This window comes from Pedobacter cryoconitis (assembly GCF_003259615.1).
GTDB classification, from domain to species: domain Bacteria; phylum Bacteroidota; class Bacteroidia; order Sphingobacteriales; family Sphingobacteriaceae; genus Pedobacter; species Pedobacter cryoconitis.
This window is the reverse complement of record NZ_QLLR01000020.1, coordinates 1-57,671: the sequence shown is the minus strand read 5'-3', so window position 1 is coordinate 57,671 and position 57,671 is coordinate 1. Positions and strand designations below refer to the sequence as shown.

Below are 57,671 nucleotides of genomic sequence, written 5' to 3'. Positions count from 1 at the left end.
ACAGATCAACTGGTCACTGACTCCATAAATTACACCAGAAGTCCCTGCAGTGGCAGCCACCTCGCCAGATCTGAGTACGTTCAGCGAAAGCGCATTGTTAGGCTGGTCACCTGATTTATAGGCAACAGGAATTCCTTCCGGCAATCCCAATAGTACTGCGATAGCTATACTTAGCTCCCCATGTACAGAGAAAAGCGGCTGAATAGCGGGGATCAGATTCTGGTCAAAACCATAATATTCCATCACATCTTTTGACAATTCATCCTTTCGAAAATCCCAAAACACTCCCTCAGATAATGCCGGAATACTGGTCGTAATACTTCCAGTCAGTTTCATCGCAATAAAATCACCCGGAAGCATAACTTTATCTATCTTTTTATAAATTTCAGGCTCGTTATGTTTTACCCAGGCCAGTTTTGAGGCTGTAAAATTTCCCGGAGAATTGAGCAAATGATGCAAACATTTTTCCTGTCCGATTTCCTCAAAAGCTTTTTCTCCCAGCTCAACAGCCCTGCTGTCACACCAGATTATACTGTCCCGCAGCGCATTCTGGTCTTTGTCTACAATGACCAGTCCGTGCATTTGATAGGCAATACCAATAGCCTTAATGTTCTTAGGGTCAAAACCTCCAATCGCATTTAACCGGCTTATAGCCTGAACTGCATGCTGCCACCAATCTTCAGGAGACTGCTCGGCCCAGCCCGGCTGAAGCGCTATGATTTCCACTTCTTCATCAGGATATTGCGCTGTGACAATCCTTTTCCTGGTTTGTATATCCACCACAGAAACCTTGATGGAAGATGTCCCTATATCTATTCCCAGTAAATACATATCCGCTAAGCCCAGGCTTTATCGCCCTTTTTATAAGGAACAGATCCTTTGTAATGGCCAGGTACAGCGATATAACGCATTGCCTTTGTACAACCGGGTTCTGAAGAAAAATAACCCAGCAGAGTTAATTGCTTCATCATGGTAAAATAATGAGCTGGTAAATCACCTCTTTTAGCCTGATAGGCTTTGGCTTCCTCGTCTAGTTTAACCAGCAATGCTAATCTTTGCACTACCGTAGCTTTCATAAACTCACAACCATACATCTTTTCGCAAGCCGCATTGAGTTTAGCAATTCCCTCCTTGAAAACTTTCTGATCTTTTTCTTCATAACAATCATTGACCATAACGGTCATGAAAGCACCTACTTTTGCCGCTTTAGCTCCCGGAGTTTGCGTAGCAGGTAATATAGTGTCAGAAACTTCGTCCAGAAAATCCTGGTCTTGCTGCGTAAAGACCGCATTCTTTTTAAAATTCCCCTTGTCAGGGCTGCAGCCAGTCAGTAAAGCATTACTTCCAATCATCACACCGCCTGTAAGCAGTGCGATCATTTTTAAAAGTTCTCTTCTTTCCATCAGCTTAAATGTTATTTTTCTTTAATTCACTCACTGCATAATCGACCGCTCTTGCTGTTAAAGCCATATAAGTTAACGAAGGGTTCTGGCAAGCTGAAGAAGTCATACAAGCACCATCAGTTACAAATACATTCATGCAGTCCCAAACCTGGTTCCATTTATTCAAAACAGAAGTCTTTGGATCTCTTCCCATTCTTGCAGTTCCCATTTCATGAATACCATGACCTAAGGCATGTCCATTGTCCCAGGTATTGATATTTTTTATTCCTGCGGCATCAAACATAGCCCTCATTTCTTCCTTCATGTCTTTGCGCATTTTGAACTCATTCTCTTTCATTTCCGCATCCATTGCCAGTACAGGTAAGCCCCATTTATCTTTCTTATTTTTATCAAGTGATACTTTATTTTCATGGTATGGGAGTATTTCGCCAAACCCGGTTGCCCCGATAGTCCATTTTCCAGGCTCTGCCAAAGCATCCTTAAAATCACCTCCAATATTCAGCTCGGCGATCTCTCTGCCCCATCCTTCCCTGCTTGCGCCGCCCTGGTAGCCAAAACCACGCAGGTAATCTCTTTTGTCACCTCCTAAATTCACAAATCTCGGGATATAGAACCCATTGGCCCTTCTGCCAAATACGTACTGATCTTCAAAACCTTCCACAGATCCTGAAGCGCCTACATTATAATGATGGTCCATTACGTTATGTCCGAGTTCGCCGCTGCTGCTCCCTAAACCACCTGGCCATACCTCAGTCGCAGAGTTAAATAAAACCCAGGCCGTATTCAATGTAGAAGCACATAAGAAAACGATCTTGCTTTTAAATTCATAAGTCTGATTGGTTTCGGTATCGAGTATTTCTACCCCTGTTGCCTTTTTTGAATTTTTGTCATAAAGCACTTGTTTCACTAATGAATAAGGTCTTACCGTAAGATTTCCGGTTTTCATTGCAGCCGGTAAAGTAGAGGATTGTGTGCTGAAGTAGCCTCCAAACGGACATCCTTCCCAACAGCGGTTTCTAAACTCACATTTTGTTCTCCCGGGGATTGCAGCGGTCAGGTTAGCCACCCTGCCGATAATTAAATGTCTCTTTTCATGGTACTCCTTTTTTATTCTTTGTGCCATATCCTTCTCTACACAATTTAATTCCATAGGCGGTAAAAAGTGTCCGTCTGGTAAATGCGCAATGTTTTCTATAGAGCCGCTGATTCCTGCAAATTTCTCTACATGGTCGTACCACGGAGCAAGATCTGCATATCCAATTGGCCAGGGTGTGGCGATACCATCCTTCTCATTTCCTTCAAAGTCCAGCTGGCTCCAGCGATAAGATTGTCTGCCCCATAAGATAGAACGGCCGCCCATCCGGTAACTGCGCCACCATGTAAAGGGTTTGGTTTCGGTATAAGGACAATCTTGCTCATTTGCCCAGCCGTCCATGACCGCTTCGTTGGCTGCCCATCCGCGATGGATAACAGGATACTTTTTTTTCTGTTCGGCAGTTGTACCTCCCCGATGTTCAAATTCCCAGGGATTTTTCTGCGCCGTCTTATAATCTTTAATATGATCATAAGGGCCACCGCGTTCTAACATCAGGACTTTTAAACCTTTTTCACAAAGTTCCTTTGCCGCCCAGCCACCGCTGATACCGGAACCGACTACAATCGCATCATATGTACTATCTTCCATAATCAGCTGTTATTGAAATTTCATTCATAAAAATATATTTGGTTTTATTCAGGTTAAAATTGTCTGCGCGTCAAAGAATTTGTTAGTTTTAAATCTACAAAATTAGACAAGGCCGGTTCAACTGGTATTTATTGAAAAAAATATGCTATCTGATCACTTATTGGATTTAGTACCTTTATTTTACGTTCAGATAGCAGTTGAATAGCATACATTTTCAGTTTCATGAAGACACTCATTCAGAAAATACATGTAGAAGAATATAACTCTTTCGCTTGCCGGACTTACAAAACACCTGATTTTGAAACGGCCTGGCATAAGCATCTGGAGTGTGAATTAATTCTGATTACCGAAGGGAACGGGACGGCATTGATAGGTGATTATATTGGAGAATATAAGCAAGGGGACATTTTTTTACTCAATACAAATGTACCGCACTGGTTTAGAAGATCACAGAACACCACGATTGGCAGTGCGATCGTCATTCATTTTATGAGAGATTTCTGGGGCGAAGGTTTTCTGGCCTTACCGGAAATGAAAGATATAGCCGGATTATTAGAAAGTAAGAATACTGGTATTCAGCTACTACAGGACTTATCAAATGATATTGCTGTATTAATCAGACAACTGGAATTTGCCGCAGGAATTGAGCGTATTCAACTTTTGATCAGTTGTATGCAAAAGATCAGTACTTCAGCGCAGCAGAAGATTATTACTACAGCATTTGACACGGTCAGTAATGGTGAAGAAAATTCAGTCATTGAAACAATTATAGACTATTCTTTTAAACATTTCCTGGATCCGATTTCCTTGAAAGAAGTCGCAGGAATTACCAGTATGTCCATCCCTGCATTTTGTCGTTTTTTTAAACGGAATATTAAAAAAAGTTATTTCGATTTCATTAAAGAGATCAGGATCGGGCATGCTTGCAAACTTTTGAGAGAAACAAACCGGCCTGTTTTAGATATTTGTTACGATAGTGGTTATAATAGCTGGGCACATTTTAGCAAGCAGTTTAAGGCCGTTATCAGGATACCTCCATCACAATATAGAAAGCAGCATATAAAGTAAGGTCATTTTTTTTAAGCTAACCTATTGATTTTCAAATTTTAAACAGTAATTTAAATCCCACCAAAATCTGATTAAAATGAAAATCGTAAAAACTGTACTCTGTATCCTGTTCGGTCTGATGTTTATCAACGCCGGATTAAACAAATTCTTCAATTACATGCCCATGCCGAAAATGAGCGCGGAGCAAATGCAGCTCATGGAAGCTTTTTTTAAAATTTCATGGCTGATGCCTTTAATAGGGATCGTTGAAATTATTGGCGGCCTGCTCTTTATGCTGCCAAAATACAGAGCGCTCGGCGCTATTGTTATTTTACCGGTTATGGTAGGGATTATTGTTCATAATGCTATTTTCGAGCCATCTGGTTTATTTATCGCCTTGCCATTTTTCCTGATCAATCTTTGGATAATCGGAACTAATTGGTACAAATACAAACCGATGATCAATGAATAAGGATTATTCCTTTAAAACCTTGGCAATGACCTGAGTTAATTTTGTTTTATTTTTTGCGTAAGGCTCCAGATTATAGAGCCTTACTGCTTTAAATTCTATCGGATGACTTTCGCTCTGTAAAGAAATGTAGCCACCGGTTAAAGCTTTACCATCTACTTTGATTTTCGGGTCATAGTTGGACACATTGCCTCCTCCGATCTGAGGTTTCGTATATTCAAGCACTACTTCTTTATCAATAATATGCTTAATGACTGAATCTCCTAAAACTAAGAATTCGGCAGTAACCCATTGATCACCTGCATAAGTTTTCGATTTAGAATCTAAACAATGTGGTGTAAATAGTTTCCCTTCGTAAACGATTTGTGTTCCGGGTGTACAGACATTGCTGGTATGACGGTCGTGTGTACCATCACCACCCAGAATTTGCCCTTCTACAGAAATTGGAAAATCCTGATCCTTCAGCATAGTTTCAGGGGCCTGTCCATGCAGCATAGCGCCACTGTTCCGATAAGCCCAGCCTTCACCGCCTTTAGCCTGTTCCCCCACAAAGCGATAGGTTATCTTTAACAGGTAATAAGAGAATGGTTTTTTATAGAATATATGACCGTATTGCTGATCAAAGTCCCCATAGCCGTCATAGCTCACTTTCATCAGCCCGTTTTCTACACGAAAGGTATTTGCGTAGTTCTCATTATAGTTGTGCTTGGAAATTTTGATATTCCAGTCTTTCAGGTCTTTGCCGTTAAAAAGATCAATCCAGCCTTTTTGAGCGGATGATGGGTTGACAAATAAAAAAGTAAGCACAATAATAAGCGAAAGGCTGATTTTTTGTTTCATACGTCAGGACAAATGGTTAGTTCTTAAAAGTAGGAATTTAAATCAGCCCCGGCAATGAACTCAGCAGAAAAAATAGCGGTAAGAAAGATCAGATTAATCTCAATATTATCCTGAAAAATAAAGATTATAACTATTTTGCCATTGATTTAAGCTAATTATGTATCATCTACTAACTTCAGATTTAAAACAAGACAAGCCTGCCTCCCGGATTGGAGGAGTAGCTAATATAGAAATGGCAGCTTACCCTGTTTGCCCGGTTACGCAAAAACCAATGTTGCTTTTAATGTCACTGAAGAAAGATTTGTTTGATGCCGGTTATGCAGTAAATAATTTACTGGAAGACAGTAACTATGCGATCAGTATATTCTTATCGGTCAAAATACACCCTGAATTTGGAGTTGGCAGCAGTATGCCGGGTTTGTACACGGTTAATGATCCAAAACAGGCAGAGAAAATAAAGAATGGTACAGTAAAAGTTATTTTACATTACGATACAGGACAAGCTGCCGAGATCGCAGATTTACCAATCCCAATTCCTGAGCGTAAAATAGTCCTGAGCAAATTCTCGGAGCAGGAAGGAAAACAAGACTTCCCGGCGGGACAAGAATGGTTTGAAGGCTCAAAATTAGCTATTTCTAAATTTGGGGCACAATTTCCTGCCTGGCTACAAGAACCTATCAATATAGATCCTGAAATCATGAAAAATTTTGCCCCTGTATTCAGAGGTTTTTTTGGGCCAGAGTTTATTTTGCAGCTTGAAGATAAACTGATTTCAGAGATCAGTCCTATCCATAGTGGTCTGTTAGGGACTGACGGAATGGGTTATTTATATTTGCCAACGAGCGTAAGAAACTTCATTAAAAAATATCAGCAGCCAGTTGAAATCGGGAACTTTTTTATTCAGGATACCTGATTTGCGCTGTTCAGGATACCTGACCTGCGCTGTTTTGTAAGTATAACTTCCTGAGCACTGCCAGATCCAATGTGCTTTTATGTGGTAAAACTATTGACCACGCGTAACCTCCGGCCAACCAGGATAAAGACTTATACTGAGGGAAGTTTTTAAAATCACAAATCACAATACCATCCTGATGCTGCACCTTGTCGATTTCAAACAACTCAAAAGGAGTCATTAATCCAGTTTTCAGCACTTTTGACAATGCTTCTTTAATTGTCCATAAAACCGTAAGGCTTTTGCCTGCGTCGGGATGGATCAGCTGAAGTTTATCCTGCTCTCCCACAGCCACAATACTCCTGATGGTTTCGCTTTGCTTCACATCAATAAGTTCTGCATCCACCCCCATAGGATGGCTCTCCGGAAAAACTATCGCCATTCCTATTTCTTCAGTATGCCCGATACTGAGTTGTATATTTCCCCCGCCAGGCAAATACAGAACGGGTTGCTGAAATATCCCGGCAGTGATCTCAACGGCTGTCATTGCGTTATCTTCAGCAAAAACACTCCATGCCTTTTTAGCGGCAAACCTCCCCAATAAATAACTATGCTGAACCCGCTCAAACTTTAAAGTATCGAAAAACTTCAATTCATTGGGATGCAAAAATGAATGTCGAATTTCCTTTAACGCATTCAAGGGCTGTTTCACAATAGCAATAGCAGCAGGGAACAAGCCTTCAGCTCTATGTAAAACAAGCTTTTCAACAACAATATTCATCTTAAAGGGGTTATTTAAAAGCAAAAGGATCGGGTTGGTTTTTTCGCATTCTGAAATCTACAAATGCCTCTCTGCGGTTCAGCAAAAAGTATATATTATTCCGGAACAGGAAACTAAGTTCTTTACCCGGAGTTTGTCCAAAGGAATGCCCCGGCCAGATCAGTGTATGCGGTGGCAGGTATTGCTTGATGAATTGTACACTATCAAAGAGCGAGCCTACATTCCGCTCATCACTGATGCCCACACCTTCAATAAAAATAGTATCTCCTGTAAAGCAATGTTCGCCAATCAGATAGCAGGTACTGCCTTTAGTATGACCAGGGGTGAGTAAAGCCGTCACCGTAAAACCATCAATAGTAAACTCCTGTAAATGCTGTACCGCAATCAGCCGCTGAACATGGAAGCCGGAATCCCGGATTTCAATGGCCGACATATAAACAGGAACAGCATGTTTATAGGCAAAAACAGCTGCCAGATTCGTGTGGTCATGGTGCGCATGTGTTAAAAGAACTCCCTTCAGCACAATCAGATTATCTTTCAGAAAATCATTGATCAGCTCATAATCCCATGCAGGATCTACCAGAATACCCGAATTACCTTCATAAATGAGGTAACACTGATTTTTTATATTTTCATTAGCTACACGAAAAAGTTTAACTTCCATATGGTTGTGTTTTATCCGATAATAGCCTGTAACTTCTTTAATTGCTTCATTTCTCCTTGATAGGGGCTCATAATCTGAAATATTTCAGAACCAGTATCCGGTTGTAAATTATATTTAACAAAAGCGGCGCTGGTTCCTGAATGGCCCATGTCAATATATAAACAAGGACCCATATTTTCAAAAAAACTAACTGTTTCCGGGAAATTAGTGTATTGACTGACCACTTGCCAGAAATAATTACTTATTCTGCTCTAAACTCTTCATCCCATGTTCGGGCAGTTTCATCACATTTTTCTCCAGGCTATAGTTTAGTGTCGTATTCTTGAAAGATGATCAAGATGAAATTCTTCCTTTTAATTATATTCCTTACGCTAAGCTCCAGGTATGTAAACGGCCAGCAGCAAATACCAGTTTCTATAGGTCATACCGATACGCTGCATTCAGTTATATTAAATGAAAAAAGAGCTTTATGGATTTATGCACCACCAATGGATACCGCAGTTTTTTTCAAACCCGGTTATCCTGTATTGTATGTTTTAGATGGTGAAAACAATTTCTTGTCCTTAATGGCTATGATTAACCAGCTGAGCGTAATTAATGGTAATAAAGTTTTCCCCGAAATGATAATTGTCGGTATTATTAATACGCCTGGCAACCGGACAAGAGATCTCACACCTTCCAAAAATCCAATATTCGGAAATTCAGGTGGCGGAGAGAATTTCACAGCATTCCTTGAAAAGGAACTGATTCCTTATATTGATAAAAATTATTCGGCGGCCCCTTATCGTATGCTGGCAGGGCATTCATTAGGAGGACTGATGGTGATCAACACCTTGGTTAACCATACCTCGTTATTTAATGCTTATGTGGCTATCGACCCAAGTATGTCTTATGATCAGTGTAAATTATTAAACAGCTCAAAAAAGATACTACAGAAAAAAAAGTTCACCAAAACATCCCTTTTTCTGGCGGCGGCAAATACAATGACTCCGGGAATGGATACCGCAGCAGCCAGGCTGGATACCGCGCAGGTCACGCAGCATATTCGCGCTATTCTAAATCTTTCTGATCAGTTAACATTAATTACAGGCCATAATTTGAGGTGGAACTTCAACTATTACCCTGAAGAGGATCATACTTCAGTTCCTTTAATTGCTGAATACGATGCCTTAAAGTATATTTTCCAGCATTATAAGTTTCCACAGACTCAGCCAGTACACCAGTTCTTTGATAAGACCTATACTGCAGCGGACCTGAAAAAAATAATCAATGCACATTATCAGGCTTTATCAAATGAAATGGGTTATGTGGTTCGTCCTTCAGAACAGGATCTCAATAGATTTGGTTATATATTTACTTCAGAAAAAGATTATAGCAGAGCTGAAATGTTCTTTCAGCTCAATATCGAATACTATCCGGAGAGTTTTAATACTTATGATAGTATGGGTGATTATTACCTGTCAAAAGATGATGTGCCTGCTGCCATCAGCTATTTTAAAAAGGCATTAAAGTTAAAATACAGACCTGATATTAAAATGAAACTGGAAAAACTGAAGCAATAAATAACATCCGGATACTTAACTAAATAAATCTTTCAGGGACAGGTTAGTTGCTTCTGTATCTCCCCCATCCGGATGGAAAACAAACAACGAATCCTTATCTCTGCTGTCAATAAATAAAAGGTCGGTACCAGCCTGGCCAATAACTATGCTGTGGGACAGTTCATCGAGTGTGAAAAAACAATTATCTTTTCCATAAGCGGAATTGATACCGGTTTCGGGAATAAATTCATTTTCTAAGCTCAGTTCGCTTAAAGACAGCACGAATCCTTTGAGCTGCCTGGCATTTACGTAATCTTTTCCATCAATATTGACTACTTCGCGAAGTTCATCATAACTAAAGAGCTCAAAACTATCCTGAGCTTTAAATACCTCCAGTTTCTTAGTGAATTGTTCACTTAATAAATATGCAAGATAATCAGGAGGGATTTCTACCTTATCTTTTTTTAATAGTGTATTAAATGCTTTTAAAGTTTTACGTACTGGTTCTTTTTTAGCATGCTGATCAGGATTGATCATTCCCGATGCTATACTTTTATTACTGGATGGATTATAAGAGAAAGTGACGTTACAGACAGGACAATCAATAAATATTAATTTCATGTTTTTAGCTGCAGCGCTAATTACGAAATCTCTATCATGACTGCTCAACTCATCTGTGGTAAATTCCTGACCGCAAATCCAGTCATAAGGGCAACTTATCTTGATCATATTTTAAATATAATAATATCGGGCTATACGGACTGGAATAATTTAACCTTTGTATTTATTTGGCTGTCATTGATAGTGATTGTCCTGTAGCCAAATATCAAAGTATCAATCTCAATTTTTGCTGATAGTTTTTCTATCTGGTAAGAACATGCCGGGGAGGAATACTGTCTTATATTTCCTGCTATCAATTCATCAGCCATATGATAATGTCCGCAAAAAATGGTAATCTCCTTTTGCTGTGCCGATAGCAATGATTTGATTTCCTCTCTTCCTTGCAGGGCTGCTCCTATCTTATCTAATGGGGTACTGATTTCTAAAACAGGGTGGTGTATAAAAAGTAATATTTCTTTTTCCGTATCCAGTTCCAGCCGTAACCAGTTCAACTGAACCTGGCTGATTGCATTAGAAGAAGAATCTAGATAAATAAATTTAAAATGCCCTTGTTCATAGGCATAATGCAATTCTTTGGTTAATTTATTGTAATGTCGATTATGATGTTCATTGCTTAGTTCATGATGATGCTCCTTGCTCAGTTCATGATGATACTCATTTTTATAATACTGGCTTACCTGTGAATAAGTATCATGGTTCCCAAGCACCATTAATAGTTTGAAATTCAACGCATAAACAGTCTCAAAGAACCACAGGTTAGCTTCCTGAGTACCAATATCGCCACCAAATATAATTTCAGTGATCCCATTCCGGGCTATATCTTCCAGAATAAATTTCAGCTTATCTTTATGTTCTGCTTCATTTTGCGCATAACACATCTGACCAGTTTCATCGTTCAGGATAATTTTCTGACCTAAATGAGCATCTGTCAGGTAAGCGATAGTTTTAGCAGCCATACAGGTTAAATTTTAACACCTAATAAATCGTATATACTTGACTGGCCTTTAGAAGTAATCGAAAGAGTTCTGGAATCATGAATTTTTCTCATCCAGTCTTCAGCAATCATTTTCTTTAAAAAAACCATGGCCAGAGAACCTGCCAGATGCGGCCGTCTTTCACTCCAATCCAGGCAAGGTCTTGCAAAAGGACGTTTCAGCTTGAATAATTTATCTGTATCAATACCAAAATCCTTAAAAAACACCTCTCCTTTTGCGGTCATTTCATAACGCTGGTTTTTCTCTGTTAAATATTCAAGGGCTAATAAACGATCATTAATGAGCACTCCCGCCCGGCCAGCAATATGGTCATAACAGGTTCTGCAATATTCAAAAGGGACATCCTTATGCACTGGAATAGTCACCTGTTTTTGAACTGGAGTTAAGTTTGATAATGCTTCAATCGCATAAGCAACTTCTTCCCTGGCATAACTAAAATACCGGTGCCGCCCCTGATTACTAACCTTTAACAAATCGGCCGACACCATTTTACCAAGGTGCATACTAGCACTTTGAGGAGATACGCCGGCAACAATGGATAATTCGGTAGCTGTATAAGCTTTACCATCCATCATCGCCCATAACATTTTAATACGTGCTGGCTCGCCGATCAATCCAGCTATACTGGCTAAACTTTCAAGTTCCATTTTTCAAATATAACCTATTGTCAAAACACATACTTCATTCTGAAATGAAATGTGTGTTTTAACAAAAATGCGCCTTTCATGATAAAATGGCGGGAAACTGCATTAAATAATTACCTTTGGTATTTATAAATTTCCATAATGAATAAGCTTTTAGCCCTATTATTAATTTGTTTTATAACTGGTTCTTGTATTAAAGTAGACAACCAGCCTTACTCCGACTACAGATTTGAAGTATCCTGCGACAATTGTGTAATTACCATTAAAAATGGCTTCGATATTCAGAGTTACAACGTATCTGGTTACCGTTCTATTCCCTTCAATCATAGACTGCCTATTGTGAATGTATCTTTGTATACATTGAATGATATGGATTATACCACGGTCAGATTTACTGGCAGCGGGTATAACCGGATATTGTTTGATGATGATCTTTATTACGATGATCCAACCACAGTTATTGAGTTCAATTTATAACATTTATTTAAGCAGCTGCCAGCGATTAAGTTCATCCTTAATGGTTGACAGCATTGCTTTAGCAATCATCCCTCTCAATAAGATCCTGGTTCCGATCCACAAAAAGAACTTTTGCACTGCCTTATATTTCACCAGGTTCAGGATCAGCGCTTGCACACGTCTTTTTAGCACACCACTATATTTACTAACCGCTTCCCAATTTTGCACCGGCCAGTTGCTGCCGGAACTAAAGGCCAATTGAGGAAAAGTATAATCAACCTCTCCGACTATCGGAATAATCTGCCAGTTTCCGTCAAACTTCGAACGGTATTGAGCTGTATCAATACCCTGATAACCTGCTTTAAAAATGGGGTTTTCATTTCTGGCATGATCAGGGATCGTAAAATAATCACGCAAAAATATCTTGCAGTTATGCCGGCCCAGGAAATAATCATGTACCCTGAATTCCTTGTTCAGAAAACCGCTAAAGCCTCCTAATGCACCGCAAGCAATCGCACGTTCTCCCTGAAGATCAACTTTAGTACCGTCTGTTTTTCTCAATTCTCTGGAAGGATCAATCAGAAACTGACCTGCGCAGCTTTCATTCATCGCATCTACAACCTGTGTAGCTTTGGAACGCATCTGGCTCACCATTGCTGATAAGGTGAGTCCTGCGACGTGCATTAACTTATCAAATAATTTAATATCAACTGGCTTGGTACTGGGGAACGGCGCAATCATCACTACCGTAGAATTGAAAGTATTATAATCATTGTATAATGCCGGCTCCTGCTGTCCGCAAACGGTACTTAAAACCTCCCTGACCTTATCAAACGGTTCATTATTGATCATCCCCCCATCAACATTTAAAGATTGATAAGGATCAGTGTTAATCTGAATTGCCCGAAGCATTTTTTCATCAAACAACGGATTATTATTGACAACATCTTTGGAACGTGTAACTTTTCTTGCCCTGAATCCAATCGGAAACGCACCGGTAGCCAGTGCAGCATCCACTGCAACCTGTGCATTGGTTCCGGTTCTGAAATTAAGCGGCATCCAGCCCGGAGAATGGTTAACAGTCTGTTCCTCTGAAGTCAGTTCAAAGCAGGCATAATCCTGGTGGACTTTCATATAATAAGGCCGCTGTCCTCCATTCTCATTAAAATTCACATTGTAAGTAAATCCCCCAAGGTTACTCAATGTGGTAAATAGTTTTAGTTTCCGGGGAAAAAAGGAAGGTAAAGGTTTCCAGCTAATAGACTCGGGATCTTTAGGTTTCAATACCCGTTCAGCGATCTCATCAATAAAAAGGCAGTTCAATGCGGAAACAACCGTTCCGTCAATATCATCGTTCTTCAGCATCCTGTCAAACATATCTTTATCCGTAAGATCTACCCAGGAATGATATAAAATATGATCTTTATGTTCTGCCAGAATATCAGGTCCGGGATGTTCAATCGGGTGCATTTCATGCTGTAAAGCAGCAGCAGTGAGCATTGCGGTCATCCCGCCTGCTGAAGCCCCGCCCATTACAGGTATTTCTATCTGATGTTTGGGGATTCCCGGTTGTCCCCTTACTTTTTCATATGCTTCTAAAGCCTCGATCAGGTAGTCCATTACCCCTGCTGTATAAGCTCCCGCAGATACTGCACCAGCCATACAAATACCCAGGTGGAATTTTCCAGGTTCAGCTACAGGAGATTTCTCCTGCTCATTCTTTGGATCAGCCGTAGGGTTCATCATAGAATTATACTTTAAAATATAAAAAATTACCAGCCTATACCATAATCTTCGCCGTGATTACTGGACCCTCCCCAAAGGCTTCCATGTTTCCAGTCAAAATAAACCGCATTGACCGGACCACTGGTTCTGGCACCAAAACTTAAGGTATAACCCATTTTTTTCAATTCGTCTCTCACTACCTGCGTTGTGTTATCATTTAATAAGATCTGCCCTGGTTTTGGCTGACGGTCAGTTGTCTTTGTCCCGCCCAGCGAAAGCCAGAGCTGATTGGTATTGAAGTTTGCAGCTTCGGTAGCTTGCTGTACATTCATTCCGAATTCTGTAACATTTAAAAAGAACTGTAAAAGGTTCTGATCCTGTGTATCTCCACCCTGAACAGCGGAAGCCAAAAATGGTTTGCCATCTTTTAAAGCCATAGAAGGTGATAAAGTAACTCTTGGTCTTTTTCCAGGTGCAACAACATTAAAAGGATTTAACGTAGAATCCAGCACAAAACTTTGCATCCGCTGACTCATTCCCATCCCTGTTTTTCCGGCAATACAAGCTGGCAACCATCCGCCACTTGGAGTCATAGAAACTACCCAGCCTTCTTTATCTGCGGCTTCTACAGAAGTAGTCCCTAACCATAACCTGTCCTGATAAGCGGCATCAGGCATATTATTGGTCATATCATGTGCTGGCGCAAAATTTCGTTTCGTCGTGTCCAGCTCATAGCTCCTATCTTTTAATAACTTGATGTACGGGTTTTTCCTTCCTTCATAAGGATATGGATTACCCGGGCCTATAGCCACATCATTTTTATCATATTGTATCAATTTCGCTCTTTCCTTTGCATAGTCTTTACTTAATAAGCCTTTCATAGGTCCTTTTGGGCCCTGACCAGGATCACCATAATAAAAATCACGGTCTGCAAAAGAAAGGTTCATAGCCTGATATAACGTATGGATATATTTTGTACTGTTATAGCCCATACCTTTCAAATCAAAGTTCTCCAGAATATTCAGCGCTTGCAGGAGCATCGGTCCCTGTGTCCATTGTTGTAATTTATAAACATCAATTCCTTTATAATTAACCATCAGCGGTTCTTCTTCTAAAGGTTTCCATTGGGCCAGATCTTCCATCGTAATCAACCCACCTTGCTCCTGACTGCTGCGTACAAATTCCTGAGCTATATCTCCTTTATAAACACGGTCATAAGCAGCCATAATCGCCTGCTTTCTATTTTTCCCTTGTTTCAAAGCTGTTTTCTCTGCATCCACCATTTTCTGAAGTGTAGCCAGCAAATCCTTCTGAACAAAGATTTCACCCGCTTCAGGCGCTTCTCTTTTTTCGCCAGGATGTGTTAAAAATACTTTCTTACTGTAAGGCCATTCCTTAATTTTATCCTTTCCACGTTCAATGCTATTGGCGGCCTGTGCTTCGATCGGATAACCTGCCGCCATTTCCATAGCCGGGGCAAGGACTTGTTCTAAACTTAATTTTCCATAATTGGCCAGCATATACAGCAGCCCACCCGGCGTACCGGGTGTAGTAGCAGCCAAAGGGCCATATTCCGGAGGAAAATTATATCCTTTATTCTTAAAGAAATCGACAGTTGCGCCACTTGGTGCCACGCCCATGGCATTAATCGCAATTACTTTTTTAGTTTTTGGATTATAAATCAGCGCTTGTGTTTCGCCGCCCCAGCTTAAAGTATCCCACATCGTACAGGTTGCAGCCAGCATTGCACAAGCTGCATCAACTGCATTTCCACCTTTTTGAAAGGTCATCGCTCCCGCTGTGGCAGCCAATGGTTTACCTGTAATAGCCATCCAGTTCTGACCATGCAATACCGGTTTCTGGGTTTGTTGCGCGGCTAAAGGAAAGATGGAAACTGCGGAGATAAATAGTGCGGATACAAGTTGTTTCATAGAACCCAAAATAGGAAAAATTTACTAGCTTACAATCCGCAAAACACCAGTAAAAGTAGAAAAACTGTATTCCCGGCTAAAATAATTATCTTCGCGCTCTTTATTTTAACCGAAGGATATGAAATTGGAAGAACAATTGCTGAAAAGAAGCGAGAATCAATGTGAATTATGCGGATCGGGGGAAACTCTTAATTTATATGAGGTGCCACCACAATCAAGCAGCAATGAAGATAACTGTATCCTGATCTGTGAGAAATGCCTGGCGCAAATTGACAGGAAAGAAGAACTGGACAGCAAACACTGGAGTTGTTTAACGACAAGTATGTGGAGTGAAGTACCAGGTGTACAGGTAGTTTCATGGCGTATGCTGAACCGGCTGAGCAATGAAAGCTGGGCAATGGACAATCTGGATATGATGTATCTTGATGAGGAAAGATTGGCCTGGGCAAAAGCTGCTGGCGGGTTGGACAACGATACTGATACAATAGAAGTACACAAAGATAGTCTGGGTGCTGTACTGCAAACTGGTGATACTATTGTATTAACCAAATCTTTAGATGTAAAAGGCTCTCAGTTAAATGCTAAAATGGGCACAGTAGTTAAAAATATTCGTTTGGTAGATAACAATACTGATCAGATTGAAGGTAAGATCGAAGGTCAGGTCATTGTGATCCTTACTAAATATGTAAGAAAACAAGGATAATATAATTGATTAATGAAACACAAATAGAAGGTTTGCTGTAATGCTTTGGTAACAGGAAAATGAGCGGAATCATTTTCCTGTCTGATTCCGCTCATCAATATAGTATACATCCTTCTGCCTTTTCTATATAGAATACAGTTAAGTTTTTGAATGAAATTTTCTTATAGCTTTTATCGAATGAAATAAAATAGTTAGATCCATCCTGTAGGAAAGTGATCTGATATAAAATAGATCATATTTTAATTTTGTCCTTTCCTCTTCTACTTTTGTTGTATAACCTTGCCTTATTTGGGCCAGTCCTGTAATCCCTGGCCTAATGCGATGACGCATTTGATAATTATCTATCTTTTGTTCATAATCGGCGAGAAAATCAGCAGGAACTGGCCTTGGGCCGATAAGGCTCATTTCGCCTTTCAGGATGTTAAAGATCTGAGGCAGTTCATCTATTCTATAGCGGCGGATAAATTTGCCACTCCTTGTGATACGCTGATCATTCTCCAAAGTTAAAAAAGACGAATCGGCATCCTTAACCATACTCCTGAATTTATAAATTTTGAAAAGCCTCCCATTTTTACCCGGCCTGAGCTGAGAGAATAAAATAGTTCCTGGAGAATCCAATTTGATTCAAGCTGTAGTTAAAAGAAATATGAGCAGTAATAAAGGAGAACACAACATAATTAATAAAAGTTCAGCTACTCTGCGTATACGCAGGTAAGAAAAATTTATAGTATCGTTAGATTTATTCATATGATGAAGTCAGTATAAGTTCTGGTATTGCCCGATTATTCTCTTTAAGAATACGTTCAAGGGAAGTAAACTCAAAATCTTGTAATAATCGCTCTATTTTCCCTAAAGTGGAAGAAATATTTGTGTAATGTCTAAAGTGCTTTAATAACGGTAATTTAATCTGGGGCATTTCAGTGTCAATTTCCCATGGATGTATATAAAAGATAAAGTTTCTTCCTGAGTTAATTACGTTACTAACTAACTTTTTATATAGTGGATAAGGAAGAAACCTAAGGTAAGCCCCACCACTGCATGGAATATTTCTGCGACCGAATGAGGCACAGGAAAGAGGAATTTCTATCAGGTTTTTTTGGGGTGAGAATATAGAAAGGGGAGCGTCTCCAATACCATAATCAGGATGTACACTTGTAGGATAAATAGAAGAATCATATACAAAACCTAGTTCTTTAACAACATCTAAAGCCCATAAAGTAGATTTTACAACTGTAAAAGCAGGTGCCCTGAATCCTTTTGGTTTAATTCTGCAAGAATTGTAAATGGCAGATACCGATTTTCCAAGATCATCTTTGAAATCCTCCCTTGTCATATCTGTTAAAAGTCTATGTGAATAACCATGAGAAGCAATTTCATGGCCTTCTGCAACTATTGTTCTGATCAGATCCGGATAGCGATCTGCTATCCAGCCTAAAACAAAAAAGGTAGCCTTAGTTTGATATTTACTGAGTAATTGCAAAATGCACATAGTAGGTCCTATAATCCTGCCCGGTAGTTTGTCCCAATCCTCATACTTAATATTTCCATTTAGATTATGAGAACAGAACCAGTCCTCCAGATCAATAGTAAACCCGTTGATCATAAGCGATCTATAATCAAGTCTTTCTTCACATTTGCGATCAGGAGGTCAATAGTTTTTTGCCAGTAAACTTCAGGCTTCCAGCCAGTAAGTTCATTTATTTTTTTTATTGAAGGTAACCTGCTATAAATTTCTGACTTTCCCGATCTTTCTGCTGGCATAGCAGCATAGCTAATTTCCGAATGGCTATTACATTTTTTGTGTATATATTCTGCAAGCTCTTTAATTGTGATAGTTGTATCATTTCCAATGTTGAAGATATTACCCCATGCACGTGGTTCTAAGATTAAAGTGATTATAGCACTCAGCACATCTTCTATATAACAAAAACTTCTGCGCTGTGAGCCATCGTTATAAAGGATTAAGGGCTTGCCATCGAGGGCATTTTCAATGAATGTAGGGATAACCATACCAAATTCACTTTTCTGATTTTCACCAGCTACATTAAAAAATCTGCCTATGATAACTGGAACAGATTTTAACTGATGATAGTTCAGGCAACTGATTTCATTGGTTAACTTAGATATCACATAAGAACTTCTGCCTTGATCCGTAGTAGTGACCGACAGAGAATCTGTTTCAGAAAGAACAGGCTTTTCTGATTGGCCATACACTTCGGAAGTACTAGCCATAAACACTTTACATTTTCGATTTCTGGCTACCTCAAGTACGGCTTGAGTACTATCAAGATTATTAATTAACGTGTTATAAGAATCAGCATATACTTTTTTCACACCTACTGTAGCTGCCAGATGGATGATGATATCTCCATTTTTCGCCTGATTATCCCAAGCACTTGTATTTTGGATATCATCAATAATCAGCGTCAGATCAGGATGATCCTTAACAGGATTTAAGTTATCCAGGAAACCTGTAGACAGGTTATCAATAGCTGTTACATGGTGATTTAAAGCAAGAAGTTTTATCGTTAAGTGCGAACCAATAAAGCCAGCTGCACCGGTTATTATAATATTCATTTCGAGAATCAGGATAAAATTTATTTCCCATCAGTAAAAACACCTATATGTGTATAACCATCTGGTACTACTTAACGTTTCTCTAACATACTGAATTATTGCTATAATTTATATTTATTAATCATTTTAAAAGAAGTTTTCCATAAAAAACATCCCATAAATATACTACGGCTTAAACCAGACCATTTAATAATCAGGAATGATCTACCTTTAAAAGTTCCACTTCATAAATTAAAGCTGCACCAGGTGGGACTTCCTCTGTTCCGGTATCTCCGAAAGCCAGTTTAGCAGGAATATACAGCATCCATTTAGAGCCTTCAGGCATCATCAGAATCGCTTCTCCCAGTCCATCAAAAGCCTTATCTAAATGATGTACCCAAGGTTTTTTCGCATCATAAGTACTCCATACTTTTTTGCCGTTAACCAAAGTCGCAGTAAAATTCAGGCTTACCCTATCTTCCATAGCAGGTTTTTCGCCATTCCCTTGTTTGATGATTTTATACTGCAGACCTGAAGGCGTAACTTTCACACCAGGCCTGGTTTTATTTTTCGTCAGAAAATCTTCACTTTCTTTACTAATTCCTGTTTTTTTCGGTTCTACAGGAAAAGCATCACGATAAGCTTGATTAGGTTTTAGATAGATCTTTTTTTGCATGTAATCCAAAATGACATCAAAACGCCTGATTACTTCCATTCCCAAAATACCTAAATAACCGTCTTTGGGTTCAGCCTGGTCGTTTATAGTTAACCGGATACCCATTTTCCCGAAGTTAAATCCATTAAAGGACATGGAGTTAATGGTTGCCAGCTGATCTTGTGTAGTTGCATTTAATCCTCTGCCCAATTGCACGCTGGTTTCTCCCAGTTTACTGTTGAAATCATGGTACTTACTAAAAGGAGTACTGACAATCAGTGTAAAAGCATTGCCCGTATCAAACATGACCCTGCCTGTAAAAGTCTCGCCATTGGCTAAAGTAACCGAGATTGGAAAACGGGGAATTAGTATGTTTTTATTAAATTCAAAAGGGATTCCTGTATAACCTGTAGTATCAACTGATTTGATCTGGTCATAAAATGATATTTTTTTATGCTCAAAATCGAGTTTTGTTACATATTTGTTTAACACTTCGTATCCAATAATACCATCCAGTTTTACGCCTATCGCTGCAGAGAGCGAAGCAAAATTTATTAATACCATATTGACATCTTTGATTTCAACATTTCCTAGTTTTAAGTTTTGATGTAAAGCCATTTTATAATTCTGAGTTCCACCAGATCCGCCAACTGAAACGGTTTCCCGGTTCTCTTTGCTGATCCCAGCGCGTTCTGCAGTCAATGAATCTATAGATATATTGGTCGCACCGGAATCAAAAATAAAACTCAGTGAGTCACTCTGATTGGTTTGTACTTTGACTATTAAATGCGATCCGCGGGTTTCAAACGGAAGCTGAGCAACCTGTGCTTTCAATTCTGCTTTACCTGCCAGAACAACTCCGGCTATCAATAAATACTTCGCTATCATCATTTGTATATTTTAAATAAACACGAAGGTATTGAAGGTCATGCAAGTATCTATCCTCAACTGTCTGCCTTAAAATATCATCAATCCCCCAAGACAAGGCCTAACATGAACTAATAAGGATATTCCAGCTATAAATTGTAAATTTGTTCCATATTAATGAACTCATGATCCAATCTGTTAAAAGAACGTTTGATATTCTGGAGTATATTGCTAAAAATGGTAATATCGTCCGGCTAAATGATATTGCACAGGCACTAGAACTGAATAAAACTACGGTACATAATTTTCTGGATTCACTGAAGCAATTGGGGTATCTGGAACAGGATGATCTGAGTCCGCGTTATCAGATCACCCCAAAATTACAGTGTCTTTATGCACCGGATATTTCATCTGCAATGCTGAAGCAGGAATTACGTCCTATATTGGAAAGCATCACTGCCAGTATCCAGGAGTCCTCTTACCTTGCTGTTCAAATGGGTTCATTTTATCGCCATGAGCTGAAATGTGAACCAAACAGAGCTGTGAAAATTTCATTAAAAATGGGTAAGCCTTTTGAAATGACTACCACAGCGATCGGAAAAGTCTTTCTCACCTACTCCGCCTATTTGCAAACCAACCAGATCAAGTATCATGGTCAGGAACATTTTTCAGGATTGCTGAACGAAATTAAGGAAATAGCGTCTTTTGGTTATGCTTTAGATGTTCAGCAATACGATCCGGACTTAAACTGTGTTGCTGTGCCTTTATTTTATCAGCGGAAAATTATTGCTGTAATTTGTGTATCCGGCCCCTCTTACCGGTTCGGCAAGCCGCAATTCGCTGAAGCAATCCAGGTGATCAACACTGCTTTAAAAGGAAGCCCCAAATATAGTACGCAGCTGCTTGCTTAAAATTTATAAAATAAAGCCCCGCTTTTTTTAACAAACAGGGCTTTATTGATTTCAACTTACAACTCACTTGCTGTATTTAAAAGCGCAACTGACTCCTGGTCAAGGCTTAACTGTGTCGCTCTGATCAGATCGTCCAATTGCCCAATATTTGTTGCACTTGCAATTGGCGCTGTTATTGCCGGGTTTGCCAATAGCCATGCAATAGATACTGCAGCCGGGTTTGTATTGTATTTTGAAGCAACTTCATCCAATGCAGTCAAGATCCTGAAGCCTCTGCTGGTCATATATTTTTCTACGAAACCACTCCTTTTACTGTCTTTTAAATCTTCACCTTTTCTGTATTTACCCGTTAAAAAACCACTGGCTAATGAAAAGTAGTTGATAACACTGATCCCGCTGGCAGTGGTAACCGGCTTAATATTTTTCTCAAAATCAGCACGGTCAAAAAGATTATATTCAGGTTGAAAAGTTTGATATTCAGGCAGGTTATTCGCTTTACTGACTTCCAATGCAGCAGTTAACCGCTCTGCTGTGAAATTTGAAGCACCGATGATCCTGACTTTACCAGCCTTAATCAGCGTATCATAAGCTTCCAGTGTTTCTTCAATCGGGGTATCAAGATCATCATAATGAGACTGATACAGATCTATATAATCAGTTTGCAAACGATTCAAAGAAGCTTCCACAGCTGAAATAATATAAGCCTTACTTAGCCCTTTTTTAGCAGCACTCAGTTCTGCGCCGACTTTGGTAGCCAACACAACCTGGCTTCTTTTATTCGATTTTTTCAACCATCTTCCAATTGCTTTTTCCGATTCGCCGCCTTCTAAACCATCCACCCATGCAGAATAAACATCTGCGGTATCAATTGCGTTGAAACCATTAGCTGTAAAATGATCCAGCAATTTGAAAGTCATCTGATCATCAGTGGTCCAGCCAAATACATTAGTCCCAAATACCAGGGGTGCAATACTTATAGCTGAAGTACCTAAGTTTCTTTTTTGTATCATGATTGTCTATTTTAAATTCACTCTTCAAAAGTACACCATTAGTAAATAAACAGCGAAACAATAAATATAAAATGACTGTTTGTTCCGTATTATTGAACTTATATTAAATGAAAGGTTCAGTTCCCGATTTATTTCTGATGTCTTTGGGATTAATACCTCCCTGGTTCTTTAGAAATTTATTAAAATGGCTCAGGTCTGCGAAGCCAAATTCATTGCTGATTTCTTTGATCATAGAATTCCCGAATTTCAACCTGTTCTCAATTAGCTTGAACTTGTAGCCGCTGATATATTTTTTAATGGAAATACCCATTTGTCGCTTAAATAAACTACTTAAATGGTTTGGAGACAGGTTAAATTGCTGAGATAAAGTGTTTAAACTTAAACTTTCCGGCTGGTGAATATGGATATGAATATGATTCATGACCCCAATAAATAGATTTCCATTTGGCAGGTGATCGGGAATCGCCTGATGAATGGCATTTCGTTTAATCAATGCAAAAACACTTCTGATCAGATAAAAGATAACTTCATTTGATGTATTATTTTCCTGCCATTCTCTGACGATCATTTGCATGATATGATCAATTTTATCAAGTTCGTCTTCCGATTTTACCAAACAGGAGTCGTAAGCATTACTCACTACCATTAAATGATCAATCAGCTTATTCCATTCATTTTTGGCAGACTCATTCGCTGCTCCGTCCAGGTAAACATTGCTGAATTTCAACACACTGAATTGAGTTTCTTCCTGGATAATTAAAGTATGATAATCGGCTGGTGCTAATAAGAACATACATTTCCCGCGGTAAGGGCTGGTCGCACCATTCAGTTCATGAAAACCACTGCCGCGATGAATAAACATCAATTCAAAGTGGTTATGGTTATGAACCGGATAGGGCCATGTACTGGTCGTAAAATGCCTGATAAAAAGAGGCTCGTGCTGAATAAATCGCTCCAATTAATAAGTTTTTACAAATATACCGTTTAAATGTACAATTTGTAACCTTTCCACAATAGTAGGTTTGTAGCCAGAATTAAAAGCGTTCATGACAACAGAAAAATCAAACTTACACCCCGCAATTATCCCGCTAATGGCAGTCTCTGCAGGGGTTATTGTAGCAAATATCTATTATAATCAACCTATATTAAATGAAATCGGGCAGGCATTACACGTGAGTGAAAGTCAGATCGGCAGGATTTCCATACTTTCCCAACTTGGTTATGGTCTGGGCATGTTTTTTTTATTGCCATTAGGCGATAAACTGAACCGTAAAAACCTGATCCTGCTACTTTGTGGGCTGCTCATTTTGACACTGACCCTTTTCGCTTTTTCTTCTACCTTAACGGGAATCTGTGTACTAAGTTTCTTTGTGGGCCTTTTCTCCACACCGGCACAAATTATCTTACCTATGGCCGCGACCCTGGGCAAACATAACAGGGGGAAAAATGTTGGACAGGTTTTCAGCGGAATACTGGTTGGTATTTTAGGAGCCAGGGTATTGAGCGGATTAATCACAGAATGGCTGGGATGGCGGTATGTATATGGTATATCAGCGCTGATGGTTTTGACAATGACGATTCTGCTGAAATTATATCTGCCAGAAGTAACCCCAAAATTTAAAGGCAGCTACCTGGACCTTTTGAAATCTACATTGGCTTTAGTTAAGAAGTACCGTGTTTTAAGACAAGCGGCCTTATTAGGTGCTTTCACTTTCGGGGTATTCTGTTCATTCTGGACAACACTGACTTTCCATTTAAGCAGCGCACCTCTGAATTATCATACCGGAACAATCGGTTTGTTTGGTTTGATTGCAATTGGCGGGGCTTTGGTTGCCCCCTATTTTGGTAAACTGGCCGACAAGGGTAATGTACACAATTCGCTGCTGCTCACGGTTTCAATGATCATTGGGAGCATCCTGTTAATCAAGGTGTTCCCTTATTCCATACCAGTTTTAATTATCAGTGTTTTCTTTCTGGATATTGGCGTACAAGCCACACAAATCACCAATTTTACCCGCATTTACAGCCTGCATGAGGATGCACATAGCCGGTTAAATACGATTTATATGACCACTTATTTCATTGGCGCAGCAGTGGGTACTTATTTTGGTCTGCTGAGCTGGAAATTAGGTCAATGGGGACTTTCTACTTCTCAGATGTTGTTGTGGAGCGGTATCGCTTTATTAATTGTGATCATTTCCAAACGTTATAAATAATGAGTCTGATTGCCATATTCAGTGATGTACATGGAAATTTACCTGCACTTCAAGCTGTTTTAAAAGATATTGAAAAGCGAAAAGCAGACCAGGTATATTGCCTGGGAGATCTGGTAGATTTTGCGCCCTGGACAAATGAAGTGATCGAAACAATCAGGGATCTGCAGATTCCTTGTCTGCTGGGTAATCATGATGAAAGAATCGCCTTTAATCACGAAGTTATTCCGCTTGCGAAACACAATGAGGAAGAAACTTTAGCAAGGATGGCTGCGATTAACTTTACGAAAAACACCATTAAAGAGGATTGTAAATTATATTTGGCTGGAATGCCGCTGAAGCTAAGGATCACTTTTAAGGTAAAAGGACAGCCGTTTAGTATTTCGCTGGTACATGGGAGTACCAGAAGTAATGAGGAATATATTTATGAAGATCATGAGCTGAAAGATATTCTTGGAATGCTGGATCAGGAACAGGCAGATATATTGGTGATGGGACATACGCATGAGTCCTATATCAGGGCAATCTCTTCTGAGGCTGATCATCAAATGGTGATCAATTGCGGCTCTGTTGGCAGATCAAAAGAAGGAAAGCCGCTGGCAAGTTATCTTTTGATAGCTATCAATGAAAATGGGGTTCACGCAGAAATTATTAAATTGGCTTATCCAGTGGAGAAAGTCGTGAAGGCGATTCACGAAAGTGACATTCCTGATTTTTACGCACGTTTTTTGCAACCCGTTTAAATGCAATATATTGTTAATATATTGTTGGAGTACTGTAGGGGTTGTGTTGCAGTTTGAACCGGCACTGAAGCGGGGTTGAACCGGCCTGGGCCACTTCAATGGCGCTTCAACCCCGGTTCAACCCCGCTTCAAACTGCACACCACCTAGCCAAAACCCCTATAAAACTGTCATTTCCTGGAATTGCTATCCCATTTTTAAATTAATTATAATTGGGTTATAGCTACTAAATTTATACCGCTTAATAGGGAATTACTTTGCTCCTGAAAACTAGTAACACTTGTTTAACTCCCGGTAAAAAAATGATAAGAATAATAATTACACTAATCATCAGGATCATTAAAGAATAATAATCCATAGCGGATCTCAGAAATACCTGATTTGCAACAGATTTATTCAATAATGCAGCGGCAATTCCCTGCGTATTTCCCATACTATTTCCACTATAACTTACTCCTGACTGCAGGTCGTTTATTTTTTCTGTATATAATGGATTTAATGCCGTTACATACTGACGGAAATTATTAAAATGTATGCTTTTATAATATAGGTGGAAATAATTACCGATTGCAATACCGGCAGATAAGCCAAGAAATCTGCTTACTATACCAATAAATGGTGTAGATGCAACCATAGAAAGCGGTGCTGCTGAAACCAGAAATACAACAAGAGGAACCATCAGCCAGCCCGTTCCAAATCCTTGTATGAAAAGAGGCAGGTACAATTGTTTGTCTTCCGCATTTGCAGAAAAAAGAAAATACATCAAAAGATGAAAAATCAGCAGAGAAAGAAAGCCTGTAATCCATAATATTTTAGCCTCAGTTTTGAGCAAGACAAACCGGACTGCAATAGCCATCCCCAGCACTATTCCAGCAATATTTACTCCCCAGAATGGAATAAGATGTATAGGATCCAACCCTAAAATCTGCTGCGCGAAAGTATAAGTAAAGCCCGTTGTCCCTTTACAGATATAATATAAAGCAAGCAGTAATAATCCATTTCGGAAATTCGCGAACTGAAGCAATCTAAGCTGTATCAAAGGGCGCTTCAAATGCAATTGCCGGTAGCTAAACAGTCCGGCAGAAATAATAACCGCCAATGATAACAGCCTTATCTTCTGAGCAGAAAACCAGTTTAGCTGCTGACCATATACCAGGATATAGCCTATAGAACAAAGTATAAATGCAAAAAAAATATAACTCACCCAGTCCAGTTGGTAAAGTGGGAACTTCTTTTTGATCCTGATATTTTTCACAATCAATAGCATTAATACCACTCCTGGAATTTGCATAAATATCAAAAGATAGAATAAATGATTGAATTCATAGTGATAGAGTATCCAGCTGCAAAAAATGGCACAAACTGGAATAGAGGCTTGTATTACACCATAAAAAACACCATATCCCAAAGCTCTTGCCCGTTGTTGCGGCAACTTATAAAAGATAAGATTCAAACAAAAGTTACATAACATGCTACAGGATAAACCCTGAAGAAAACGACAGATCATCAGTACATCCGGGTCACGGGTTATTCCACAAATATAATAGAGCGCCATATTGATCAATGTGGCTGCAATAAAATAAGGCTTTGGTTTTAAATACTTAAAAAACCGGTCATCGACAGGAAAAAAGCTGACCATTGCGGCGTACATGATGACAATAGAAAACTGGACATCGGCAGGTTCTATTCCATAGTAACCACCAGCCTCTGAAATATTGCTGAAGTAAAGCGCAAAAACGAGCAGACCAGGCATCAAAACCAAAAAGATAGTTAACCTGATCAGCCAGTCCGGGGCCCATTCTTTAAAAAAACTATCCATAATTAATGATTAATAGAAACATTAGCATTCATTCCTGCTTTGAGCAGCGCGATTTTTCCGGAGGTATCAGTCAGCCGGATACGAACAGGAATACGTTGAATGGTTTTCACAAAATTCCCTGTGGCATTGTCGGGTGGCAATAGTGAAAAACGGGAACCTGTAGCGGGAGACTGTGATTCGATAGCTCCATGAAAAGTAACCCCGGGATAAGCATCTACAGTAATCAAAGCAGGCTGGTTTAGCTTAAATTTCCCGGTCTGGGTTTCCTTAAAGTTAGCGACTACCCATTTTCCAGCATCCTGATTTACAATAAACGTAAGCACCTGCCCTGCCTGAACCAATTGCCCGTCCTGAATATTCTTTTTCCCTACTCTGCCTTGATAGGGAGCTAAAATCACCGTGTAATTGACATTCAGTCTTTTCAGCCCCAGCACTGCATCTCTTTTTTTGATCTCTGTTTGTATTGATGCTTTCCGGGACTGCGCCTCTTTCACTTTTGAAAGTGAGGTCTGGTAATTGCTTAGAGCAGTCTGATATTCAGATTTAGCTATTTCGAAGGATGCTTTCACATTATCGAATTGCTGCTGGGTAGCTGATTGACCAGCTAACAAGTGCTGATAACGGGTATATTCCTGTTCTTGCCTGGTCAGTTTAGCTTTCGCCGCACTAATTTGTGATTGCGTTACCTTTGCTGTATTTTGAAGGACTGCTGTGCTGCTCTGCAATACATTAACTTCAGCTTCTGCATTTGCCAGCGAGGCTGCTGCTTCTTGTTGTTGAATTTGATATTCATTGTTATCAATGATAACCAATGTATCCCCTTTGCTAACTTGCTGGTTCTCTTCAAAATTGACTTTTTTGATATAGCCATTTACCCGTGTACTCACTGGATTTACATATTCTTCAATCTGTGCATCATTTGTTTCTTCGTAATGGTATCCATCCCAGAGATACTTTGCTCCCCATAACATCAGTCCCAAAAGCAGCATAACTGCTGAACATTTTGTAAAAAAGGCGATCAATTGATCGGTACGATTGACTTTATTTTCCATTTTATAATCTTCCTGCTGTTTTAAGTAATTGATAGTATTGAATAATAGCGATAACCTTCGCATCCTCCAGATCGAATCTGGATTGTAATAATTGTGTGTCTGCATCAAGCAAATCAGTTAATAAGGCTAGTTGATTAAAATAACCTGCACTAACAATCCGGTAATTTTCTGTAGCCAGTTTAATATTTTCTTCTGCGATCTCTACCCTTTTTAAGGCTTCATTGTATCTGACATATACATTCATGGTCAATTGACCTGTTTTATCCTCCTGATCAGCGAGCAAAATCTTTTGTTTACCTGATTCAAGTTGTGCAATCGCCGACTTGTGCTTATTTTGATATAATGCTGATAGTGGCATTGTTATTCTGACTCCGGCAGAGCCCAGGCCATATACCCTTTTGATTGTCGGATAAAAAACATTGTCAGGATAAGCGTAGCCGTAATTTGCCAACAACTCAACTTTAGGCATAAAAGCAGCCTGAACCTGCTTCTGTTTGAAGAAAGCAATAAGCGTTCTTTGTGTAGCAATCTTGATTTCATAACCTTCAGTTTGCGCATCACTGATCAAAGAAGCTAAACTTTCTTCCTTTTCCAATTGAGGCATTACAATAGGGTCGGTTAAAGTGAGTGCTTGCACCTGGGGCATCCCCAATAACAATTTCAATTCATTTTCAGCAAGCAGAATAGTATTGTTAACCTCGATCAACTTCATATTCTGCCTGGAAATCTGTAATGCTGCTCTCAACAAATCACTCCGCAAAACGACCCCGTTTTTAAACAGCACTTTCATTTGCTGCTGCCTCTTTTCTTCTTCTTTCAAATTAGCTAAAAGCAAGTTTCGGAATTGTTCATTTCGCTGTACACTGTAATAGGTTGTTGCTACTTTTAATTTCACCTCCGCTAATTGTTGTCTTTGCGCTACGACAGACAAATATTTGGCCTGTTCCTTTTCTTTCACGTAGTTATTGAGCTGCTTCCCCTGGTATAAGATCAGAGACGCACTCGCATCCAGATTAACATTATCCGGGGTAAGATGGATTTTCTTTGACTTAGAAAGCCCGTCTTCAAAGGCTGTCATTGCTGTAAAACGATTATAACTTGTCCCGGCTTGTAAAGCTGGCAACCTTTTAGTTTTTGCGTCATTAAACTCTTCGGCCTGCTGCCTGGTTGTTATTTGCTGTGCTGCAACTTCCTTATTATATGCTGAAGCTCTGTCCCAGGCCTGGCTCAGGGTAAGTCTTACAGGCTCATGTTCAAGGGTCTGACCAAATACACAAGGGCCCGGCAATAAAAGTAAAATACAGAAGATCGAATAACCAACCTTAATTTCCTGTTGTTTCATTTAACAAAATTCACCAATCACCACATTAATAATTTCATATAATTGGCCATATATTTATTAATTTTGGCCACATGAATTTACTAGAGGAAATCAGCAAAGAAATCAATCTTCCCGAATCATCAATTTACGTGATGAAGGATCAGCTTGAAGATCAATTACCGCTGCATCAACATCCTAAAAGTCAAATCCTATTGGTAGAAGGTGGCCTGGCTTTTCTGGAGACCACGAACAAGCAGTTTTATATTCCGGCCCGGCACTATGTTTGGATTCCCCCTGATGTAGCACATCATGTAAAGTTTAATACCAGCGGCATAACGATTACGAATATTTATTTTCAGGACGAAAAAGATCTGGAACACACTTTTTATGGACAAATAGGTATATACCCGGTAACCAATCTGATCTGGGAAATGATCAGGATGGCGGAGCAGTGGCAGGGAAAAATTCATTTGGGCGATTGGCGCTATGAATTTCTGACTACGTTTAAGCATACTTTACCTCAAATCAGTACGCATCCCTTACCTATTGTATTGCCTACTACAGCTAATCCCAGACTTATCCCTTTATTAAAATATCTGGCCGCCCATTTAACAGAAATGCTGGATATGCCGGCTGTGGCTGAAAAATTCGGTTTGAGCGTCAGAACATTAACACGCTTATTTCAGCTTCATTTAGGTACTTCTTTTTTACAATATATTAAGTTGTTAAGAATAGTTGCTGCTATGGAAATGTTATTAAATGGGGATAAAAACATTAGTGAAGTCGCTTATGCGGTAGGTTATTCGAATATTGCAGCATTCAGTAATAGTTTCCAGCAGTCAGTAAACAGCAGGCCGAGTGAATTTGTCCGTTTAAGAAATAAACAAAAGACAGCGGCGAGCTTCCACGTATAATCCAATCTTTGCAGCCTATATTCCATTGTTCAACAGCTTATCCATTGATAGTTTTGTGTTACAAATAATATAGAGAAATGATAGATTATAAATCACGTTTAAGAGAGGTTTTTTCAGAGGTACTTGAAAATCCTGTTTATAAGGAAGAGCTTGTTAACAAATATTTTAGTCAAAATTATGTGCAGCATGTAGATGGCAAAACACTGCATTTTGAGGGCTTCAACAGGCATATGAAAACGCTTAAAAAAGATATGCCCGAGATTAAAATTAACATTAAAACATTGGTTCAGGAAGGTAATACTGTTTTCTCCAATCACATAGTCAGTAAAAAGGAAACCGGGGATATGAAAATACAGGTCATCGGGGAATTCCGTTTTGAAGGGGATCAAATATGTTATTGTGATGAATTGACCTATTTAATTAGCGGAGATCCAAAAGACAGAGATCTGGGTTCGAGGATTTAAGATTAAGGAGCAGCAATATGTTCTGTATTTATGCTCCTTAAAAAACTAATTGTCTTTGACCATATAACGCATCTGTATATCCGGATGAATGTGATCATTTCTTTCTTCTTTTGATTGAAACTCATGCGCTTCAAAAAATGATATTAGTGGATTATCAATTTGTTCTGTCAGCCATAACGACTCATACCCTTTCCCTATAGATAAGCATTTATTGAGTAGTGATTGTTTAGCTTCACTGGACAGATATTCCTTTAAAACACAAAAATCAGCAATACAAACTGCTTTTTTACCTTCCAGCGATTGTGGCCTTTTACCCTGAGTAGTGACAAACGCATAACCGGCCGCTTGTTCATCGACATAAACAACCAGCCATTGATTACCAAAACTATTCATTTCATCAATTATTTGTTTATCATTATAATTATGGGAGATATAAGATTCGATCACATCTTTATCTACTAAATGTGCATATTTTTCTAAGGCGATAGTCCTGGTCAGGTATAATAATTCAAAAATCGCATCTTCGGTTGCGACTTTGAACTTCGTGATAACTTTTTGATCCATGATTTTAATTTTATAGCGTCAAAGGTAACCACGATTCTTATTTGATACAGATACACATACCGGATAAGTGACCGATACAGTCAATATCAAGCTGCCATTTTTTAAGTTATCCGTACACAGTATTTACAGTATCCTCCTTATTTATAGTATCCTTTTTATTTTCAGCATCCTCTTTTATTTACAACATTCTCTTTACTTATAATATTCCCCGTTTATTTATATAGTATGCCCTGTTTATTTATAGCATAACCTTCATTTATAATATCCCCTTTCCTGCAAGTTTCAATCCTTCGATTCGCTTTTCAGAATATTGATCAGCGAATACTATCCTGAAAAATCGCTTAAAATCACTGGAAAAGGAAAAAGTCTCACCCGGTGTGAACTTCACACCTACCTGATCGCAATGCAGATAAAAATCTTTGATGTTAATCTCATCTGATAGTTTTACCCATAAATTATAACCGCCGGCTGGTATTACCATACGGGTACCTTTTGGGAAATAAGTAGTCAGCAGATTAACCGTATGATAAGCATTTTTTGATAACTGGGTTCTGAAAGTTCTGATATGCCTGTCATAACTATTTGAGTTCAGCAACTTGTTTACAGTTTCCTGGTAAACGGGAGAAACAGTACTACCGGTTGAAAATTTCACTTGTTCGGCTTTTTGGAAAAACTGTCCTGCAGATAACCAGCCTAGCCTGATTCCCGCAGCCAGAGTTTTAGCGTACGAAGAATAGGTCATTACCAGTCCACTTTCATCAAATGATTTAAGATTAGACGGCCGTTGTCCGGTAAAATTTAAATCTCCATATATATCATTTTCAATAATAGCTATTCCCTGATATTGTGCTTCAGCCAATAATTGTTTTTTCTGATCGTCGCTGAGTACTATCCCGGTCGGGTTCTGAAAATTCGGCGTGACTATAATCGCCTTTATTTTCACAACAGAACATGCTTTTTTCAAATACCCAATATCAAACCCAGTCTGAAAATCCATTGGAACCTCTATCACTTTTAACTGTAAAGTCTTAATTACCTGAAGAATAGAAAACACACAGGGGCTCTCTACAGCAACCACATCACCAGGAGAACAACTGGAAACCAAGGCAATATATAATGCTTGGAGCGCACCATCGGTAATGATCATTTCATCTGTATTCAGCCTGGCATTATAATGTGCTGAATGTTTACAGATATTATGTTTTAATTCTTCGGATCCTGTTGAAGGATAGTATCTTAATAGCCCGGCTCCATGTTCTCTGATTACCTGTTGCATAGTTCTCAAAATCATTTTTTGAGGGATCAGCAAATCTCCGGGGGCAGCTACATTAAATTCAGTTAAACCATTCCGGCCGTTACCCGAGGCGGTAACCTGTGAAAGCTTATGTTTGAATACAGCATCCCTGACCACAGGGTTACGTTTTGAAATGGATATATTAACCTGATTTTCAGGCAAATTAGCAACATAATACCCGGATTTATGAATACTTTCGACCAACCCCTTACTCATTAAATAATCAAATCCTTGTTGTACAGCACCAGTACTCATCGCATATTTCCTCATCAGCGCCCTTACTGATGGAAGTTTATGCCCTGGTTTATAGACTCCTTCTTTGATCTGAGCTTCAATAATTACTGTAAATTCTTCATATCGGTATTGTTTCATAGCCAAACTGTATCTATATATTTTAATCAAATAATACCTGTATCACAAAGGTAATAAATAACAACCTGCAGAAATATGAAGTATTTTGATAAAAAAATAAACAATACGGCACGGCATTTGGTTAAGCTGTAATTATACACCAACTATCATCTTGCCTAATGCAAAAAACTATCTTTCTGTTCTCCTTTTTATTGATAACCTACAGTGCCAGCGCGCAAAATGCAGCTGATGCTATTTCCGCAAATAATCAAGTCCGTGATACTTCGAATAAACGGGATTTAATAGATTATGCCAAAATATTATTTAAAATAAAGCCTGGTGTAAAATCCGGAGAAAACCCGAGGAAAGTTTTCTTTTCACTGTTACCTATAGGAGGTAATGTACCGGGGGGAGGAACTGCCTTGATTACCTCAACCAGCGCAGGTTTTTACTTGGGTGACCGCAAAACAACAAATATCTCCAATGTTACTTTTACACCTTACTGGAATTTTAAAAGCCGTTTTGGATTACCACTGCGCTCCAATATCTGGCTGGAAGATAATACATGGAATATCCAGGGAGATACACGTTTCCTGGTTTATCCGCAATATACCTGGGGCTTAGGAAGTGGTCATGAAGATCAGAAGTTATTAGTAGATTATAAATATATCAGATTTTATCAAAGTGCATTAAAACGAATCAGGCCATATTTTTATGCAGGTTTTGGCTATACGCTGGATTATTTTGTAAATGTCAGAACACCTGGCGGGGACCTTCAGCAATTTACTGGCTATAATGCAGGAACTGAGCAGGGAAGTAATTCCTTTTCTTCAGGAATTACTTTCAACTTATTATATGATACGCGGAATAATTCTATCAATCCACTACCGGGAAGTTATCTGAATATGGTTTTAAGAACTAATCCTAAATTTTTAGGAAGCCAGACGAGCTGGAAATCACTTTATATTGACGCAAGAAAGTATATTTCACTAAATACCAAACCTCACCAACAGAATACATTGGCTTTATGGTCTTATTTCTGGACAGGTTTAAATAATGGCATCCCCTATTTGAATTTACCAAGTATTGGCTGGGACCCTTATAATAAATCTGGTAGAGGTATGGACCAAAACAGATACAGAGGGAAAGCTTTATTCTATGTAGAAAGTGAATACAGAAGAGATATTACTGAAAACGGTTTGCTGGGATTCGTAGTTTTTGCCAATGCAACTTCAGTCGCTGAGCCGGAAACCAATTCGTTTAAGAAAATCCATCCTGCAGTTGGAGCTGGTATGCGGATCAAATTTAACAAGGGTTCTAATACAAATATCGCTGTTGATTATGGCGTAAGTAAAGGGTTCTCTGGATTCTCAATTGGCCTTGGAGAAGCTTTCTAAGGCTGTTTATTAGGCATTACCATTATTGTATAACTATCATTACCTACTATCGTCTGGAAAATATAATCAGTTGATATATAGTAGGTACTGATTTGTTTTGCTTCTATTTCCTGTATATCTTTTTTCTCAGCTCCTGACAGCTTAATTTCATCCAGAATCAACTGATAAGCTTCCGGTTCATTAAGTTGATAATATAATTGATTAGTTACTTCATTATCTGCCTGAATCCTGAACCAGGATAATGCTTTACTCTTTTCCAGGGCATGATTTCCGTAAGAGAAAGTTTGATATAACTGATTTCCTTGTTTACCAGATAACTCAGGCCTTACTTCCCAGTTATGCAGCACAAGACTATCAGTAACGGATGAAACCGACTGACCTATAAGTGATTCAAGCTGATTCAGTTTAAAATGCTGAGCACTGCTGAACAGCCCGAAAAGACAAAGCAAGAATGTTAATGCGTATTTCATGAAAGCAAAGGTAATAAAATGTAAAAAGTAGAGCCCTTATTAATTCTGCTTTGAACACCTATTGTACCTTTGTGGTTTTTGATAATTTCCATAGAAATGTATAATCCCATTCCCAATCCGCTTGCTATCCTGTTTTTAACATCAACACGATAAAATCTTTCAAAGATCTTATCCAGCTGACTCGTAGAAAGCCCAATCCCATAATCGGTGACAGAAATCCTGACCTGGTTACCTTCTTTGGTAAATGATAATATAATATCTTTATGTAGTGGAGAATACTTTACTGCGTTATTAATCAGATTCATCAGGACTTGTTCTAATCGTTCTGTATTTCCATTAATCTTTACATCCGCGCCAGGATTAAATATAATATTATAATCGGGAAACATGTATCCTGCATGCTCTGCACAGGTTGCGATCAGCTCCTTAATGCTCAGTGGTGATTGAACAAAATCTAGTTTACCAGCTTGTATTTTGCTGACATCCAGCAGGTCATTAACCAGGTTTTGTAATTTACAGATTGAACTTTCAGCTTTGACAATGAAAGTTTTCACCTGACCAGGAACCACTTCCTTCTTGTAGTTGGAGATTAACTGCAAATAAGCTTTCAAACTCGTCAGCGGTGTTTTTAATTCATGACTGGCAATTCCAATGAATTCGTCTTTCTTTTCAATGGATTTACGCTGGTCATCAATATCAGTTGCAGTACCTACCCAAAACAAGAGCTCATGATTTTCATTTCTTAATGGGATACTTCTGTTAAGATGCCATCTGTAAATGCCGTCATTCCGTTTATAGCGGTTTTCAATCTCAAATATCTCCCCAGTTTTCATGCAATGGTTGAATTTCTCGCGGGTTGCGGGCAGATCATCGGGATGGATAATATTATCCCAGGATTCTTCAAAAGTGGCATCAAAAGATAAACCTGTATAATCATACCAGCGCTGATTGAAGAAATTAAATCGTCCGGAAGATAAATTTGTCCAGGTGATCTGTGGAATATTATTAGCGAGCAGCATAAAGTGTTCCTGGCTCACAGAAAGATCCTTTGCTCTGGCTGCGACTGCATCTTCTAATATATCGTTCAGCTTTACGGCTTCAACCTTTGCTTCCTCCATAGCTTCAATAGTACCATGGGCTTCTTCAAGTTGAAGCTGCAATTTCTTTATTTCAGCCTGTAGCTGTTCTTCTGTATTTTGAGCATTCATTCTTTATTCTTAAAATTAACTCCAAGTCCTTTTAATACCCGGGTGGTCTGTGATAACTCACCAACTAATCTTTTATATGGCCTGTTACTTTTTTAATCACGGCGGGAGATTTAATAGGATTGATTACCTGCGCCGGATTATTGATTACCTATATCGGATTACTAACTGCCCGCACCGGGTTACGCGAAATACCAGTAACAAATTTTGTCAATTGATATTCTGCCTGCATATCCAATTGTACTAGACGAACTGGGGAATATTAATGCCATTCGCACCAGTCTGCCGGGCGCTTAATTGTTTTATAGTCATTAATATAAAGTCAAGGTTAAAAATGAATAAGTGAAAATATCTTGTGATACCTACTATACGTTAACAAAAAAACGACCAAAAAAACATTTGGCTTTTACAGAAACGGCGGCCCGGCTTTCATTGAATTCAGAAAAGAGCGCATAACACTAATAGATGGGCTTTAACAAGAAATTGCGGGATTAAATATTCCTTAAACTATTAAAAAAAGATAATAATAAATGATCAGGTCAATTACAGTCCCTTGTTATTAGTGCATATATTGATAGTTTTACTTGAAATTATACATTAAACTCTCCAGACAAGCATGAATACTGAGCTCAAATATATTTATCCTGTTGTATTAACCATTGCCGGATCTGATAGTGGTGGCGGCGCAGGTATCCAGGCCGACCTGAAGACTATTTCGGCTTTGGGCTGTTATGGGACTTCAGCTATCACAGCGATTACAGCACAGAACACGATGGGAATTATCAATTTGTTTGAGCTGCCTGTTGCTGTAGTGATTGATCAGATCAGAGCGGTGATCGAAGATATAAGACCACACGTTATCAAAATAGGCATGATCCCAAATTCAGTATTATTAAAGGCCATATCTGATACTTTAAGTTTATATCCTGAAATCCCGGTCATTCTGGACCCGGTAATGATTGCCACGAGCGGCCGTCGTTTAGTTGGGGAGGATACTGTTGAGTTGATGAAAAAAATATTAATCCCGCTCACTGCTTTAGTTACACCAAATCTGGATGAGGCCGCAGTTTTAACTGCCATGGAAATTTCTACTGTGGAACACATGAAAGTTGCAGCACATCAGATTCTCAGCTTAGGTGCCCGGGCGGTATTGATTAAAGGCGGGCATTTGAAAGGTCGCAAACTATATGATGTTTACCTGGACAACACCGGCAGAGAATTCGTTTATGAAAATGATACTATTTCCAGTCAAAATACACATGGTACAGGGTGTACGCTGTCTTCTGCGATTGCCTGTTTTATGGCAAGAGATATGGAATTGCCTGAGGCCATAGCAATTGCAGAATCATACGTGCATCAGGCTATTATTGAGGGCCTTGATGTAAAAACAGGAAAAGGTAAAGGGCCACTGAACCACTTTTATGCCCCTATTCCACTAATCAAACTGCATCTGGATTGAAAAATTAATATATTTGGACCATGGCAGATTTAAAAACAGAATTCTCAGTAGAATTTGAAGGGGAAACAATTCCCGTTACCATTACTGAAGTTGAAAATGATGACGATTCAATATTTATGGTAGAAATACCTGAGCAGGAAAAATTTGAAATCTTTCTCTCTGAGGATGATATGTGGGTTACCAATGATGAGGTAACTGTAGATGAAGACCTTATCTTCCTCATTGGAGATAAATTTGAGAGCTTACAGCCTTAACTATCTTTATCTTTTTTTCCAACCAGCTTAAATTTGATCTTACCGTCCTCCCCGTCTGTGGCGAGGATGTGTATGACAATGCCTTTCATCCTGCGCTCTTTTAACTCTTGTTTATCGGTAATATCTTCATCTTTCTTCGGATTTCGCAGCGGCACATCCAACAGTATATTTGTCCCCTTCCCGGTAGTTGCATAAACACCTGCTAAATTCATATTCAGCAAGCTGGAATTGATCATCATTGGTTTGATCGTAACCAGCCTTCCTTTAATATCAAAATTACCGTTAAGGTTATCAAATGTAATGTTATCCAGATTCCGGAACGGGAAAGCAAACTTACCAATACTTTTCACTGCATCATAACTCACTAAAGCCCCTTTCTTAAGGTCAAAATTAACATTTCCATTCATTGATCCCGGAATAAGTTTACCCCCTCCATCCACGCTCCCTGTGACATTGGTCTTGGTAAAGAAACTGCCTTTCAGGTTTTTATAAGTTGGGCTTTCCAGACCAAAATTATCAAATGAATAGAAGAAATCCCTGATATTGACATTGGAAACTACTGTGTTTAAGGCAAAGTTATTCAAACGTCCATTTTGTTGTAATTTACCATTGAGCTTAATCGAGCCTCCACCGTGTTTTAAACTTACATTTTTTAAATTCAGCCCGTTTTCGGAAAGGAAAATATCCGCCGTTGCGTTTGTCCCTGTAAACTTGTTGTAATACACTTTATCAACCCGTAAATTAATTTCAGCACTTCCTTTTTCAAGCATAGTGTTTAACTGAGTTGCGAAACTATTGCTTTTGTTTTTCGATTTAACAGGTGTACTATTTTTTCTGGTTCCCAAAAAGGCAAGAAAATCCCCTAGATAAATAGCCGGACTGCGCATACTCCAGTTCAGCAGAATTTTCTCCGGAGAATTATAGTAAAGGTTCAGGAAATTTTTGACACTTCCATCCATGAGCACTACACTTTTGCCACTTTGCAGCCTGATGTCATGAATCAAAAGATCTGGCCCTTTAAAGTCGAGGGAAATGGAAGTGTTTTTAAAATTCACACCACGCGGCACATAACTTACATCTGCATTTTTCACGTTGATTGTTCCGGTTAACATGGGTTTATTCAACTTAAAATCTACAATATCAGCACTATAGTTAAGTTTTACATCGGCTGTTCCTTTAGTGAAATTTAAGACATCAGTGCCCAGCACAGTTCCCAATTTAGCTACGTTAAACTGAGATTTAAAAATACCTGTGGCTACTGGTTTATCCAGGTTATGAATAAAAACAGTATCAATTGTAAATGGTAGTTCTTTATAACTACCAGAAAAATGATAAAGTTTAATAGCAGAATTCTCATCTGTATAGCCTTTCCCATTGATAAAATTATTCGTATAAACGCCCGCAAAATTGCAGTCATCAACAACTCCGCCAAAACCGGTCAGTGTATTATTCTTTACGCCTGCTTTCACAAAAATCGAAGGATCTCCCCCTGCGCCCATATTGCCTTCTATAATTGCCTTGGCAGAGATTGGTTTATCCAGGTTAAACATGTCAAGTCTTGAAGTAATATTGGGAGCCAGTAAAGCAGATGCACTTTTCCATAGAATACTAGGCGCTTCTACCCGGATAGAGAATTCAACAGGATCTTTTGAGATCTTGAATTTCGCACCAAGAATGAAGGGATCTGTCCCGATGTTTAAGATATTAGGTTTGACTTCAATGATACCGGCTTTTTCATTATAAGCGATGTTCATTTTTCCTTCCAGCAGTTTATCCTTTACAAAACTCCCTCTTTTTGTGTTAAAGGCCAGGCTGCGCACTAATATTTTTAAATTAACATCAGCCTTCCAGCCCGTGGAAGGATAATCTATTTTTCCACTAAAGTCCTGTATAGCAAATAAAAACAGCTTGTTCCCTTTTCTGTTATCCAGGATAAAACGAACGGCATTCAAATCAAAACGTCTGATTTGAGCAGGTGATGAACTTTCATCTTTAATTTCAGGTTCTTTCTTTGGTTTTTCCTTAAAAACTGAGGTATTACTATAGCCATTACTATCAGTATATAAGTAGATTGAAGCGTCATTGATAGTAATCTTTTTAATCTCAATAGTACCTTTTAATAAGGCCATTGTATTGACTGAAATATCAAGGTCGCCCGCAGTCAGCAGCGAATGGTGATGAATATTCCATAAACTATCTTTAATTTCTACTTTTTTTAACGATACAGACACATTGGGAAAGCCTTTAAGAAAGGTAGGTTCAATGTTGGCAATAGTCAGGTTCCCATTGAGGTTTTTATTTAATTCTTTGGTTATAGCAACCTGCAATTCCTTTTTATTGGCGCTGACGTAGATACCAAGGCCGATAAAGATCACAATGAGTAATAAGATAAGAGAAGAAAAGAGCTGAAGAGAGCGTTTTAACCAAAGAGGCATAGAAGAATATTTGCGTAATAAACGTTTAAAATAAGGAAATTGTTTAAAGGTAGTTTTGTTCTCTTAAATTGATTATTTTTATATCAATAAATCCATACGACGATGAGCACCATAAAATCAGGCTATAAAAAAATACAAAGGTCTATTTTTACAGTAAGCTGTATAACCTTTGTTTGTTGTATTTTATCACAGAATTCAAATGCACAGTCACCTGTGATAACTAAGATAACCTTTCAAAAGGATAAGTACAACCGAATCTTTATTCCTGTAAAGATTGATAGAGATAGTATGTCTCTTTTATTCGGTACTTATGCTAAACCGTTAAGACTAACCCCCTATTTTCAAAGTACAAGATCACTTTCTCCCAGCGGAGATATGCTGACTTTAGTAGCCCCTAATGGCAGGCCACATGATCGTTTGCTTTTCTATTCTCCAAAAATCATGGTCGGAAATCTTAAATTCAGAAGCGAACAGGCTATTGTAAATTATGCTTTTCCTGATACAATTATAGCCGGAGCTACGGGAACTGAAATGGTTTACCGCTATAACTGGAAGATTAATAATGATCAGAATCAAATTTCTATTTCTAAACAGCCTTTTACACCATCAGCGGCTTTTACGACTATCAATTATAAAAATGATTCTTATCCAAAAGTTGCAGTTGAAATTGCGGGTATCAAAACTAATTTCGCATTGGATTTCGGATCGGGCGCAGGTTTTCAAATCAACTCCAGATCTGATTTAGGCCGCAAATTAATCACTGATTATAACCTTAAGCCTGTTAAAAGAATCCTGTCTGATATTCATGCCAAAAAAGTTGCGGATACCATTTACGAGGTCAATGTACCTGGCTTGCTTTTTAATGGGGTTCAATTACCGCAGCAAAAGATTCAGTTAAGCTCTGCTTTCCCGCAGAATATTGTGGGTACAGGATTTTTGGGCGATTATAATGTGATCCTTAACAATTCCAGAAAACGGAAAATCGGCAACACAGTAATTTTGGAGAAGAGACTTTCAAAGTAGCAGTCAAACTTTCAAAGCAGCAGTCAATTTCATTTTTACATAAAGAAGACAGAGAAAATCTGACTAAGTAATTCTTTTACATACATTTGTACTGTAACAATTATTATTACAGATGAATAACGCAAAGTTTGCTACTGCCTTACATATCCTTACTTTACTTGATTTGGCTCAGGGTGAGCGATTATCTTCAGAATGGATTGCGGGTAGTATTAACCTGAATCCGGCGCTGGTCCGAAAAGAAATCAGCAACCTGCGTAAACTAGGGTTTATTTCCAGCAAAGAGGGAAATGGCGGAGGTTGTACGCTTGCCCGTCCTTCAGCAGAGATTCTATTGTCAGAGCTTTATCAAGCTATACGTGTTGTTCCACTGCTGGGCCGTTCCAACACTCCAAACCCTTCCTGTATTGTTGGCCGCCTGATTAATCAGCATCTGGATGAATTGTATACAGAGGCGGAACTTTCGCTGACCAGTCAATTAGAGAAAAAAACACTGAAAGCGTTTGGTGAAAAGTTTAAACCAGTATCGTAAAATATAAAATTAAAATCGCATGAATATAGTCTTAATCGGAGCCTCAGGATTTGTAGGTTCAGCAATCTTAAAAGAAGCATTAAACAGAGGTCATGAAGTAACTGCTGTAGTTAGAAACCCTGAAAAAATCACAGTACACCATGATCATCTGAAAATTGAAAAGGCTGACGTACTGGATGTTGCCCAGGTAACTAAAGTAGTAAACGGAAACGATGCCGTAATCAGCGCCTATAATTCCGGATGGACTAACCCGGATATTTACGAAGAATTCCTAAGGGGTTCAAAGGCTATCCAGGCTGGCATTAAAGCTTCTGATGTGAAAAGATATATTGTTATTGGTGGTGCAGGAAGTTTAGAGGTTGCCACTGGTGTTCAAGCTGTTGACACACCAGATTTTCCTGCCGCTTATAAACCTGGTGCTACTGCTGCCAGAGATTACCTGAATATCATTAAAGAAGAAAAAGATTTAGACTGGACATTTTTTAGTCCTGCTTTTGAAATGGGGCCTCAAACTTCAGGTGTTCGTCAGGGAACTTATAGAATAAGTCTGGACACCCCTGTATTTGATGAAAATGGCAGAAGTATCTTATCAGTAGAAGATTTAGCTGTTGCTATTATTGATGAATTGGAAAATGCAAAACATGTAAAACAACGTTTTACAGCTGCTTATTAAGTTATCTTTTAAAAAGGGCAGTCAATTTTGCAATGCCCCCGGAATTGTCTGACTTTGATAGTATTCCGGCCTGAACACTTCCGGGGGCATTGCATTTTTAGAATGGCTGATTCTTTTTTAAGGAATCATTTAATCTACTATTTTTATCCCCAGACTATCTAAAAAAGAAATGGCAGCCGGCAATTGAAAAACAGCACCTTTAATCTTATTACCTGAAGGATCGATATGATAATTTTGTGCTGCTGTAAAATTAGCCGTCCTGAGGTCAGTACCGGAAAAGGTAGCGCCTAAAAAATCTGTCCCGGTGAAATCAGCACTACTCAGATTACAGCTCGTAAAGTCAACTTCTCTTGCTATACAGTTCGTAAGCTGTATTTTCTTAAGATTCTTTCCAAAAAAACTGGAGTAACTCAGTATAGAGTTTTTAGCATTGATGGAGAATGGATTTAAAGTATCATACCAAAGTATACCTATAGCTTTACAGTTCACCACATTTAAATTACTTATAAAAGTATCTTTAAATTTAATAAGTGAAATATCACACTCTTCAAAAGTGCAGTTATTGAAAGTACAATCTTCAAATAAACAGCCTTTTATCGTTGATTTATGAAAGGTACAACCTTCGAAATAACGGCTGACCAGGTGTTTATCTTCGTAATTTATATTTTCGAAACGCTTGTTGTGATGTGTTATCTGTTCGTCAGCAGTACTCAAAATCGCACCCCTGCCTGGAAAGTTATACCATGCGGGTTAATATCCAGGTCATTAAGCGTATTGTTAAATCCTTTGAAACCAGCCGATATATAAGGCGCAATATGTTTGTTCACTTTATAACGGACACCAAAACCACCGTACAGATATAATCCTCTTTCATTAATACGCTGGCTTGTTAACGGATCTGCTTCACTGGCACGGTCATATCTGAGAAAAGAAATACCTGCCGAAGCTTCAGCGAAAGGCTCAAACTTAGATTTGCCCGTAAAATCATAGCTTAAGTTGGCATAAATCGGAACTAGTTTCATATTATGAAGCAGCAATGCGTTATCGAAATGCAGTTTTGTTGTAGCATAACCAATTCCAATACCTGGCTTAAAACGGCTTTCAAGATTCCTGGTTACTTTGAATGAAGGTCCGTTAAAGTAGTTACCATGCGTGGAACGCAGGAACTCATAAGCAGGAGAGAAATTATATCGCGGCTCATCGTCAGCAGTTTTTGTAGCTTCCTGAGCATTCGCAGTGATTGAAAAACCGCACGCTAAAAGCAGTGCCAGGTTTAGAGTTAAAATCCTTTTCATATTCTAAGCAAATCTAATACATTTTGAAATGCAGAGAAATATAATATCCGATTAAATTATCTCTTATAGAGCGGATCTGTTTTCGCATTGTCCTGTATAATTAATTCCAACCTATTTGTTTGATGGTCAAATTTCAGGTAGTAATCAAAACCTACCCTTTTCAACGCTGCAAAGCTATAGTTTCCGTATATCAATAATCTTATCATATCGTAAGATATTGACTAAAATCAGCATAAAAACAAGCCTGAATACCGTTTCAATTATTCAAATGAAAAAGAATTGTTAAAATATTTGATGTTAAGATCAAATATTTGTTGATTTGCATAATTTTTAATGAGTCTAAATAGATTGTGTAATCGGCAATCAGAAGAATTAATCTTCCTTAAAATAAAATCAATAAATGATAACTTTTACGTCTGAAACCGTATGTCTTTCTTATAAATACGAATGACAAGATTTCGCAAAATAATAGGTCAGGTACATCTCTGGTTAGGTTTAATTACCGGACTGGTTGTACTAATCGTCAGTATAACCGGCTGTTTGTTTGTTTTCCAAAAAGAGATCTCAGATCTTATCCATAAAGAGACATTCTTTGTGAAGCCTCCTTCACAGGCGGTTACGCTTCCTTATAGCACCCTTTTAAAAAAGGCCGAACAGGCATTGGGTAAGGATCGCCCTATTAATTTCTCCACGACCTATAAAGATCAGGAGCATGCTTGGGAGTTCATGACTTATAAGGCTGGTGATCCAAAAGCATTAACTTACTTCGGATCAATTGATTATTATGAGTCTATTTTTATTAATCCTTATACTGGAGTGGTTACAGGCTTACATGATTATAAATACGACTTCTTTAATATTGTAAAATTCATTCACTGGAGCTTATTATTAAATGATACTTACGGACAAAACATTGTCGGTTATAGTACATTGATCTTCGTGTTGATGCTCATTACAGGCATGATCATGTGGTGGCCCAAAAAGTGGAGTAAAACCAATATCAATAAAAGTTTTAAGGTCAAATGGAAAGCGGGGTTCAAAAGAGTAGTTTATGATCTCCATAATGTCTCTGGATTTTACGTGATGCTGATTACGCTGGTTTTAGCCTTAACGGGTATGGTATTCGCTTTTAAATGGTTTCAGACTACAGTTTATGTGGTTGCTTCGGGATCAATAACGCCGCCTGAAATCAAGCAGGTAAAGTCAAAACCCGCTCCGATTTTATTGAATCCGATAGATATTGCATTTAATAAGGCCAAAGTTTTGTTACCTGTTGCAGACAAAATAAACGTCTCTCCTGCTGCTGGTACCGATGGTGTGATTTATATATATGGGATAAAAGGGAAGGAAACATATTATCATGCCGATGCTTTACAATTTGATCAGTATTCTGGAAAATTACTATATAGAAGAAATTATGAGGAGCAAAATGCGGGTGAAAAGCTTATCGGAATGAATTATGATATTCATGTGGGTGCAATTTTAGGATTACCCGGAAAAATTATAGCTTTTATCGCCAGCTTAGTTGCAGCGAGCTTACCGGTAACCGGGTTTATGATCTGGTTAAACAGGAAAAATAAAAAAAAGAAAAAATAGATTTGGTTTTGAATTATTGTTTTCTATCTTTGCAGCCCCGCAAGGGAGAAACGGACCGGTAGTTCAGCTGGTTAGAATGCCGCCCTGTCACGGCGGAGGTCGCGGGTTCGAGTCCCGTCCGGTCCGCAAGATGTAAATCTATAAAACATTAAAAGCCTTTAATCGTAAGATTGAAGGCTTTTAATGTTTTATAGACCCTCCGAAATATTCAATTTTTCTCATATGAATAGTGAGTAATTCCGGATCAATACCAAAAGTTGTGAAGCGCTGTTGTTTTTTTCGACTTTACGCATAGAGTTGAGTAAGCCTGAAAAGGAAGAATTCGATATTTTTGACTCCTCTGAATTGTGACCTGAATGCCTTAATTTTTGCATTGAAGGATTCTGCTGGTGCATTTGTAGATCTGCGGTCAAAGTAGTTCAATATCGTTTGATAATGAGTCTGTATAGACCTGGAAATAGTATTGAAAGCTTTAAACCCCGTTTGTCTAACTTCTCATGCCATTTGGCGAGGTTAGCCAGTTCAAAGATCTAATTCAGTGAGTCAATTCAGGCGGATATCCTACTCATTGAAAACAATGTAATCAATTGCATTACAGATAGTTAAAAATATTAACATCTTGACTGTCCTTAGCTACAACGCTAATTTTGTTTAACTCTAATCTGAAAAAGATGAAAACACATTTAGCTTGCTCTTCTATTTGAAGAAGCCAATAAATTATGTTGCTGGCACACACTTAATTTATTGGCTTCGGGCATTACGAATAGATTAAAAGGTTCATTAGGTAATTAGCTACCAGCACATTTACATACTTGCAAAAATGGGGTATTATATTGTGACATCAATATAGACAAGAACGTTATCGCTTAAATTTTCAATGTATTTACCATCAATTTGGGGAAGAACCTGAAAGCCGACCAGTAATACTTGAACTAATCAGCTTTCTATCTCCTTTTATAATGAGGTATATCGCACTAAGGTAAAGAAACATTTATCCCCATTTGAGCAGGTGATTTTAGCTCCCGGAATATCAATATGTTTACCAATCGGACATTGGAAGACCAGTTTAGTAAAAACATAACAGATTTATATTGATTTTGCGAGATAATTAATCGGCTATTCACCAAAAAAAGAACATTTACCTATACAATAACCATATTAACAAAGGTAATGTAGTTATTTACGTAAAAAATCAAATTTAACTATTATTTATAATAATACACGAACTTTATTATATATATTTATTTTATAATCTTTTTTTAAGATTATAAAGAAATAATAATTACATAATAATTAAAATATTGGTTTGCAAAAGGGGCCCATGGAAACCATGATGTCGTCTGGTAGGACTTTAAACTTTCAGTGCATGTTTCACAGCAAAATGTGAATTTTAATTTATTTTAAAATTTATTAAAATGGAAAAGAAGTTTAGATTAAATCTTCAAGAAAATGCTTGTATCCTTAAGGATTCAATTGCAGAATTGACAAATCCAACAGTTAAGTTTATTGCCGAAAATGTAATCGGCGGAAAAGGAGCCTCAGAGCTCGAGCCATGGACGCAAGCACATGGTAATGTTACGTTCTCAAAAAGTAGCCAGGAATTTTAGCATTGAAACGGGTGTCATTGTCATTTGATGGCACCTGTTTCTTTTCATGAAGACAACGAATTCTTATTGACAGACTTCCAGAAACTCATTTATTAATGACCAAAATAAGTACTTATGCAAAATCTGAAACAGGATAGATTAAAGTGCACTTCCTTGGTGGTAAAAGTTGCCAGTCGATGCAATATAAACTGCTCGTATTGTTATATGTATAACTTAGGAGATCAGACTTATAAAAATCAGCCGAAAATTATGAGTCATGAAGTAGTTAATGCCACTATAATCAAAACAAAGGAGAATTGTATAAAAAATAATATCAAAACATTTGTTTTTGCCTTTCATGGGGGAGAGCCTATGTTGGGAGGAATGGATTTTTATCGACATTTCGTTAAGCTTGCAAATGAACAATTATTACCTGAAGTTCAACCTATATACGCCATTCAAACAAATGGAATAATGTTGACTGATGAATGGTGCCGATTATTCGCGAAGTTAAATATTGAAGTTGGGATTAGTATGGATGGTCTTCCTGAAGATCATGATAAATACAGACTTGATCATCAAGGAAAAGGTACGCACAGCAAAGTCGTAAAAGGTTTAGAAGCTGCTCAAAACTGTCTAGATCTAAAGAAGAAACCTGGAATTCTATCAGTCATCAATTATGATGCTGATCCTATTAAAACATTTTTACATTTTTGTGTCTTAAATGTTCAAAGCATTGATTTTCTTTTCCCTTACAACAATTACGAGACATTATCCGACGATCTTAAAAAAACATATCTCAAAAATGAAACGCCATATGGAGATTGGTTAATTTCAGTTTTCAATACTTGGTATCAGCAAAAAGATCGTCCAGATATAAGAATGTTTTCAGGTATTATTAATGCCATATTTGGAGGTATATATCCCTCCGATTTGTTAGGTGATCACGAAAGCGAGCTACTTGTAATTGAAACTGACGGTGGAATAGAAGCCGTAGATTATTTAAAATCTTGTGGTCATGCATTTACAAAAGCAGGTGCAAATGTGCTTACGAATGATTTTGAGGAAGCCATGGATACAGATTTGGCGAAATTATATCACTTTGGGCATACTAAACTGTGTACCAAATGCTTAAGCTGTCCAGTAAAAGAAGTGTGTGGTGGTGGCAATTTAGCATCTAGATATAGCAAAGAAAGAGGGTTTAATAATGTGTCTATTTATTGCACTGATTTACTTAAACTAATAACACATATTCAATGTACAATCCTTTCAGAATTTCCTATAGATATCCTTACTAAACTTCATGTTTCTCCTATAAGTTATGAGGAAGCACTAGTTATAATTCATGATGAAGAAATAACAACAATTGCCCCCAATTATATTAGTGAACTTGAAAGCTTTTAATATTTATAAGGAATTATGGAAAATATAACTGCTGATTTGAAATGCCGGATTATAGTAATTAAAGTGGCTAGTAGGTGTAATTTAAACTGTACATATTGTTATATGTACAATCTGGGTGACGAAACCTATAAATCCCAGCCAAAATTCATGAGCGATTTGACAGTGGATGCACTCATTGAAAGAATAAAAGCACATTGTATAAAACATAACATTCCGAAATTTTCTTTTATTTTCCATGGTGGCGAGCCTCTTTTGGCGGGTATGGATTTCTTTAGGAAATTCGTAAATAAAGTAAATGAGCGTTTAGGTGATATTCTTACCCCGGTATTTGAATTACAAACCAATGCGGTGTTATTAACAGATGAATGGTGTACATTATTTGGCGAGTTAAATATACCTATCGGAATTAGCTTAGATGGAACAAAAGAGAGTAATGACCTATACCGCATTGATAAGACTGGAAAAGGATCATACGATAGAATTATAAAAGGGCTAAAAATCGCACAGCATTCGAAAGCTTTAAAAACCAAACCCGGATTGCTATCAGTAATAAATATACATTCTGACCCGATCGAAACTTATCAGCATTTTAAAAATTTAGATGCCGAAGCTATAGATTTCCTTTTTCCAGAAGCAACCTATGATTTCCCTCCCACTCAACCTAGGCATTTTGAAAGTCTTTCTCAGGAAACTCCATATGGAGATTGGCTTATAAAAATCTTTGATGCTTGGTATGCCGAAAAAGAACAGAAACTAATGATTCGTATCTTTCATTATTTGATTAGATCAATAATTGGCGGTGATTATTCCGCAGACAATTTTGGAATTTTCAATAATGAAGTATTAGTAATTGAAACTGACGGAGGCATTGAAGCGGTAGATGTTTTGAAAATATGTGGAAATGGATTTACAAAAGCTGGTGCCAATGTCATTAAAGATACTTTTGACAGCGCATTGCAAACAGACTTAGCAAGAGTATATCATCTGAGCCATAGCTATTTGGCGAAGGAATGTTTAGCTTGTCCTGTAAAAGAAATTTGCGGTGGTGGTTATATTCCACATAGGTATAGTAAGTCTAAAGGCTTTAATAATCCTTCAGTCTATTGTAATGATTTATTAAAGTTAATTACCCATATACAAAATAAAATCTTGGCTGATCTACCTTTAAAACTTTTAGAATCTTCATCGATAGCTCCAATGAGCTTCAGTGAGGCCAAAATGTTAAGACTAGAAAAATTGAATTCAATAGGGTATTCCGAATACGAAAAGGATTTGGAAAGTTTTTAAAAAAATGAAGTTTCAACCCACTTAATCAAGACATCTTGTTTCTAAAATTTCCACATATAAAACAGCTAGATAGTAACGACTGCGGACCAACTTGCTTAAGAATTATTGCAAAACGATATAAAAAATCCGTTTCCAGCAATACAATTAATAATCATACCAATAGTAGACAAGGAACAAATCTTGAGGACCTAAAAGAACAAGCAAAGAAATTAGGCTTTAATGCTACTTATGACCTAATAAGTCTTGATCAGGTAAAGCAGAGATTAAAGGGACCAGCAATAATATTTTGGAATCAGAACCACTATGTAGTCATTTATAAAATTACCAGAACAAAAGTCCACATATCTGATCCGGCAAGCGGCTTATTATCGCTCACCTATGAGGAATTTTTAAACTCTTGGGCACAACAAACAACAAATAATATTCCTCAAGGAATAATTATGTTTCTAGAATCAACTCTAGATATCAATAAATTGCCAAAATTTAAAGTAGAATACCATTTCAACTTTAAATTTATCTACAAATATTTAAAAGAATATAAATCCCAGCTACTTCAGGTTGCTTATTCCTTATTACTTGCATCAATAATTCAATTAATTATACCATTTTTAACCCAAATAATTGTAGATTTTGGGATTGTAGGGAAAAACCAAAGTGTAATCTACATTATTGCTGCTGCGCAGCTTGCATTACTAATCAGCTCTACTTCAGTAGAATTCGTAAGATCCTGGGCGCTTATTCATGTAAGCAGTATGATAAATATAAAGATTATATCAGATTTTTTAAAAAAGCTAATGCAATTACCGATTAGTTTTTTTGACTCAAAAACCACAGGTGACTTGATACAAAGAATTAAAGATCATAAACGGGTAGAAGAATTTATAACTGAACATTTACTGAAAAGCATATTTGCAATATTTAGTATCGTTATATTTTTATCAATTTTATACATATACAACTTCTGGGTTTTCCTGATCATATTTATTGGTTCTACAATTGAAATAGGTTGTGTGTTTTTTTTCATAAATAAAAGGAAAATTCATGAGGAACATAATTTTTTCTTGACTGCCAAAGATTCAGAAAAACTTTTTGAACTAATGACAAGTATGCAAGAAATTAAGCTTAATAATATTGAAGATAACAAACGTCTTGAATGGGAAAAACTTCAGACTGAAATTTTCAATATGAATATTAAGAAGCTAAAAATCACACATCTTGAACAAGGATTCTCGAGATTTTTTAATTATTCTCAACAATCTCTGGTTATTTTCTATACAGCTATTTCAGTATTCCATAATCAAATGACTCTGGGCACGATGGTTACCATAATTTTCATCTTAGGTCAACTAAACACACCAATAACACAACTTATAAATTTTGTTATTTCTGCAAACTATGCTAAAATAAGCTTAACTCGACTTGTTGAAATACATCGTCTGGAAAATGAAGTTAAGAGTAGTAATCTTATACTCTTAAATGAGGAGCAGTCAAGAAAGACAATTCTGTTGGATAATGTTTCTTTTAGTTATTCTAACAGAAAAAATTCTAATGTTTTAAATAACATTTCCCTAGAAATACCACAGGGAAAAACTACTGCAATTGTTGGAACAAGTGGAAGTGGGAAAACTACTTTGCTGAAAATTTTACTAAGGATTTATGATAATTATACAGGAGAAATTAAAGTAGGTGATAAGAATTTAGATTATTATGATATTTCCTCTTGGAGGAGCACATGCGGAGCAGTATTACAAGATAGTTATATATTTTCAGATACCATTAAAAATAATATCGTTCTCGGCGATCAATATGACCCTCTAAGATTAGATACAGCATGTATCCTGGCCAATATTTATGAATACGTTAATTCCCAGCCTTTAAAATACGAAACTAAATTAGGCCGCACAGGCATTGGATTAAGTCAGGGTCAAAAACAACGAATTCTTATCGCTAGAATTTTCTACAAGAATCCCTCTTACCTATTTTTGGATGAGGCTACTAACTCCCTGGACGCACAAAACGAATTGGAAATAGTAAAAAACCTGGAGACTTATTTTAAAAACAAAACGGTGATCATTGTTGCACATAGACTAAGCACAGTCAAAAATGCTGATAAAATCGTTGTTTTAGATAAGGGAAGAATCAGCGAAATCGGAAATCATGATAGTTTAATCTTAGAGAAGGGAAAGTATTATAAATTAATTAAAAACCAACTAGAATTAGGGACATAACCATATGGATAATCATCAACACATACATAATTCCAACAATAAACCCAATGGACTAATTTGGAAAAGTAACATTATTTTATTCATTATTACAATAATCATTATTGTATTCTTATTTCAGATTAAAGTTAAGCGTAGCATTAAATATGAAATTAAAATCTTAAGTAGAGATACCCAGTTCTTAAAAGAGCAACAAACTTCATATACCACTTGCAAAATTGTTAACTCGAAGAAAGAAGCAAATGACCTTTTAAGAAGAAACATGAGCGTCCTTATATATGATGATTCCATTAAACAGAAATACTTTCATAATGGAAGAATTGAGCAGATTGATCCGGATGGCATAGTAAAGATAGTCCTTCTCGCACGTGATTTAGATCTTCAAGAAGCTAGTGAAAAGCAAGTTAAAACTTCTGCGATCATTGCCGAGATGCATCAGTCTTTATTTTCTTTAATCATACATCGAAACTAAAATTCAATTATCGCATTTTCAAAATTAAGATATGTTTAATATAAGAAAAAACAAGAATGCAGAAGATTGTAATTTGAAAGAATTTGAAGCAATTAGTAATGGAATTAAAATCCAATTTTATATACATAATTTAAATCTAGGTATTAAAAAAGGGCTATTACTTTATATTCAGGGGTCTGGTCCTATCCCGTTATGGGCGGTTTCAAAAAACAGTAGTGCGCTGACCTTTAATCTTCATACTTATCCGGCTGTACAGGAACAATACTATTTTGTAATCATATCGAAGCCGGGTTTATCCTTTCATGAAATTGAAAATATTAGTTTATATCATGAGCTATTGTCTCTACAATTTAGAGTATTTCAGGCAGAATCAGTATTAAATTGGCTTACGGAGCAAGAGTTTATTGATCGTAAAAGAGTTCTAATAGTAGGACATTCAGAAGGGGCCGATGTTGCAGCAAAGCTCACATCTACTAATAAAGGGATTACACATTTAGCATACCTTGCAAGTGGTGGAATTAGTCAATATTTTGATTACATACTGAGTATTAGAAAACAGCAAATACAAGGGCATATATGCGAAGAGAAAGCAAATACTGATCTGGATTCTATTTTAAAAAACATACAAGAAATAACTAAAAATCCAACTTCTACTCAAGATTTCTGGCTAGGTCATACTTATTTAAGATGGTCATCCTTTTCCACTCCCCCCATTGGCAGTTTATTACAAATTGATGTTCCTATTTTTGTTGGAATTGGTTCGAAGGATCAAATTGTTCATCTAGAATCAGCAGATTACATAATAACAGAATTTTCAAGAATAGGTAAAAAAAATTTAACTTATAAAATTTATAAAAATTCAGATCATGGCTTTTCGGACATAAGCAATACCAAATCTACATCTCTTAAACACAGATTGTTAGACGATATTTTAGAATGGACAAAAAATTAACCATTTAATATTTGTAATCATGATCAATTCAATATCACAAATAGTATTACTCGAATTAAAGGATGCATTTAGTTTTGACTCTCATAGAAGTCCCAAAATCCAAGATGCAATTCTGATTAATTATTATGAATTATTGCAAAATAAGCTGGATATTTTCTTAAATAAACTTAAAAATGTCGATACTAGCAAGCACAATATTTTAAATCAGAAATATAATTCACGTACTAGTGACGAAAAGAAAATATTTTTAAAGCTACCTGAAATCGCACACCGCATAATTAGCTATAATTCATCAAACCTATTGAACATTGCAATTTTTTTTTTAAAAGCTATTGACGCAGAAATTGCACGAATGACTAATTCTTATGAGCAAGATAATTATGAACATTTATGGACAGCGGGGGGTAGTTTTTACATTAAATATGATCATTCAAAATTGAATTTTAGCGTATTTGAAACGTTTCATATATTAGATAATATACCTGTTGATTTTCTAAGTCCATATAATTTGAAAATCACGAACAATGATTTAAATGAAAGCCCTGATAGCTTAATAAATATATATGAATTGAATGAGATAGAAGGTCTGTGTGATAAATTAGAATATGCAGTAAATCCAATTCATGATTTGTCCAATATTATCAATCAATTACGCAATTTCATTAGTGTAGTCGTTATAAATAGAATCACAATAAATGGTAACCCTACATCCTTTTATTCTGGGTCCGATGCACTATATCCATGTAGAGTAATTATTTCTAATATTGCAAAAGCTAAGCCAGAGGCAATTATAGAATCTTTAATACATGAGTCGATCCACTCTGCCTTATATATGACTGACCTTTGTAATCCATGGTTACCAGATTCGAATAAAAGAAAAGAATTTAATTATAATGTTCAATCCCCTTGGACGGGAAACAAAATATCATTAGCCAATATAATAGAAGCTGTGTTTGTCTGGTATGGCGTTTATAAGTTTTGGAGAATGGCAGAAAAGGAAAACTTGTATGATCCTGAAATTAGAAAAAAACGATTGATTTTTCTAAAAAATGGCTTTAGCTCCTTAAATATAAAAGACATTTTCCATAAATATGATTTCAATAATGAAAATAGTTTAGTTACGGTCATCTCCTTATTAAGGACAGATGTCCTTAGTAAGGAGATGACCTGATTATAACAACTATATTATGCTATAATTACATTTCTTCGGGTTAGTGCTAATAAACCTAAGTTTAAAAATTAACCAATTAAATAATATTCTATGTTTAGAATCCTTATCCTAATTATCTTTCTTATTCCTATAAAAGAAGCATGTGCGCAGGTAAACAGTATCCAGGGTTTAATTAAAAATGAAGACAATCAAATTCTGGATTTTGCAACCGTTACTCTGGATATACAGGGAATGCATAAAGTAGACAAAATTGCCAATAATGGTGTTTTTACTTTTACAGTTATTGATAAACAAAAATTTAATTTATCAGTTCGACTAATTGGATATAAAACATTTGCAAAAGAGTATGTTTTTACAAAAGACAAATTGTTAATCGTTCTAGAAAAAGACAAGCAAATGCAACTTCACGAAGTTACTATTGTTGGAAAAAAGCCTCTTATTGAACGGAAAATTGACCGCATAATATATAATGTTGAAAATAGTATCATTGCCAATGGTTCTACTGTTTGGGATGCATTAAATAAAGCACCTGGAGTACAGACTAAATTTGATGGAAATGTCACATCAAATGGCAAGAGTGTTTTGATCTATATTGATGATAGACCTATAAGATTGTCTGGTGACGATTTGAGTAACTACCTTAAGAGTTTGCCATCTGATAATATTAAAAAAATTGAAATAATAAGTAACCCAACCTCACGCTACGATGCCCAGGGTGGTGCCATAATCAATATTATATCAAAAAAACAGACATATAATGGATTAAATACAAATGTTAACATTGGGTATGTACAATCTGTTCACAGTAGCTATAATACAGGATTAAACTTCAATTATCGCCAAAACAGGTTAAACATATATGGCCTTTATTCATATTCCAGCACCTATAAAGCACATGAGGAATCCGAATATATACTATTCAAATCCTCGAATAACAATTCTTATTGGGATAATATTAAACTCGGAGATCGAAAGCGGAAATCAAACAATTACAATCTAGGCGTTGATTACAACTTAACTAAAAATCAGGTAATAGGATTATTGATTAACGGGTCTGATGGAACTAATGTTCGTGGTGACAATGTTGAAACTAATATTTATTCAAATCAAAAAACGGTACTTGACTCACTTTTGAACACTAATAATCAAACCAGCTCAAAGATAAAACAAATTGATTATAACATAAATTACAAGGCAAAATTAGATACTTCAGGCCAGACATTAAATATTGATTTTAATTATTCACCATATTCAAATAGTGGCGACCAACGTGTCAACAACAATTCCTATTTACCTAATGGTGACCCGGCATCGAATCCGTATAAAATAAATACAGTTTCTAAACAAAATATTAAAATTTTTACTGGGAAAGTAGACTATACATATGTTTTTAATAAGAGTTACAATCTGGAATCCGGATTAAAGTATAGTAATATCATCACAAATAATCACTTCACATTTTTCAATTATCTAAATAATGGGCTTGTTATTGATAAAAGTAAAAGTGATGAATTTGAGTATAGCGAGAGTACAATGGCAGCATATATAAGCTTAAACGCTTCTTTGGGCAAGTTAAATATTCTGGCAGGAATAAGAACAGAATATACCGAAACAAAAGGAAATTCGATAGCTATGAATTCTATAGAAAAAAATAATTATTTCAAACCATTTCCAACACTCTTTTTAACATATTCCATCAAAAAAGATCATTCTTTGAATGCTTATTATGGATACAGAATTGAAAGGCCAGGGTATTCTAGGCTTAATCCCTTTAAATACTATAGTAGCCCATATACCTTTATCGAAGGTAATCCCAAACTCACGCCGGCCTTTATTCATAATTTTGAACTGGGGTACACATTTAAGCAACGTTATAATATGAGCTTATTTTATCGCCGAACTAATGATTATTTTAGTAACATAACTGTTCAGGATAATATAAATAAGATATTTTACGACACTCAGCGTAACCTAGACAAGAGTATTGAAATGGGATTCCATCTTTCCGCACCGTTGAATCCTACGGATTGGTGGGAGGTTAATAATTTTATACAAGGGAGTTATAAAAAGGAAAATTCAGCTTATCTGGAAAGTATATACAACTACACTAAATTCATTCTATATGTAAATACAAATCACGCCTTTATCGTCTCAAAAAAACGAGGTTTAAAAGCTGAATTAAGTGCATGGTACTCGTCTCCGGGTATTCAAGGAATATTTAAGTTAGATAGGACCTCAGATATTAGTTTAGGGCTCCGAAAAACTTTATTCGATGGTCAAGGCTCATTACGTTTAGCTGTTAGTGATATATTCTATAAAAATGCATATCGAATTAATGTTGACTATGGGAATCAAGATAACGGTTTCTATGAAAAAAATGATACGAGAAGTGTATCATTTAGTTTTTCATATAAAATAGGCAACAAGAAACTATTAGAGTCTAGAAGAAGAAAAACATCAAATGATGATGAGAAAAATAGAACTAGCAACTAGAACAAATTATTTTTCTCTGTGTTAGCTATCAATCCTGAACCTAAAACGTGATGAGTTGTAGCTATGAACCTCATGCGCAGTATGGATATCAAGATTTTCAAGGATTAAAATGGAGTTGCTACGAACTATGTTAAAAAACAAGCTTTAATTTCACTTTTGACAAAGTTTAGAGGTATATCCATCTATATACACTGTCTCAGCCTTACAGATTGCAAAAGCTTGGCGAACCAATTTGTTTGCTACTGCAATAAGTGCAATTTTTGATGGTTTTCCATTAGCTTTTAGGCGCTCATAGGTTTCTTTACATGCCGTATTATACTTAATCGCTGACCAGGATGCTAGATAAAGAATTGCTCGTAAATCTGAATTGCCATTTCTGTTAATTGCTCCTTTTATTTTTATAGATGAGCCAGACTGTTGATAGGTTGGACATATCCCAATGTACCTTGATAATTGTTTCGAATTTTCAAATTGTGCAAATGCACCTGTTGAAATGATTAATGACTTTACACTAGTAAAACTAGGTTGGAGTTGCTATATTTGAGTAGACACAGAGTTAAGAGGATTTACATATCTTAACAGAATATTATGTCACGAGAGAGAAAAGCATACCCGAA

Annotated in this window: 55 protein-coding genes and 1 tRNA gene (1 of these 56 running past the window's edge); 27 read left to right on the top strand and 29 right to left on the bottom strand. The window is 37.2% G+C overall.

All coding sequences use genetic code 11. The features are described 5' to 3' along the window. The 3 genes in view from LY11_RS17655 to LY11_RS17645 are tightly spaced (at most 5 nt apart) and all read right to left on the bottom strand, a layout consistent with a single transcriptional unit that may run on beyond the window. Positions 1 to 831, bottom strand: the 5' portion of a protein-coding gene (locus LY11_RS17655) for a xylulokinase (protein WP_111634972.1). Its footprint begins 645 nt before the window's first position; the window shows 831 of its 1,476 coding nt (coding positions 1-831); its start codon is at positions 829 to 831; its stop codon lies off the left edge, out of view. A gap of 5 nt (positions 832 to 836) precedes the next feature. Then, positions 837 to 1,403 (bottom strand): gluconate 2-dehydrogenase subunit 3 family protein, encoded by a 567-nt coding sequence (locus tag LY11_RS17650; RefSeq protein WP_111634971.1) that lies wholly within the window; start codon positions 1,401 to 1,403, stop codon positions 837 to 839. A gap of 4 nt (positions 1,404 to 1,407) precedes the next feature. Further along, entirely contained in the window at positions 1,408 to 3,087 is a 1,680-nt protein-coding gene (locus LY11_RS17645; RefSeq protein ID WP_111634970.1) for a GMC oxidoreductase, read from the bottom strand. Positions 3,088 to 3,309: 222 nt separating this feature from the next. Here LY11_RS17645 and LY11_RS17640 point away from each other — a divergent pair, with 222 nt between their 5' ends. Then, the gene (locus LY11_RS17640; RefSeq protein WP_111634969.1) at positions 3,310 to 4,155 is read left to right on the top strand and encodes an AraC family transcriptional regulator; all 846 of its coding nucleotides are present in this window, start codon (positions 3,310 to 3,312) and stop codon (positions 4,153 to 4,155) included. A 76-nt stretch (positions 4,156 to 4,231) separates the two neighbouring features. Beyond that, complete coding sequence (locus LY11_RS17635) at positions 4,232 to 4,606, top strand: DoxX family protein (protein WP_111634968.1); 375 nt, start codon at positions 4,232 to 4,234, stop codon at positions 4,604 to 4,606. Between the two features lie 3 nt (positions 4,607 to 4,609). Here LY11_RS17635 and LY11_RS17630 read toward each other — a convergent pair whose 3' ends face one another. Further along, complete coding sequence (locus tag LY11_RS17630) at positions 4,610 to 5,443, bottom strand: 3-keto-disaccharide hydrolase (protein WP_111634967.1); 834 nt, start codon at positions 5,441 to 5,443, stop codon at positions 4,610 to 4,612. 157 nt (positions 5,444 to 5,600) lie between these two features. Between LY11_RS17630 and LY11_RS17625 the strand changes: the two genes are divergently transcribed. Continuing rightward, positions 5,601 to 6,356 carry a hypothetical protein gene (locus LY11_RS17625; protein WP_111634966.1) on the top strand — a complete coding sequence of 252 codons (756 nt, stop codon included), beginning with the start codon at positions 5,601 to 5,603 and terminating at the stop codon, positions 6,354 to 6,356. Between the two features lie 10 nt (positions 6,357 to 6,366). Here LY11_RS17625 and LY11_RS17620 read toward each other — a convergent pair whose 3' ends face one another. Continuing rightward, positions 6,367 to 7,116 (bottom strand): 4'-phosphopantetheinyl transferase family protein, encoded by a 750-nt coding sequence (locus LY11_RS17620; protein ID WP_111634965.1) that lies wholly within the window; start codon positions 7,114 to 7,116, stop codon positions 6,367 to 6,369. A gap of 10 nt (positions 7,117 to 7,126) precedes the next feature. Continuing rightward, entirely contained in the window at positions 7,127 to 7,780 is a 654-nt protein-coding gene (locus LY11_RS17615) for an MBL fold metallo-hydrolase (protein WP_111634964.1), read from the bottom strand. A 329-nt stretch (positions 7,781 to 8,109) separates the two neighbouring features. Here LY11_RS17615 and LY11_RS17610 point away from each other — a divergent pair, with 329 nt between their 5' ends. Then, a complete protein-coding gene (locus LY11_RS17610; RefSeq protein WP_111634963.1) occupies positions 8,110 to 9,342 on the top strand; it encodes an alpha/beta hydrolase-fold protein in 1,233 nt (410 codons plus the stop codon). A 15-nt stretch (positions 9,343 to 9,357) separates the two neighbouring features. Here the strand turns inward: LY11_RS17610 and LY11_RS17605 are convergent, their stop codons facing one another. Genes LY11_RS17605 through LY11_RS17595 form a run of 3 tightly spaced genes read right to left on the bottom strand, consistent with a single transcriptional unit; the run spans position 9,358 to position 11,584 of the window. Further along, positions 9,358 to 10,050, bottom strand: coding sequence for a hypothetical protein (locus LY11_RS17605; RefSeq protein ID WP_111634962.1), 693 nt, complete (start codon positions 10,048 to 10,050; stop codon positions 9,358 to 9,360). 23 nt (positions 10,051 to 10,073) lie between these two features. Next, positions 10,074 to 10,898 (bottom strand): metallophosphoesterase family protein, encoded by an 825-nt coding sequence (locus tag LY11_RS17600; protein ID WP_111634961.1) that lies wholly within the window; start codon positions 10,896 to 10,898, stop codon positions 10,074 to 10,076. A gap of 5 nt (positions 10,899 to 10,903) precedes the next feature. Then, the gene (locus tag LY11_RS17595; RefSeq protein ID WP_111634960.1) at positions 10,904 to 11,584 is read right to left on the bottom strand and encodes an ArsR/SmtB family transcription factor; all 681 of its coding nucleotides are present in this window, start codon (positions 11,582 to 11,584) and stop codon (positions 10,904 to 10,906) included. A 138-nt stretch (positions 11,585 to 11,722) separates the two neighbouring features. On the opposite strand from LY11_RS17595, the gene LY11_RS17590 reads away from it, so the two are divergent. After that, positions 11,723 to 12,058, top strand: coding sequence for a hypothetical protein (locus LY11_RS17590; protein WP_111634959.1), 336 nt, complete (start codon positions 11,723 to 11,725; stop codon positions 12,056 to 12,058). Positions 12,059 to 12,061: 3 nt separating this feature from the next. Here LY11_RS17590 and LY11_RS17585 read toward each other — a convergent pair whose 3' ends face one another. Both LY11_RS17585 and LY11_RS17580 read right to left on the bottom strand, forming a co-directional pair. After that, the gene (locus LY11_RS17585) at positions 12,062 to 13,783 is read right to left on the bottom strand and encodes a patatin-like phospholipase family protein (RefSeq protein ID WP_111634958.1); all 1,722 of its coding nucleotides are present in this window, start codon (positions 13,781 to 13,783) and stop codon (positions 12,062 to 12,064) included. A 26-nt stretch (positions 13,784 to 13,809) separates the two neighbouring features. Next, a complete protein-coding gene (locus LY11_RS17580) occupies positions 13,810 to 15,693 on the bottom strand; it encodes a gamma-glutamyltransferase family protein (protein WP_111634957.1) in 1,884 nt (627 codons plus the stop codon). A gap of 118 nt (positions 15,694 to 15,811) precedes the next feature. On the opposite strand from LY11_RS17580, the gene LY11_RS17575 reads away from it, so the two are divergent. Next, entirely contained in the window at positions 15,812 to 16,396 is a 585-nt protein-coding gene (locus LY11_RS17575) for a PhnA domain-containing protein (RefSeq protein ID WP_111634956.1), read from the top strand. 138 nt (positions 16,397 to 16,534) lie between these two features. On the opposite strand, the gene LY11_RS17570 is transcribed toward LY11_RS17575, so the two are convergent. The 4 genes from LY11_RS17570 to LY11_RS17555 all read right to left on the bottom strand — a co-directional run bounded on the left by LY11_RS17570 (position 16,535) and on the right by LY11_RS17555 (position 20,498). Further along, entirely contained in the window at positions 16,535 to 17,014 is a 480-nt protein-coding gene (locus LY11_RS17570; protein WP_170132713.1) for a sugar transferase, read from the bottom strand. Positions 17,015 to 17,135: 121 nt separating this feature from the next. Then, on the bottom strand, positions 17,136 to 17,999 hold the full coding sequence (locus LY11_RS17565) for an XrtA system polysaccharide deacetylase (RefSeq protein ID WP_111634954.1): 864 nt from the start codon (positions 17,997 to 17,999) through the stop codon (positions 17,136 to 17,138). Further along, on the bottom strand, positions 17,996 to 18,973 hold the full coding sequence (locus LY11_RS17560) for an NAD-dependent epimerase/dehydratase family protein (protein ID WP_111634953.1): 978 nt from the start codon (positions 18,971 to 18,973) through the stop codon (positions 17,996 to 17,998). Before LY11_RS17560 ends, LY11_RS17565 begins: the two co-directional genes overlap by 4 nt. 193 nt (positions 18,974 to 19,166) lie before the next feature. Then, positions 19,167 to 20,498, bottom strand: a complete 1,332-nt coding sequence (locus LY11_RS17555; RefSeq protein ID WP_111634952.1) for an aspartyl protease family protein — start codon at positions 20,496 to 20,498, stop codon at positions 19,167 to 19,169. Between the two features lie 161 nt (positions 20,499 to 20,659). On the opposite strand from LY11_RS17555, the gene LY11_RS17550 reads away from it, so the two are divergent. Further along, entirely contained in the window at positions 20,660 to 21,385 is a 726-nt protein-coding gene (locus LY11_RS17550) for an IclR family transcriptional regulator (protein WP_111634951.1), read from the top strand. 56 nt (positions 21,386 to 21,441) lie between these two features. On the opposite strand, the gene LY11_RS17545 is transcribed toward LY11_RS17550, so the two are convergent. Beyond that, positions 21,442 to 22,395 carry an aldo/keto reductase gene (locus LY11_RS17545; RefSeq protein ID WP_317048002.1) on the bottom strand — a complete coding sequence of 318 codons (954 nt, stop codon included), beginning with the start codon at positions 22,393 to 22,395 and terminating at the stop codon, positions 21,442 to 21,444. Positions 22,396 to 22,498: 103 nt separating this feature from the next. Continuing rightward, positions 22,499 to 23,353, bottom strand: coding sequence for an AraC family transcriptional regulator (locus LY11_RS17540; RefSeq protein WP_146610866.1), 855 nt, complete (start codon positions 23,351 to 23,353; stop codon positions 22,499 to 22,501). Between the two features lie 88 nt (positions 23,354 to 23,441). Here LY11_RS17540 and LY11_RS17535 point away from each other — a divergent pair, with 88 nt between their 5' ends. Together LY11_RS17535 and LY11_RS17530 are read left to right on the top strand one after the other, a co-directional pair. Continuing rightward, on the top strand, positions 23,442 to 24,611 hold the full coding sequence (locus LY11_RS17535; protein ID WP_111634949.1) for an MFS transporter: 1,170 nt from the start codon (positions 23,442 to 23,444) through the stop codon (positions 24,609 to 24,611). After that, entirely contained in the window at positions 24,611 to 25,351 is a 741-nt protein-coding gene (locus LY11_RS17530) for a metallophosphoesterase family protein (protein ID WP_111634948.1), read from the top strand. The genes LY11_RS17535 and LY11_RS17530 overlap by 1 nt, the downstream gene beginning before the upstream one ends. 239 nt (positions 25,352 to 25,590) lie before the next feature. On the opposite strand, the gene LY11_RS17525 is transcribed toward LY11_RS17530, so the two are convergent. The 3 genes from LY11_RS17525 to LY11_RS17515 are packed head-to-tail and all read right to left on the bottom strand — an operon-like array spanning position 25,591 to position 29,562. After that, positions 25,591 to 27,168: an MFS transporter gene (locus tag LY11_RS17525; RefSeq protein ID WP_111634947.1), complete on the bottom strand. Its 1,578-nt coding sequence runs from the start codon at positions 27,166 to 27,168 to the stop codon at positions 25,591 to 25,593. A gap of 2 nt (positions 27,169 to 27,170) precedes the next feature. Beyond that, positions 27,171 to 28,220, bottom strand: a complete 1,050-nt coding sequence (locus LY11_RS17520; RefSeq protein WP_111635011.1) for an HlyD family secretion protein — start codon at positions 28,218 to 28,220, stop codon at positions 27,171 to 27,173. A gap of 1 nt (position 28,221) precedes the next feature. Continuing rightward, positions 28,222 to 29,562, bottom strand: a complete 1,341-nt coding sequence (locus tag LY11_RS17515; RefSeq protein WP_111634946.1) for a TolC family protein — start codon at positions 29,560 to 29,562, stop codon at positions 28,222 to 28,224. A gap of 71 nt (positions 29,563 to 29,633) precedes the next feature. On the opposite strand from LY11_RS17515, the gene LY11_RS17510 reads away from it, so the two are divergent. Both LY11_RS17510 and LY11_RS17505 read left to right on the top strand, forming a co-directional pair. Next, positions 29,634 to 30,455 (top strand): helix-turn-helix domain-containing protein, encoded by an 822-nt coding sequence (locus tag LY11_RS17510; RefSeq protein WP_111634945.1) that lies wholly within the window; start codon positions 29,634 to 29,636, stop codon positions 30,453 to 30,455. Positions 30,456 to 30,532: 77 nt separating this feature from the next. Beyond that, the gene (locus LY11_RS17505) at positions 30,533 to 30,919 is read left to right on the top strand and encodes a nuclear transport factor 2 family protein (protein ID WP_111634944.1); all 387 of its coding nucleotides are present in this window, start codon (positions 30,533 to 30,535) and stop codon (positions 30,917 to 30,919) included. 45 nt (positions 30,920 to 30,964) lie between these two features. Here the strand turns inward: LY11_RS17505 and LY11_RS17500 are convergent, their stop codons facing one another. Further along, positions 30,965 to 31,483 carry an N-acetyltransferase gene (locus tag LY11_RS17500; protein ID WP_111634943.1) on the bottom strand — a complete coding sequence of 173 codons (519 nt, stop codon included), beginning with the start codon at positions 31,481 to 31,483 and terminating at the stop codon, positions 30,965 to 30,967. A gap of 256 nt (positions 31,484 to 31,739) precedes the next feature. After that, positions 31,740 to 33,149, bottom strand: coding sequence for an aminotransferase-like domain-containing protein (locus LY11_RS17495; RefSeq protein ID WP_211321587.1), 1,410 nt, complete (start codon positions 33,147 to 33,149; stop codon positions 31,740 to 31,742). 158 nt (positions 33,150 to 33,307) lie between these two features. Between LY11_RS17495 and LY11_RS17490 the strand changes: the two genes are divergently transcribed. Continuing rightward, the gene (locus LY11_RS17490) at positions 33,308 to 34,525 is read left to right on the top strand and encodes a BamA/TamA family outer membrane protein (protein ID WP_111634941.1); all 1,218 of its coding nucleotides are present in this window, start codon (positions 33,308 to 33,310) and stop codon (positions 34,523 to 34,525) included. Here LY11_RS17490 and LY11_RS17485 read toward each other — a convergent pair. Further along, the gene (locus LY11_RS17485) at positions 34,522 to 34,995 is read right to left on the bottom strand and encodes a hypothetical protein (RefSeq protein ID WP_111634940.1); all 474 of its coding nucleotides are present in this window, start codon (positions 34,993 to 34,995) and stop codon (positions 34,522 to 34,524) included. The genes LY11_RS17490 and LY11_RS17485 overlap by 4 nt on opposite strands. After that, positions 34,992 to 36,203 (bottom strand): sensor histidine kinase, encoded by a 1,212-nt coding sequence (locus LY11_RS17480; RefSeq protein WP_111634939.1) that lies wholly within the window; start codon positions 36,201 to 36,203, stop codon positions 34,992 to 34,994. Before LY11_RS17480 ends, LY11_RS17485 begins: the two co-directional genes overlap by 4 nt. 613 nt (positions 36,204 to 36,816) lie before the next feature. Here LY11_RS17480 and thiD point away from each other — a divergent pair. Together thiD and LY11_RS17470 are read left to right on the top strand one after the other, a co-directional pair. Next, complete coding sequence (gene thiD, locus LY11_RS17475) at positions 36,817 to 37,659, top strand: bifunctional hydroxymethylpyrimidine kinase/phosphomethylpyrimidine kinase (protein WP_111634938.1); 843 nt, start codon at positions 36,817 to 36,819, stop codon at positions 37,657 to 37,659. A 20-nt stretch (positions 37,660 to 37,679) separates the two neighbouring features. Continuing rightward, positions 37,680 to 37,913: a hypothetical protein gene (locus LY11_RS17470; RefSeq protein ID WP_111634937.1), complete on the top strand. Its 234-nt coding sequence runs from the start codon at positions 37,680 to 37,682 to the stop codon at positions 37,911 to 37,913. Here the strand turns inward: LY11_RS17470 and LY11_RS17465 are convergent. Then, positions 37,910 to 40,348, bottom strand: coding sequence for an AsmA family protein (locus LY11_RS17465; protein WP_111634936.1), 2,439 nt, complete (start codon positions 40,346 to 40,348; stop codon positions 37,910 to 37,912). The genes LY11_RS17470 and LY11_RS17465 overlap by 4 nt on opposite strands. Positions 40,349 to 40,636: 288 nt before the next feature. On the opposite strand from LY11_RS17465, the gene LY11_RS17460 reads away from it, so the two are divergent. The 3 genes from LY11_RS17460 (at position 40,637) to LY11_RS17450 (ending at position 42,573) form a co-directional block, all read left to right on the top strand. Further along, a complete protein-coding gene (locus LY11_RS17460; RefSeq protein ID WP_111634935.1) occupies positions 40,637 to 41,371 on the top strand; it encodes a hypothetical protein in 735 nt (244 codons plus the stop codon). Positions 41,372 to 41,483: 112 nt separating this feature from the next. After that, on the top strand, positions 41,484 to 41,900 hold the full coding sequence (locus tag LY11_RS17455; protein WP_111634934.1) for an RrF2 family transcriptional regulator: 417 nt from the start codon (positions 41,484 to 41,486) through the stop codon (positions 41,898 to 41,900). A gap of 19 nt (positions 41,901 to 41,919) precedes the next feature. Continuing rightward, entirely contained in the window at positions 41,920 to 42,573 is a 654-nt protein-coding gene (locus LY11_RS17450) for an NAD(P)-dependent oxidoreductase (RefSeq protein WP_111634933.1), read from the top strand. A gap of 129 nt (positions 42,574 to 42,702) precedes the next feature. Here LY11_RS17450 and LY11_RS17445 read toward each other — a convergent pair whose 3' ends face one another. Together LY11_RS17445 and LY11_RS17440 are read right to left on the bottom strand one after the other, a co-directional pair. After that, a complete protein-coding gene (locus LY11_RS17445; protein WP_111634932.1) occupies positions 42,703 to 43,287 on the bottom strand; it encodes a pentapeptide repeat-containing protein in 585 nt (194 codons plus the stop codon). Further along, entirely contained in the window at positions 43,284 to 43,868 is a 585-nt protein-coding gene (locus tag LY11_RS17440) for a porin family protein (protein ID WP_111634931.1), read from the bottom strand. The genes LY11_RS17445 and LY11_RS17440 overlap by 4 nt, the downstream gene beginning before the upstream one ends. Before the next feature lie 447 nt (positions 43,869 to 44,315). Between LY11_RS17440 and LY11_RS17435 the strand changes: the two genes are divergently transcribed. Continuing rightward, the gene (locus LY11_RS17435) at positions 44,316 to 45,464 is read left to right on the top strand and encodes a PepSY-associated TM helix domain-containing protein (RefSeq protein WP_111634930.1); all 1,149 of its coding nucleotides are present in this window, start codon (positions 44,316 to 44,318) and stop codon (positions 45,462 to 45,464) included. A 52-nt stretch (positions 45,465 to 45,516) separates the two neighbouring features. After that, positions 45,517 to 45,590 (top strand) — tRNA-Asp (locus LY11_RS17430). Positions 45,591 to 45,749: 159 nt separating this feature from the next. On the opposite strand, the gene LY11_RS17425 is transcribed toward LY11_RS17430, so the two are convergent. Continuing rightward, positions 45,750 to 45,911 carry a transposase gene (locus tag LY11_RS17425; RefSeq protein WP_245952822.1) on the bottom strand — a complete coding sequence of 54 codons (162 nt, stop codon included), beginning with the start codon at positions 45,909 to 45,911 and terminating at the stop codon, positions 45,750 to 45,752. A gap of 968 nt (positions 45,912 to 46,879) precedes the next feature. Between LY11_RS17425 and LY11_RS17420 the strand changes: the two genes are divergently transcribed. The 8 genes from LY11_RS17420 to LY11_RS17385 all read left to right on the top strand — a co-directional run bounded on the left by LY11_RS17420 (position 46,880) and on the right by LY11_RS17385 (position 57,054). Next, complete coding sequence (locus LY11_RS17420; RefSeq protein WP_111634928.1) at positions 46,880 to 47,071, top strand: hypothetical protein; 192 nt, start codon at positions 46,880 to 46,882, stop codon at positions 47,069 to 47,071. Positions 47,072 to 47,185: 114 nt separating this feature from the next. After that, positions 47,186 to 48,454, top strand: a complete 1,269-nt coding sequence (locus tag LY11_RS17415; RefSeq protein WP_111634927.1) for a radical SAM protein — start codon at positions 47,186 to 47,188, stop codon at positions 48,452 to 48,454. 15 nt (positions 48,455 to 48,469) lie between these two features. Further along, a complete protein-coding gene (locus tag LY11_RS17410; RefSeq protein WP_111634926.1) occupies positions 48,470 to 49,741 on the top strand; it encodes a radical SAM protein in 1,272 nt (423 codons plus the stop codon). Positions 49,742 to 49,776: 35 nt separating this feature from the next. After that, entirely contained in the window at positions 49,777 to 51,969 is a 2,193-nt protein-coding gene (locus LY11_RS17405; RefSeq protein ID WP_111634925.1) for a peptidase domain-containing ABC transporter, read from the top strand. Positions 51,970 to 51,973: 4 nt separating this feature from the next. Beyond that, positions 51,974 to 52,438 (top strand): hypothetical protein, encoded by a 465-nt coding sequence (locus LY11_RS17400; RefSeq protein ID WP_111634924.1) that lies wholly within the window; start codon positions 51,974 to 51,976, stop codon positions 52,436 to 52,438. A 31-nt stretch (positions 52,439 to 52,469) separates the two neighbouring features. After that, on the top strand, positions 52,470 to 53,390 hold the full coding sequence (locus LY11_RS17395; protein WP_111634923.1) for an alpha/beta hydrolase family protein: 921 nt from the start codon (positions 52,470 to 52,472) through the stop codon (positions 53,388 to 53,390). Between the two features lie 19 nt (positions 53,391 to 53,409). After that, on the top strand, positions 53,410 to 54,561 hold the full coding sequence (locus tag LY11_RS17390; RefSeq protein WP_111634922.1) for a hypothetical protein: 1,152 nt from the start codon (positions 53,410 to 53,412) through the stop codon (positions 54,559 to 54,561). A 90-nt stretch (positions 54,562 to 54,651) separates the two neighbouring features. Then, on the top strand, positions 54,652 to 57,054 hold the full coding sequence (locus LY11_RS17385; RefSeq protein ID WP_111634921.1) for a TonB-dependent receptor: 2,403 nt from the start codon (positions 54,652 to 54,654) through the stop codon (positions 57,052 to 57,054). 150 nt (positions 57,055 to 57,204) lie between these two features. Here LY11_RS17385 and LY11_RS27310 read toward each other — a convergent pair whose 3' ends face one another. Next, complete coding sequence (locus LY11_RS27310; RefSeq protein WP_394340916.1) at positions 57,205 to 57,549, bottom strand: transposase; 345 nt, start codon at positions 57,547 to 57,549, stop codon at positions 57,205 to 57,207. Positions 57,550 to 57,671: the final 122 nt, after the last annotated feature.

Bases quoted from the DNA above. Each gene is read 5' to 3' on its own strand.
- LY11_RS17650 (WP_111634971.1), bottom strand. From the start codon at position 1,403: ATGGAAAGAAGAGAACTTTTAAAAATGATCGCACTGCTTACAGGCGGT.
- LY11_RS17645 (WP_111634970.1), bottom strand. From the start codon at position 3,087: ATGGAAGATAGTACATATGATGCGATTGTAGTCGGTTCCGGTATCAGC.
- LY11_RS17640 (WP_111634969.1), top strand. From the start codon at position 3,310: ATGAAGACACTCATTCAGAAAATACATGTAGAAGAATATAACTCTTTC.
- LY11_RS17635 (WP_111634968.1), top strand. From the start codon at position 4,232: ATGAAAATCGTAAAAACTGTACTCTGTATCCTGTTCGGTCTGATGTTT.
- LY11_RS17630 (WP_111634967.1), bottom strand. From the start codon at position 5,443: ATGAAACAAAAAATCAGCCTTTCGCTTATTATTGTGCTTACTTTTTTA.
- LY11_RS17625 (WP_111634966.1), top strand. From the start codon at position 5,601: ATGTATCATCTACTAACTTCAGATTTAAAACAAGACAAGCCTGCCTCC.
- LY11_RS17620 (WP_111634965.1), bottom strand. From the start codon at position 7,116: ATGAATATTGTTGTTGAAAAGCTTGTTTTACATAGAGCTGAAGGCTTG.
- LY11_RS17615 (WP_111634964.1), bottom strand. From the start codon at position 7,780: ATGGAAGTTAAACTTTTTCGTGTAGCTAATGAAAATATAAAAAATCAG.
- LY11_RS17610 (WP_111634963.1), top strand. From the start codon at position 8,110: ATGATCAAGATGAAATTCTTCCTTTTAATTATATTCCTTACGCTAAGC.
- LY11_RS17605 (WP_111634962.1), bottom strand. From the start codon at position 10,050: ATGATCAAGATAAGTTGCCCTTATGACTGGATTTGCGGTCAGGAATTT.
- LY11_RS17600 (WP_111634961.1), bottom strand. From the start codon at position 10,898: ATGGCTGCTAAAACTATCGCTTACCTGACAGATGCTCATTTAGGTCAG.
- LY11_RS17595 (WP_111634960.1), bottom strand. From the start codon at position 11,584: ATGGAACTTGAAAGTTTAGCCAGTATAGCTGGATTGATCGGCGAGCCA.
- LY11_RS17590 (WP_111634959.1), top strand. From the start codon at position 11,723: ATGAATAAGCTTTTAGCCCTATTATTAATTTGTTTTATAACTGGTTCT.
- LY11_RS17585 (WP_111634958.1), bottom strand. From the start codon at position 13,783: ATGATGAACCCTACGGCTGATCCAAAGAATGAGCAGGAGAAATCTCCT.
- LY11_RS17580 (WP_111634957.1), bottom strand. From the start codon at position 15,693: ATGAAACAACTTGTATCCGCACTATTTATCTCCGCAGTTTCCATCTTT.
- LY11_RS17575 (WP_111634956.1), top strand. From the start codon at position 15,812: ATGAAATTGGAAGAACAATTGCTGAAAAGAAGCGAGAATCAATGTGAA.
- LY11_RS17565 (WP_111634954.1), bottom strand. From the start codon at position 17,999: ATGATCAACGGGTTTACTATTGATCTGGAGGACTGGTTCTGTTCTCAT.
- LY11_RS17560 (WP_111634953.1), bottom strand. From the start codon at position 18,973: ATGAATATTATAATAACCGGTGCAGCTGGCTTTATTGGTTCGCACTTA.
- LY11_RS17555 (WP_111634952.1), bottom strand. From the start codon at position 20,498: ATGATGATAGCGAAGTATTTATTGATAGCCGGAGTTGTTCTGGCAGGT.
- LY11_RS17550 (WP_111634951.1), top strand. From the start codon at position 20,660: ATGATCCAATCTGTTAAAAGAACGTTTGATATTCTGGAGTATATTGCT.
- LY11_RS17545 (WP_317048002.1), bottom strand. From the start codon at position 22,395: ATGATACAAAAAAGAAACTTAGGTACTTCAGCTATAAGTATTGCACCC.
- LY11_RS17535 (WP_111634949.1), top strand. From the start codon at position 23,442: ATGACAACAGAAAAATCAAACTTACACCCCGCAATTATCCCGCTAATG.
- LY11_RS17530 (WP_111634948.1), top strand. From the start codon at position 24,611: ATGAGTCTGATTGCCATATTCAGTGATGTACATGGAAATTTACCTGCA.
- LY11_RS17525 (WP_111634947.1), bottom strand. From the start codon at position 27,168: ATGGATAGTTTTTTTAAAGAATGGGCCCCGGACTGGCTGATCAGGTTA.
- LY11_RS17520 (WP_111635011.1), bottom strand. From the start codon at position 28,220: ATGGAAAATAAAGTCAATCGTACCGATCAATTGATCGCCTTTTTTACA.
- LY11_RS17515 (WP_111634946.1), bottom strand. From the start codon at position 29,562: ATGAAACAACAGGAAATTAAGGTTGGTTATTCGATCTTCTGTATTTTA.
- LY11_RS17510 (WP_111634945.1), top strand. From the start codon at position 29,634: ATGAATTTACTAGAGGAAATCAGCAAAGAAATCAATCTTCCCGAATCA.
- LY11_RS17505 (WP_111634944.1), top strand. From the start codon at position 30,533: ATGATAGATTATAAATCACGTTTAAGAGAGGTTTTTTCAGAGGTACTT.
- LY11_RS17500 (WP_111634943.1), bottom strand. From the start codon at position 31,483: ATGGATCAAAAAGTTATCACGAAGTTCAAAGTCGCAACCGAAGATGCG.
- LY11_RS17495 (WP_211321587.1), bottom strand. From the start codon at position 33,149: ATGAAACAATACCGATATGAAGAATTTACAGTAATTATTGAAGCTCAG.
- LY11_RS17490 (WP_111634941.1), top strand. From the start codon at position 33,308: ATGCAAAAAACTATCTTTCTGTTCTCCTTTTTATTGATAACCTACAGT.
- LY11_RS17485 (WP_111634940.1), bottom strand. From the start codon at position 34,995: ATGAAATACGCATTAACATTCTTGCTTTGTCTTTTCGGGCTGTTCAGC.
- LY11_RS17480 (WP_111634939.1), bottom strand. From the start codon at position 36,203: ATGAATGCTCAAAATACAGAAGAACAGCTACAGGCTGAAATAAAGAAA.
- thiD (WP_111634938.1), top strand. From the start codon at position 36,817: ATGAATACTGAGCTCAAATATATTTATCCTGTTGTATTAACCATTGCC.
- LY11_RS17470 (WP_111634937.1), top strand. From the start codon at position 37,680: ATGGCAGATTTAAAAACAGAATTCTCAGTAGAATTTGAAGGGGAAACA.
- LY11_RS17465 (WP_111634936.1), bottom strand. From the start codon at position 40,348: ATGCCTCTTTGGTTAAAACGCTCTCTTCAGCTCTTTTCTTCTCTTATC.
- LY11_RS17460 (WP_111634935.1), top strand. From the start codon at position 40,637: ATGTCTCTTTTATTCGGTACTTATGCTAAACCGTTAAGACTAACCCCC.
- LY11_RS17455 (WP_111634934.1), top strand. From the start codon at position 41,484: ATGAATAACGCAAAGTTTGCTACTGCCTTACATATCCTTACTTTACTT.
- LY11_RS17450 (WP_111634933.1), top strand. From the start codon at position 41,920: ATGAATATAGTCTTAATCGGAGCCTCAGGATTTGTAGGTTCAGCAATC.
- LY11_RS17440 (WP_111634931.1), bottom strand. From the start codon at position 43,868: ATGAAAAGGATTTTAACTCTAAACCTGGCACTGCTTTTAGCGTGCGGT.
- LY11_RS17435 (WP_111634930.1), top strand. From the start codon at position 44,316: ATGACAAGATTTCGCAAAATAATAGGTCAGGTACATCTCTGGTTAGGT.
- LY11_RS17420 (WP_111634928.1), top strand. From the start codon at position 46,880: ATGGAAAAGAAGTTTAGATTAAATCTTCAAGAAAATGCTTGTATCCTT.
- LY11_RS17415 (WP_111634927.1), top strand. From the start codon at position 47,186: ATGCAAAATCTGAAACAGGATAGATTAAAGTGCACTTCCTTGGTGGTA.
- LY11_RS17410 (WP_111634926.1), top strand. From the start codon at position 48,470: ATGGAAAATATAACTGCTGATTTGAAATGCCGGATTATAGTAATTAAA.
- LY11_RS17400 (WP_111634924.1), top strand. From the start codon at position 51,974: ATGGATAATCATCAACACATACATAATTCCAACAATAAACCCAATGGA.
- LY11_RS17395 (WP_111634923.1), top strand. From the start codon at position 52,470: ATGTTTAATATAAGAAAAAACAAGAATGCAGAAGATTGTAATTTGAAA.
- LY11_RS17390 (WP_111634922.1), top strand. From the start codon at position 53,410: ATGATCAATTCAATATCACAAATAGTATTACTCGAATTAAAGGATGCA.
- LY11_RS17385 (WP_111634921.1), top strand. From the start codon at position 54,652: ATGTTTAGAATCCTTATCCTAATTATCTTTCTTATTCCTATAAAAGAA.